A 40,600-nucleotide genomic window follows, 5' to 3' on the forward strand; every position below is an offset into this window, starting at 1 on the left:
ACTTGTCCGAGGCGTGGCGCGTTGACACCGGTGCGGCCGGGCCCGGTCGAAGTGGCCCGTCCCACGCGGCGCAGACCACTCCGTAACGGGCTCACGGACCGTATGATCTGGGTAAAGCCGGAAAGCATGACAGCCGGATGCGTGGGGCATATGGACGACACGGGCCGGGCCCCCCGCACAGGCGTCCGACCGTGTGCCCCAAGGCTGATTGGACTTGCCTCCCCGACCGGGGTGGGCGGACCGGTCGCACCCGCGACCGACGAGTAGGAGGACTCCGTGCCGCTCTCGGAGCACGAGCAGCGACTGCTCGACCAGATGGAGCGAGCGCTGTATGCCGAAGATCCCAAATTCGCGTCGGCGCTTGAGGGAACCGGGCTGCGCACCTACACCCGTCGGCGGGTCTACCTGGCCATCGCCGGATTCGTGGTGGGGATCGGCCTCTTGATGGGCGGCATGGTCGTTCCGGACCAGATCTGGGTCAGCGTCGTGGGCTTCCTGGTGATGCTCGGGTGCGCGGTGTTCGCCGTGACCGGCTGGCGCCGCGGGCCCGCGAGCCAGGGCTCCGGGCCCCGCCAGGCCGCCGCCCCGCGCCGCAAGGCCGGGATGATGGACCGGGTCGAGCAGCGCTGGCAGCGCCGCAGGGACGAGCAGACCGGCGGCTTCTGAGCCACCGGCCGTACGGCGCGACCAGGACCGAAGACGCCGGGGGCGGGCAGTCGATCGACTGCCCGCCCCCGGCGTCCGTCGTGTCCGGCCCGCGGCTCAGGACTCCCGGGTCTCCGACACAGAGGTGTCCGACCCGGGAGTGTCCGACCCGGGCCGCCGGGTGAAGACCCGCCGGACCGGGGCGGAGACCGCCTCGACCGCCCCGGCCACCCCGGTGCCGACGGCCGTCCGGGCCGCCCGCAGCGTGTCGGAGATCCGCCACCACAGCTGCGCCGAGGACGGCGGCAGCAGCAGCGCCCTGGTCCGCCCGGCCCGGCCGACGCTCGCCCGCAGGCCGCGCCGGGCCGTGTGGACGTCGGCGGCCAGCGGCGCCGCGGCGAGCTGTCCGGGCGGGGCGTACAGCACCCGCTCGGTGGCCAGGGCCAGCCGCCCGGCGGCGGCTGCCGCGTCCGCGTCCAGGTCCGCCTTCTCGGTGATCCGTCGGGCGGCCGACCGCGGGGTGCGTGACTCGTCCGGGGGAATTCCGAGGTCCCAGGCGGAGTCGACCAGCTCGTCCCAGGCGGCCAGCACCTGAGCGTCGGTCAGCTCCGCGGGACCGCTCCCGCCGGGCCGGCGCCGCCCGCCGCCGCCGAGCCGACGACGGCGTACGGCCGTGCGCCAGAGCATCGGGGAGAGCAGCAGCACGATCACCGCCAGCACCGCGGCGAAGGTGCCCAGCACCTGCCCGGACAGCAGCCAGGACTCCTCGGCGGCCTTGGCGGCGGTCTTGCCCTTGGGCCCGCAGTCGCCCAGCTGACGCTGCTTGGCGGTGCAGTCCGAGCTGCTGGACGGCGCCGGAGCGGCCGACGCGGTCTGCGGGGCCGTGGTCGCCTGCTGGGTCGGCGCGCTGGTCGGCGCGCCGGCCGCCTCGTTGTAGCGGGTCGGGACGCCCCGGCTCGGGGTCGGCTCGAAGCGCAGCCAGCCGTAGCCCGCGAAGTACAGCTCGGGCCAGGCGTGGTACATCCGGCCGGTCACCGAGTAGACGTTGCCGCCCTTGGTGTCGCCGGGGGTGAAGCCGACGGCGACCCGGGCCGGGATCTTCAGCACCCGGGCCATCGCCGCCATGGTGGAGGCGAAGTGCACGCAGAAGCCCCGGCGGTCGCTCAGGAAGACCGCGATGGCGTTGCTGCCGGTGCCGGCGGCGACCGAGGTGTCGTACTTGAAGTCCGGCCCGGTGAACCAGTTCACCAGGGCCGTCGCCCGGTCGTAGTCGTTCTGCGCGCCGCCGGTGACCCTCCTGGCCTGTTCGGCGACCACGCTCGGCAGGTCGGACGGGACGACGGTGTAGCGGTCCCGGACGTCCTGCGGCGCGACGGGCGCCTGGCGCAGCTCGTTCGCGGTGGGCCGCAGGTCCAGTGAGGTCACGTGGTAGCGCAGGCCGCGGATCGCCTTGTCGTTGCTCGGCACGACGGTGCGGGTCAGCGGGTCGAGCTTCCACTCCCCGCGATTGGGCACCTGGACGGAGGCGGCCGGGTAGGGCATCGGCAGCCAGCTGTTCTCCAGCCGGTCGCTGACCTGGAAGTCGCCCTCGATCCGGGGGACGTTGGCGTTGCGCAGGCCCTCGGGGTTCGGCAGCGACGTCGGGAGGTCGTTGACCGTGGTGCTGCTGAGCCGCCAGCTGGTGCCGTCGAACTGGTCCAGCGAGCCCGTCCGCAGGTAGATCTGGTCGGCCAGCTCGCTGTCCATGGTGTAGGTGAGCAGCTCGGCGTCGGTGGGCTTGGTGATCGCGGCCTCCAGGCTGACCAGCGGGTCGAGGCTGGTCGCCACGCTCCCGCCGGTGCCCTTGCCGGAGCTCCCGCCGCCGGAGCCGGAGTGCAGCAGGCCGAGGTCCCAGTGCGGCAGGACGACGGGGAGCAGCATCGCCACGGCCAGCGCCAGGATGCCGACCTGCTGGCCGCCCGGGCTGACCTTGCCGGAGCTCACGGTGCCGCGGAAGACCCGGCCCCAGCGGGAGACCCGGTCCTGGCCCTCGGCGAAGAGCAGCAGCAGGTAGCCGACCGCGGCGAGCGCGAACCAGAACCAGCTGCCGTGGTCCCCGGCCAGGCCGTTGCCGATCGAGTAGAGCGCCAGCAGCGGCAGCCCGGCCAGCGCGGAGCGGCGGTAGGTCACCGCGACGGTGTCCACGACGACGGTGATCAGGCCGACCGCGGAGACCAGGATCAGCCGCAGGCCGGCCGTGGGCGGTGCCGGGATCGCGAACTGCTGTATGTCGTCCAGACCGGAGGCGAAGACCTGGTCCAGGACCCGCAGCGCGGACGGACCGGGCAGCGCGGTGCCGGAGAAGCCGATGACCATCAGCAGGAGCAGCACCAGCAGCTGTCCGACCGGCACCGTCCAGCGGTAGAGCGGGGAGCGCCGAAGGCCGGCGCCGACCGCGGCGAGGACGGCGATCACCAGGACGGCGTGGGTCAGCCAGCTGCGCGAGGTCAGCAGCGGGAGCATGCAGAGCGAGGCGAGCACGGTGGCCAGCGCCGCGTAGACGGTCAGTTTGGCCCGGGTGGTCACGCGCCGGCCTCTTCTCGGTTGGGGGCGGTCGTCTTGGCGCCCTCGACGGCCCGCCACAGGTCCGGTACGGAGTCCCCGGCGCGCACCGGGATGACCGTCCAGCCGGATTCGCGCAGCTTCCGGACCCGGGCGCGGAACTGGTCGCCGCCGGTGTCCGGGGCGAGCATCCGCAGGCCGGCCCAGGTGCCGGTGTCCAGCAGGAAGGCGATCGCCCCGCCGGTACGGCTGCGCAGTCGGCCCAGCCGGGCGGTCTGCGTGTCGTCCAGCTCGCCGAGGACGGCGATCAGCAGGCCCTCGCCGCCGGTGCGCAGCGGCTCCTCGGCGCGGGAGAGCGTGCCGCCGTCGGACAGGTCGGCGACGGCGAGGGCGTCCAGGATCAGCCCGGAGGTGTCGGCGGCGTTGTTGTGGCCGCCGGCGCCGGGCCCGGGCACCGCGAGGCCGGTGTCGGTGAGCAGCTGGGTCTGGTAGCCGCGCTCCAGCAGGTGCGCGGTGACCGACGCGGCGCAGCTGACCGCCCACTCGAAGGAGGAGGCGGGGCCGCTGCCCCGGTGGCCGATCTCCCGGGTGTCCAGCAGGACGGTGGCCCGGGCCCGCTGCGGCTGCTCCTCCCGGCGCACCATCAGCTCGCCGTACTTGGCGGTGGAGCGCCAGTGCACCCGGCGCAGGTCGTCGCCGGGCCGGTACTCGCGCAGGATCACGTCGTCGTCGCCGGCCAGCGCCAGGGTGCGGCTGTGGCTCTCGCCCTGGCCGAGCCACTCGCCGCTGAGCCGGACGTACGGCAGGGCCTGGACCAGGGGGACGACGGTGAGCACGTCGGAGGCGGTGAAGGCCCGGGTCACCTCGCACATCCCGAACGGGTCGGCCAGCCGCAGCTGCAGCGGCCCGAGCGGGTAGCGGCCGCGCAGGTCGGAGCGGACCCGGTAGGAGACCTCGCGGTAGCCGCGCGGCTCGACCCGGTCCAGTACGAAGCGCGGGCGCGGCCCGAGCACGTACGGGACCTTGTCCTCCAGGAGCAGCAGGCCGGTGGGAACCCGGGAGACGTTGTCGAGCCGCAGGTGGACCCGGGCCTCCTGGCCCGCGATCGCCCGGCGCGGGCTGAGCCGGCGGCCGCTGGCCACCCGGTAGCGGGTGTTGGCGACCACCACCACGGCGACCAGCGGGAGCGCGGCGAGCAGCACGCCGACCCGCAGCAGGGCGTCCTGGTCGAGCAGGTAGGCGCAGACCACCGCGGTGATCCCGGCGGCGAGGAAGGACCGGCCGCGGGTGGTGAGGCCGCGGAACCCGGCCCGCAGCCCTGACGCGGCGTCGGACTGGGTCACCTCAGCCCCTCCGGACGGCCGGGCCGCCCTGCGGGCGCGGCAGCGGCAGCCGGGCGACCAGGTCGGCCACGATCTGCTCGGAGGTGCGGCGGCTGAGCTGGGTCTCGGCGGTCGGCATCAGGCGGTGCGCGAGGACCGGGACGGCGAGGCGCTGGATGTCGTCCGGGGTGACGTAGTCGCGGCCGTCCAGCGCGGCGGCGGCGCGGGCGGCCCGGACCAGGTGCAGGGTGGCGCGCGGCGAGGCGCCCAGGCGCAGCTCGTGGCTGCTGCGGGTGGCGCCGACCAGGTCGACGGCGTAGCGGCGGACCGGGTCGGCGATGTGCACGGTGCGGACGAGGTCGATCAGCTTGAGGATGTCGGAGGCGTGCGCGACCGGCTGGAGGTCCTCCAGCGGGCTGGCGCCGGCGTGCACGTCCAGCATCGCGAGCTCGGCCTCGGGGCTGGGGTAGCCGATGGAGATCCGGGCCATGAAACGGTCGCGCTGGGCCTCCGGGAGGGGGTAGGTGCCCTCCATCTCGACCGGGTTCTGGGTGGCGACGACCATGAACGGCGAGGGCAGCTCGTAGCTGGTGCCGTCGATGGTGACCTGGCGCTCCTCCATGGACTCCAGCAGCGCGGACTGGGTCTTGGGCGAGGCGCGGTTGATCTCGTCGCCGACCACGATCTGGGCGAAGATCGCGCCCGGACGGAACTCGAAGTCGTGCCGCTGCTGGTCGTAGATGTTGGTGCCGGTGACGTCCGAGGGCAGCAGGTCGGGCGTGAACTGGATGCGGCGCACGGTGCAGTCGACCGAGCGGGCGAGCGCCTTGGCCAGCATGGTCTTGCCGACGCCGGGCACGTCCTCCAGCAGCAGGTGGCCCTCGGCGAGCAGGACGGTCAGGGCGATCCGGACGGCCTCCGGCTTGCCCTCGATCACGCTCTCGATGTTGGCGCGGACCCGGTCCACGACCGCGGCGAGCTCGGGGAGCCCGACCCGCTGGTGCTCGTTCGCCCTCTGCTCGCCCCCCGCAGGACCGCCGAGACCGGCCTGATCGTTGTAGCTCGTCACCCGTTTACGCTCCCTGGCACCCTGTGCCCGCCCCGTCCCGAGGCCGGACCCCACCCCATGCTTGACGCGGCCGTCCCGGGGTCGGTTCCGATGGCGGATCCGGCGTCTGGGAGGCGGCCTGCGGCCCGGCCGCCCCAGGTGGTTCGGGGTCCGACCGGCAGGCGCATTCTCCCCTGCGCGGTGGCCAGAAGTCACCATTCGGCCGACCCCGAATGCCCGGAGGACGACGTGCCCGCCCCCGGGCGTTCGGGACCGGCGCTAGTCGACCTCGCGCAGCAGGCCGGTGTGGACGTCGAAGACGAAGCCGCGCACGTCGTCGGTGTGCGGCAGGAAGGGCGAGGTGCGGACGCGCTGCATGGACTGGCGGACGTCGCCATCCAGGTCCACGAAGGACTCCACGGCCCACTGCGGGCGCTGGCCGACCTCCAGCTCCAGCTCGCGGCGGAAGTCCTCGGTGAGCCCGAGCAGGCCGCAGCCGGTGTGGTGGATGAGCGCGATCGAGCGGGTGCCGAGGGCGCGCTGGCTGATGGTCAGGGACCGGATGGTGTCGTCGGTGACGACGCCGCCGGCGTTGCGGATGACGTGCGCGTCGCCCAGTTCGAGGCCGAGTGCCGCGAACAGGTCGAGGCGGGCGTCCATGCAGGCCACCACGGCGATCTTCTGCACCGGGCGGGCGTCCATGCCGCCGTCCTGGAAGGTCACCGCGTACGCGCGGTTGGCCGAGACGAAGCGGTCGATGATGGTGGGGCGGGCAGGGGCGGCAGCGGCGTTCGGCGTGGGCCGGCCGGGGGTCACTGTCATGTCGGCGACGTTAGTGCCGATCCGGCGTCCGCGGTGGGGTGGAGAGCTACAGAACAGGCGGCTGTGATCGAGTGCATAGCCACAACCGGAGGGTTTGTCCGAACTGGTCCCGGATGGGTCGTGCGCGGTCGCGGGGCGGGGGGCGCGCGACGGTCGCCGAGGGCCCCCGGATCGGGCCGCCGAGGGACCACCCCAACAGCCGCGACCTGCAGTGATCCGTACCGCCGCCCGGGTGGTGCGCCGGAGCGGACCATTGACTGGCCGGGCCCGGGCGATAGAGTTTGCGGCGCAGTGGAGCACACCCGCCGGGGCCCGTCAACCGGGCCTTTCCCGGCCGGTGCGGCCCGGTCGACGCGGTCCGTGGCCTCCACCCGCTCCGTGCTCACCTGGCGCACCTTCCCCGGCGCCGGGCGGTCACGACCTTCCCCTTGAGCGGGCGGGGACCACGGGCCGCTTCGTCGTGCCGGGACACGGTGGGCGAGAATGGTCGCAGCTCCCGGACATCGGGCTGCTCCGCACCGAGGAAGGGCGCCACCGCGCATGACCACCAACGAACCGGGCCCCAAGCACGTTCCGGTGATGCTGCAGCGGTGCATGGATGCACTGGCGCCGGCGATCTCGCGCCCCGGCGCGGTGGTGGTGGACGCCACCCTCGGCCTCGGGGGGCACAGCGAGGCGCTGCTCACCCAGTTCCCCGAGGTCCGGCTCGTCGCGGTGGACCGTGACCCGCAGGCGCTGAAGCTCTCCGGCGAGCGGCTGGCCCCGTTCGGCGACCGGGCGACCCTGGTGCACGCCGTCTACGACGAGATCCCCGAGGTGCTGGAGCAGCTGGGCATCGACCGCGTGGACGGCGTCCTGTTCGACCTCGGCGTCTCCTCGATGCAGCTGGACGAGGCGGACCGCGGATTCGCGTACGCGCAGGACGCGCCGCTGGACATGCGGATGGACCAGACCCGGGGGATCAGCGCGGCGGAGGTGCTGAACACCTACAGCCACGGTGACCTGGCCCGGATCCTCAAGTTCTACGGCGAGGAGCGGTTCGCCGGGAAGATCGCCTCGGTGATCCTGCGGGAGCGGGAGAAGGAACCGTTCACCAACAGCGCGCGTCTGGTCGAGTTGGTGCGCAACGCCATTCCGGCGGCGACCCGCCGCACCGGCGGGAACCCGGCCAAGCGGACGTTCCAGGCGCTGCGGATCGAGGTCAACGGCGAGCTGGAGGTCCTGGACCGGGCGATCCCCGGGGCGCTGGAGGCCCTCGCGATCGGCGGTCGGATCGTGGTGATGTCCTACCAGTCGCTGGAGGACCGCCTGGTGAAGCAGTACTTCGCCGCCGGGGCGACGAACACCGCCCCGCCGGGGCTGCCGTTCATCCCGGAGGAGCACCAGCCCTGGCTCAAACTGATCACCCGCGGTGCCGAGCTGGCCACCGAGGCGGAGATCGAGGAGAACCGGCGTGCCGCGCCCGTGCGGCTGCGGGTGGCGGAGAGGATCAGGGACCGAAGCAAGCGGGGCTGACGAACGGCCCCGGCGGGGTCCGAAGGGCGGAGGGAAGGCACGTGGGGCCGGTGGCCGGTGAGGTCCGGGCGGGGCGGGGAGGACTCCCCGGACAGGGCAGGGCACGCATCACGGTCCGGCCGGGGAAACGCCCGGTCCGGGGGCGCACGCCGTTCGCGGTACTCGTGGTGGTGCTGCTGGCGGCGGGCCTGCTCGGGCTGCTGGCGCTGAACACCGCGCTCAACGAGGGCTCCTTCGAGCTGTCCCGACTCCAGAAGCAGACCACCGTGGCGACCGACGAGCAGCAGAGCCTGCAGCACCAGATCGACCAGAGCTCGGCCCCGGACGCGCTGGCCAGGCGCGCCGCCGAGCTGGGCATGGTCCCGGCCGGGGGGATGGCCTTCCTGGACGTCCCGAACGGCGGCAAGGTGGTCGGCACGTCCGGCCCGGCGCAGGACGGTCCGCCGGTCAAGCGCTCGACGGCCGAGCCCTGGCCGACGAAGCCCGTACCGGGCGGTGCCCAGCCGGGCGCCGGGCAGTCGCCGGCCGCCCAGCCGCCGGCTCCACCCGTCCCCACCACTCCGGCTCCGGCTCCGACGCCGGCGGCCTCGGCCGGTGACTCGGTGATCCAGCTCAACCCGGCACCGACCGCGCAGCCGAGCGGGGGTGCCGGTCGATGACCACGCCCCGTCAGCCCTCCGGGGGCTCCGGCTCCGGGTCCGGCTCCGGCAACGGCCGCCGCCCGGTGCCCAGGGGCGCCGCGCCGCGCGGCCAGTCCGCCTCCGGCCGCACTCCGTCCGCCAAGGGACAGCCCGCGAAGGCTCAGCCCGCCAAGGGCCAGCCCACGCGCGGCCAGTCGGCGAAGGCCCAGCCCGCGAAGGCTCAGCCCGGCAAGGCCGCGGCCGGTCGGACGACCCCGCGCACGCCGCAGCAGCGGAGCCCCGAGGGCCGTCCGCCGGCCCGCAGCCAGGCGGCGGTGCGGCCGCGCCCGAAGAGCCGGCTGCCGCAGCGCGCCAAGGCGCTGAAGCTGGCCGAGCCGAAGCGCCGGCTGCGGGTGATCACCGTGGTGATGTCGCTGGTGTTCTCGGTCTTCGCGGGCCGTCTGATCCAGCTCCAGCTGGTCGACGCGGACGCGCTGGCCGCCGACGCCAACACCAACCGCTACCTGAACATCCCGATCACCGCCGAGCGCGGCTCGATAACGTCCGCCGACGGGGTGGCCCTGGCCGCCACCGTCGACGCGTACGACATCACCGCCGACCCGGCGATGTTCACCCCGGACGCGACCGGCATCCCGGACGCGCCGGAGCAGGCGGCCGCCCTGCTGTCGCCGATCCTCGGCGTGCCCAAGGAGAGGATCGCCGCCGACCTGCACACCCCGAAGACCCGCTACAAGCGGCTCGCCGCCCAGCAGACCCCGGCCGCCAAGAACCAGATCAGCGACCTCAAGTCGAGCCTGGAGAAGCAGGCCGGCTCGCGGGCCTGCCAGCTCCAGAAGAAGCTGCTCGGCAAGCCCGCCGACCAGGGCGGGCGCACTCGGGTGGACAACGAGTGTGCCAACCCGCTGGCCGGGGTGTTCAACCGGGAGACCCAGAAGCGCGTCTACCCCGCCGACGGGCTGGCCGCCAACCTGGTCGGCTTCGTCAACGGCGAGGGCGCCGGCGCCGGCGGCCTGGAGTTGCAGTACCAGCAGCAACTGGCCGGCAAGGACGGTCACAGCAGCTACGCCCAGGCGGGCGGGCGGCTGGTGCCCACCGCCGGGGGCTCGATGGATCCGGCCGTTCCCGGCAGCGACGTGAAGCTGACCGTCAACCGGGACATCCAGTGGGCCGCCCAGCGGGCGATCACCGACCAGGTGGCCAACTCCGGTGCGGAGAAGGGCTACGTGGTGGTCCAGGACGTGAAGACCGGCCAGGTCCTCGCGATGGCCACCGCGCCCGGCTTCAACCCGAACGACCTGAGCCTGTCCAAGCAGGCCCAGCTGGGCAACCCCGCCCTGGTCGACGCGTACGAGCCGGGCAGCACCGCCAAGCTGATGAGCCTGGCCGCCGTCCTGGACTCCGGCAAGGCCACCTGGGACACCAAGGTCACCGTCCCCAACCGGCTGGTCCGGGCCGGCCAGCAGTTCAAGGACGACGTCAACCACGACCCCTGGTACCTGACGCTGGCTGGGGTGCTGGCCAAGTCCTCCAACATCGGCACCATCGAGGCGATCGAGACCCTCGGCGGCGGTGACCAGCTCCAGGCCAACAAGGTGCTGGACGGCTACATGCGCAAGTTCGGCGTCGCCCAGCCGACCGGCCTGAACTTCCCCGGCGAGACCCCCGGGATGCTCAAGAAGCCGGAGGACCTGGTCGCGTCGGAGAAGTACAACATCTCCTTCGGCCAGGGGCCGCTGCAGATGAACGCGCTGCAGGCCACCTCGGTGTACTCGACCATCGCCAACGGCGGGGTGCGGGTGGCACCCGGCATCGTCCAGGGCATCACCGGCCCGGACGGCAAGTACAGCCCGACGCCGCCGGGCGAGCAGACCCGGGTGGTCAGCGAGCAGACCGCCAAGACCCTCACCTCGATGCTGGAGTCCGTCGTCGACGACGAGCAGGGCACCGGCGGCAAGGCCGCCATCCCCGGCTACCGGGTCGCCGGCAAGACCGGTACCGCCGACCGGGGGGCCGCCAACGGCGTCGGCTACGACGGCTACACCGCCTCGTTCATCGGCTTCGCCCCGGCCGACGCCCCCCGGGTCACCGTCTCCTGCACCCTCCAGGGCCCGGTCAACGGCCACTTCGGCGGCCAGCTGTGCGGCCCGGTGTTCAAGCAGGTGATGGAGTTCACCCTGAAGACCCTGCAGGTCCCGCCGAGCGGCAGCCAGGCGCCCAACCTGCCCGTCGAGTGGAAGCCGTGAGCGAGCATGAGCAACGATCGGGCCGGGCTGGACGACGGCGCGGCGCGGGGCCGGTTTGGCCCTGGGCACCCTTCGGCGGATAGCCTTCGCGCCGTGCCGAAACCCGATCAAACCACCGTGAGTCCGCCCCGCCCGACCGGGACCGCCGCTCTGCCGCTTTCCGAGCTGGCCGTACGGCTGGGTCTCGCACCCGTCGAGGGCGGTGCCGTTACCGGCGTCACCCACGACTCCCGCGCGGTCCGCCCCGGCGATGTGTACGTGGCCTTCCCCGGCGCCAACCACCACGGCGCGGCCTTCGCGGCCAAGGCCGCCGAATCCGGCGCGGTGGCCGTGCTCACCGACCGGGCCGGCGCCGACCTGGCGGCCGACACGGGCCTGCCGCTGCTGGTCGTGGAGCGGCCGCGGGCCGTCATGGGCGAGCTCGCCGCGATCGTCTACGGCAGCCCCTCCGAGCGGCTGCTGATGATCGGGCTGACCGGCACCAACGGCAAGACCACCACCTCGTACCTGGTCGAGGGCGGTCTGCGCGGGGCCGGACGCCACCCCGGCGTGATCGGCACCGTCGAGATGCGGGTCGGCGAGGAGCGGATCAAGAGCGAGCGCACCACCCCCGAGGCCACCGACCTGCACGCGATCCTCGGCGTGATGGCCGAGCGCGGCGCCGATGCGGTGACCATGGAGGTCTCCAGCCACGCCCTGGTCTTCGGACGCACCGACGGCGTCGCGTACGACGTCGCGCTGTTCAACAACCTCACGCCCGAGCACCTCGACTTCCACCCGGACATGGAGGACTACTTCCAGGCGAAGGCCCGGCTCTTCCAGCCGGGCAAGTCCCGCCGCGGCGTGGTCAACGTGGACGACGAGTACGGCCGCCGGCTCGCCGCCGAGGCCAAGATCCCGGTGACGACCTTCTCCGCGGCCGGCGACCCGCAGGCCGACTGGCGGGCCGTGGACGTCGTGCTCGGCCCGATCGGCTCCACCTTCCGGGTGCTCGGCCCGGACGGCGCCGAGGCCGATGCCGCCGTCCCGCTGCCCGGCCCGTTCAACGTCTCCAACGCGCTCGCCGCGATCACCCTGCTGGTCGCCGCCGGGCTGCCGCTGGAGCAGGCCGTGGCCGGCGTCGCCGCCGTCCCCGGCGTGCCCGGCCGGCTGGAGCGGGTCGACGCCGGCCAGCCGTTCGTGGCCGTCGTGGACTACGCGCACAAGCCGGACGCCCTGCAGGCCGTCCTCGCCTCGCTGCGCGAGGTCACCAAGGGCCGGCTGCACGTCGTCGTCGGCTGCGGCGGTGACCGCGACCCCCACAAGCGCGGCCCGATGGGCGCCATCGCCGCCCGCCTCGCCGACACCGCCCTGCTGACCAGCGACAACCCGCGCAGCGAGGACCCGCTGGCGATCCTCGCCACTATGCTGACCGGCGCCGCCGGGGTGCCCGAGGCCGAGCGCGGGGACGTCCTGGTCGTCCCCGACCGGGCCGAGGCGATCCGGCTGGCCGTCGCCCGCGCCCAGGCGGGGGACACCGTGCTGGTGGCCGGCAAGGGCCACGAGCTCGGCCAGTACGTACGAGACGAGATCCGCCCCTTCGACGACCGGGAGGTGCTGCGCGAGTCCATCGCGCGGACCCCCGCCGCGCGGGGCGACCGAGGAGTAGAGCAGCAGTGATCGCACTGACCCTCGCCGAGGTGGCCGCCGCAGTCGGGGGCACGCTGGACGGCGCCGATCCGGACACCCTGGTCACCGGCCCGGTCGAGGTCGACTCGCGCAAGGTGAGCCCCGGCGGCCTGTTCGCGGCCTTCGTCGGCGAGAACGTGGACGGCCACGACTACGCGACCACGGCGATCGAGGCCGGCGCCGTCGCGGTGCTGGCCTCCCGCCCCGTCGGCGTGCCCGCCGTCCTGGTCGACAGCGTCGTGGAGGCGCTCGGCAGGCTGGCCCGTACCGTGGTCGCCCGCGCCGAGGGCACCGCCGTGGTCGCGCTGACCGGCTCGGCCGGCAAGACCAGCACCAAGGACCTGATCGCCCAGCTGCTCCAGCGCCACGGTGCGACCGTCTACCCGCCCGGCTCGCTCAACAACGAGATCGGCCACCCGATGACCGCCCTGCGGGTCGAGGCCGGCACCCGGCACCTGGTCATGGAGATGGGCGCCCGGCACAAGGGCGACATCGAGTACCTCACCTCGATCACCCCGCCCCGGGTCGGCGTGGTGCTGAACGTCGGCACCGCCCACGTCGGCGAGTTCGGCTCCCAGGAGGCGATCGCCGAGGCCAAGGGCGAACTCGTCGAGGCGCTGTCCGCGGACGGGGCCGCGATCCTCAACGCGGACGACCGGCTGGTGCGCGCGATGGCCTCCCGCACCAAGGCGAAGGTGGTCCTGTTCGGGGAGTCCCCGGACGCCCACGTGCGGGCGACGGACGTTCGCCTGGACGCCACCGGACGGCCATCGTTCACGCTCACCACCCCGGCCGGTTCCGCGCCCGTGCAACTGCGCCTGTACGGTGAGCACCACGTCTCGAACGCCCTCGCCGCCGCCGCGGTGGCGGTGGAGCTCGGGATGTCCGTCGACGACACCGCCGCTGCCCTGGGCGAGGCGGGTGCGCTGTCCCGCTGGCGCATGGAGGTCGTCGACCGGGCCGATGGTGTCACCGTCGTCAACGACGCCTACAACGCGAACCCCGACTCGATGCGGGCCGCGCTGCGGGCGCTGGTCTCGATGGGGGGACGCGGCCCGGAGCGCCGCCGCACCTGGGCGGTGCTCGGCGAGATGCGGGAGCTCGGCGAGGAGAGCCTGGCCGAGCACGACGCCATCGGGCGGCTCGCGGTCCGGCTCGACGTCACCAAGCTGGTGGCGGTCGGCGGACGCGAGGCGGCCTGCATGGAACTCGGCGCGAGGAACGAAGGTTCGTGGGGTGAGGAGTCGGTGCTGGTGTCCGACGCGGACGCGGCGGTCGAGTTGCTGCGCAGTCAGCTGCGGCCGGGGGATGTGGTCCTGGTGAAGGCGTCCCGTTCGGTGGGGCTGGAGAAGGTGGCCGAGGCCCTCCTTGCGGACGGTGCTGCCCGATGATGAAGCAGATCCTCATCTCCGGGATGATCGGCCTGATCCTCTCGCTGGCCGGCACGCCCGCCCTGATCAAGCTGCTCGCCCGACAGGGCTACGGCCAGTACATCCGCGACGACGGGCCCAAGGCGCACCACAGCAAGAAGGGCACGCCCACCATGGGCGGCATCGCCTTCATCCTGGCGACCCTGATCGCGTACTTCGGCACCAAGGCGATAACGGGCGAGTCCCCGACCGCCTCGGGGCTGCTGGTGCTGTTCCTGACCGCGGGCCTCGGCCTGGTCGGCTTCCTGGACGACTACATCAAGGTGGTCAAGCGCCGCTCGCTCGGTCTGCGGGCCAAGGCGAAGCTGGCCGGCCAGTCCATCGTCGGCCTCGTCTTCGCGGTCCTGGCGCTGCAGTTCCACGACGACCGGGGGCTCAGCCCGGCCTCGCAGTCGCTGTCCTTCGTGCGCGACTTCAAGTGGTCGATCGGCCCGGTGCTGTTCGTCATCTTCGCGTACTTCATGATCGCGGCGACCTCCAACGGCGTGAACCTGACGGACGGTCTGGACGGTCTCGCCACCGGCGCCTCGGTGATGGCCTTCGGCGCCTACACCTTCATCGGTGTCTGGGAGTACGGGCAGAGCTGCGCCTACACCGTGACCGCGACCGTCAGCTGCTACGACGTCCGCGACCCCTTGGACCTCGCGGTGGTCGCGGCCGCACTGATGGGCTCCTGCTTCGGCTTCCTGTGGTGGAACACCTCGCCCGCCAAGATCTTCATGGGTGACACCGGCTCGCTCGCCCTCGGCGGCGCCCTGGCCGGTCTGGCGATCTGCTCCCGCACCGAGCTGCTGCTCATCATGCTCGGCGGCCTCTTCATGATCATCACCCTGTCGGTGATCATCCAGGTCGGCTCCTTCCGGATGACCGGCAAGCGCGTCTTCAAGATGGCGCCGCTGCAGCACCACTTCGAACTCAAGGGCTGGGGCGAAGTCCTGGTCGTGGTCCGCTTCTGGATCATCCAGGGCCTGTGCGTGGCCGTCGGCCTCGGCCTCTTCTACGCGGGATACCGGACCGGATGACGAAGAACCCTGACTTCCCCGACCTGCCCGTCGTCGTCGCCGGACTCGGCGTCTCGGGCATCAGCGCCGCGCGCGTCCTGCACGGCCTCGGCGCCCGCGTCACCGTCGTGGACGGCGGCAGCGGGCCGGGCCTGGTCGCCCGGGCCACCGAGCTGGAGGCGCAGGGCGTCGCCGTGCGCCTCGGCGACGGCGCGAGCCTGCCCGAGGGCACCGAGCTGATCGTCACCTCGCCCGGCTGGGCGCCGGACAGCCCGCTGTTCGCCGCCGCCGAGGCGGCCGGGGTGCCGGTCTGGGGCGACGTCGAGCTCGCCTGGCGGCTGCGCAAGCCGCTGCCGGGCACCGGCGAGCCCGCCCCCTGGCTGGCCGTCACCGGCACCAACGGCAAGACCACCACCGTCCAGATGCTCGCCTCGATCCTCACCGCCGCCGGCAAGCGCACCGCCGCCGTCGGCAACGTCGGGGTCTCGGTGCTGGACGCGGTGCTCGCCGAGGAGCCGTACGACGTGCTCGCCGTCGAGCTCTCCAGCTACCAGCTGCACTGGGCGCCCTCGCTGCGCCCGTACTCCGCGGCGGTGCTCAACCTGGCGCCCGACCACCTCGACTGGCACGGCTCGATGGAGGCGTACGCCGCCGACAAGGGCCGGATCTACGAGGGCAACGTCGTCGCCTGCGTGTACAACCTGGCCGACCCGGCCACCGAGGCGCTGGTCCGCGAGGCCGACGTCGAGGAGGGCTGCCGGGCGGTCGGTTTCGGCCTCGGCGCGCCCGGCCTGTCCAACCTCGGCGTGGTCGACGGCCTGCTGGTGGACCGCGCGTTCGTGGCCGACCGGGCCAACAGCGCAGCCGAGCTCGGCTCCGTCGAGGACATCAGCCCACCCGTCGCCCACCACCACCCTTCCGAGGAGGGCGCTGCGCGCCGCCGCCCTGCTGCCCCGCACAACATCGCCAACGCGCTCGCCGCGGCGGCGCTGGCCCGGGCGTACGGTGTCGAGCCGAAGGCCGTCCGGGAGGGCCTGCGGGCCTTCCGCCCGGACGCCCACCGGATCGCCGAGGTCGGCGTGGTCCGCGAGGTCACGTACATCGACGACTCCAAGGCCACCAACACCCACGCCGCGGCCGCCTCGCTGGCCGCCTACCGCCCGATCGTCTGGATCGCCGGGGGTCTCGCCAAGGGCGCGACCTTCGACGACCTGGTGCAGGGCGCGGCCGAGCGCCTGCGCGCGGTGGTGCTGATCGGGCAGGACCGGGCGCTGATCCGCGAGGCGCTGGAACGACACGCTCCGGATGTGCCCGTGATCGAGGCGGCCGAGGGCCAGACTGGCGCGGTGGCGATGGCCGAGGTCGTCCGCACGGCCGCGTCGCTCGCCCGATCGGGTGACACGGTGCTGCTGGCCCCGGCCTGCGCCTCGATGGACATGTTCACCAACTACGGCGAGCGCGGCGACATGTTCGCGGCGGCCGTCCGGGAGCTGGCGGACACCGGGGAGTAGGGCTGCGGCACCGGCGAAGGAGCCGCAGGACGGAGAGCGGGGAGTGGTGGCGGGGCAGGGCAGGGCGGATTCCGGCGTGGGCAAGCAGGGCGCCGCCGAGCCGTGGCGAGTGATCTCCGCCACCACGACGAAGTACAAGTCGGCCGGTCCGCTGGCCCGCGTCCAGGCCTTCCGGGCCCGGCTCGGGTACTGGCTGGACCGGCCGCTCACGCCGTACCTGCTGGTCGTCGGCAGCACCCTGCTGCTGGTCGTGCTCGGCCTGATGATGGTCTTCTCGGCCTCGCAGATCCTCGCCCTGAACCAGCACCACGCCGCCCAGTACTACTTCCTCAAGCAGCTGATCGCGGCCATCCTCGGCCTGGTCCTGCTGATCTGCTTCGCCTCCGTCCCGGTGGCGGTGCTGCGGGTGATCGTCTACCCGGTGATGATCGGGGTGATCGGCGCGCTCACGCTGGTCGCCGTACCGGGCATCGGGGTGCGGATCAACGGCAACCAGAACTGGCTGGATTTCGGCTTCTTCCAGTTCCAGCCCTCCGAGTTCGCCAAGCTGGCGCTGGTGCTCTGGGGCGCCGACCTGCTCGCCCGCAAGCAGAAGGCCGGCACCCTGAACTCCTGGAAGCACCTGCTGGTGCCGCTGGTGCCCGGGGCCCTGCTGCTGCTCGCGCTGATCATGTTCGGCGGCGACATGGGCACCTCGATGATCCTGGTCGCCATGGTGTTCGCGCTGCTGTGGATGGTCGGAGCGCCGCTGCGGCTGTTCGTGGCCACCGTCGGGGTGGCGGTGGTGGTCTGCACCGCCCTGGTCGTCACCGTCCCGCACCGGGCGGAGCGGCTGGGCTGCATCGGCGTCACCAAGCTCGACCCCGAGGGCGCCTGCTTCCAGGCCCTGCACGGGGTCTTCGCGTTCGCGAACGGCGGCGGTTTCGGCACCGGACTCGGCGCCGGCGTGGAGAAATGGGGCCAGCTGCCCGAGGCGCACACCGACTTCATCTTCGCCGCGACCGGCGAGGAACTGGGCCTGGTGGGGACGCTGTCGGTGATCGGTCTCTTCGCGGCACTAGGCTACGCGGGTATCCGTGTGGCCATCGGCACGAAGGACTCGTTCGTCAGGTACGCCGCGGGAGCCGCCACCACCTGGATCATGGCGCAGGCCATGATCAACCTGGGGTCGGCGCTGGGACTGCTGCCCATTGCGGGCGTCCCGCTCCCGCTGTTCTCCTACGGCGGTTCCGCCATGCTGTCGGCCATGTCCGCGATCGGTGTGCTGCTGTGCCTGGCACGCAGCACCTCGGGCGCGAAGGCGGCCCTGGCCGCCCGGAGCAAGAACTCCCGGATCAGGAAGCGACTGGCCCGGGTGTTGCCACGACGACGAACCACAGCGCGCCCGGCCCCAGGGCCGGCACGCAGGGAGCGGTGAATTTCGGTGCATGTCGTACTCGCCGGCGGGGGGACCGCCGGTCACATCGAGCCGGCCATGGCCCTCGCGGACGCCCTCCGCAGGCACGACCCGTCCATCGGGATCACCGCCCTGGGCACCGAGCGCGGTCTGGAGACCCGACTGGTGCCCGAGCGCGGCTACCAGCTGGAGCTCATCCCGGCCGTCCCGCTGCCCCGCAAGCCCACCCCGGAGCTGATCACCGTCCCCGGCCGGCTGCGCGGCACCGTCCGGGCCGCCCAGGAGATCATCGAGCGGGTCAACGCGGACGCCGTGGTCGGCTTCGGCGGCTACGTCGCCATGCCCGCCTACCTGGCCGCCAAGCGGGCCGGTGTGCCGATCGTGGTGCACGAGGCGAACGCCCGTCCGGGCCTGGCCAACAAGATCGGCGCCCGCTACAGCGACTTCGTGGCCGTCTCCACGCCCGACAGCAAGCTGCGCGACTCCCGGTACATCGGCATCCCGCTGCGCCGGACCATCGCCACCCTGGACCGCAACGCGGCCCGTCCGGAGGCCCGGCACTACTTCGGCCTCGACCAGCGGCTGCCCACCCTGCTGGTCTCCGGCGGCTCCCAGGGCGCCCGCCGGCTCAACGAGACGGTCACCGCGATCGCCCCGCGGCTGCAGCAGTACGGCGTGCAGATCCTGCACGCGGTCGGCCCGAAGAACGAGCTGCCGCAGGTCGCGGACGTCCCCGGGATGCCGCCGTACCGTCCGGTGCCGTACCTGGACCGGATGGACCTCGCCTACGCGGCGGCCGACATGATGCTCTGCCGGGCCGGCGCCATGACGGTGGCCGAGCTGGCGGCCGTCGGGCTGCCCGCCGCCTTCGTCCCGCTGCCGATCGGCAACGGCGAGCAGCGGTTGAACGCCCAGCCGATGGTCAAGGCCGGCGGCGGCCTGCTGGTGGACGACGCCGAGCTGACCCCGGACTGGGTGCTGCAGAACGTGCTGCCGGTGCTCACCGACCCGCAGCGGCTGTGGGACATGAGCCGGGCCGCCGCCGAGTTCGGCCGCCGGGACGCCGACGACCTGCTGGTCGGGATGGTGTACGAGGCGATCCAGGCCCACCGCGGCGGCCGCCGCCGTGGCTGACGGTCGGCCCGCCGACCCGCTCGAAGCGGAGCTGGAGGACGAGGAGTCCGCTCCTCGCCTCCGGCTCTCCCGGCGGGGCATCGTGGTGCTGGGCGTGCTCGGCGCCGCGGTGCTGGGCGGGCTGGCCTGGCTGGTGTTCTACTCGTCGGTGCTGGACGTGCGCAGTGTCGCCGTCCAGGGCGCGACCGACGACAAGCTGACGGCGGCCCAGGTCCGCGACGCGGTCGGCGGGCTCGGCGACGGCCCGCTGGCCAGGGTGGACCTGGACGACGTCCGGCGCCGGGTGGAGGCGATCCCCCGGGTGGCGAAGGCCGAGGTGTGGCGGGGCTGGCCGCACACCCTGCAGGTGAAGGTCGCCGAGCGCAAGGCAGTGGCCGCCGTCAAGGGGGAGGACGGCCAGTTCACCCAGGTGGACGCCGCCGGCGTGAGCTTCGCCACCGAGGCGGCTCCGCCGGGGGGCGTGCCGGTGGTGGAGCTGCGGCTCAGTCAGCAGGCGAATGACGTGGACGGGGTGATCTCCCGTTCGCAGTTGGTCCAGGGCGCGGTCTCGGTGGCCGCCGGACTGCCGCCGGAGGTCGCCAAGCGGGCCGGCGCGGTGTTGGTGCACTCGTACGACGACATCGAACTGCAGCTCAGCGGGGGTGCGACGGTGCGCTGGGGGAGTCCGGAGCAAATCGACCGGAAAGCCCGGGTGCTGGTGGCACTGATGAATCAGAAGGGTACGAACTTCGACGTGACGGCGCCTGAGGCGCCGGCGGTGTCGGGATGATCCGGTAGGTTCTGTGCCTGAGGGAGGGGTTGACGCCTCGAAGTGTCGGCCCGACCCTTGGTGGTCACCCCGGTTTCCTAAGCCGGCTGATGATCACATAGGCTCAAAAGAAAAAGGGAAGCTCGGCGTGTTCGTTGAAACACGTGCCAGGGGCCACCTAGTGTCCTGTGTCACCAGACTGTGTCCCTTGGTGATGTGACGGAGGCACAGGACTAACCCTAAAGGTCAAGTTTAGGGTTGGGGTCGGCGGTCGGCATTTCGGACATTCAGTCAGAAAATCCAGGCCTCCCTACCCATCGACATCCGTCGGAACGGACCCTCGCCGGGCCGGGCCGACCCGGAAATTCGAGGCGAGAGGCCTTCGACGTGGCAGCACCGCAGAACTACCTCGCAGTCATCAAGGTCGTCGGTATCGGCGGCGGTGGTGTCAACGCCATCAACCGGATGATCGAGGTCGGTCTCAAGGGCGTCGAGTTCATCGCGATCAACACCGATGCGCAGGCCCTCCTCATGAGCGACGCCGACGTCAAGCTCGATGTGGGCCGTGAACTCACCCGGGGCCTCGGCGCCGGCGCCAACCCCGAGGTCGGCCGCAAGGCGGCCGAGGACCACCGCGAGGAGATCGAGGAGGTCCTCAAGGGGGCCGACATGGTCTTCGTGACCGCCGGCGAAGGCGGTGGCACGGGCACGGGCGGCGCGCCCGTCGTCGCCAACATCGCGCGCTCCCTGGGCGCCCTGACCATCGGCGTGGTCACCCGTCCGTTCACCTTCGAGGGCCGGCGCCGGGCCAACCAGGCCGAGGACGGCATCGCCTCCCTGCGCGAAGAGGTCGACACCCTCATCGTGATCCCCAACGACCGGCTGCTGTCCATCTCGGACCGCCAGGTCAGCGTGCTCGACGCGTTCCGCTCGGCCGACCAGGTCCTGCTCTCCGGTGTCCAGGGCATCACCGACCTGATCACCACCCCGGGTCTGATCAACCTCGACTTCGCGGACGTCAAGTCCGTCATGTCGGACGCCGGTTCGGCGCTCATGGGCATCGGCTCGGCCCGCGGCGAGGACCGCGCCAAGGCCGCCGCCGTGATGGCGATCTCCTCGCCGCTGCTGGAGGCCTCGATCGACGGCGCCCGCGGCGTGCTGCTCTCCATCTCGGGCGGCTCCGACCTCGGCCTGTTCGAGATCAACGAGTCGGCCCAGCTGGTCAGCGAGGCCGCCCACCCCGAGGCCAACATCATCTTCGGTGCGGTCATCGACGACGCGCTCGGCGACGAGGTCCGGGTCACCGTCATCGCGGCCGGCTTCGACGGCGGGCAGCCGCCGGCGATCGTCCGCGAGCCGGTGGTCAAGTCCACCGCCGCCCCGGAGCGCCCGGCCACGCCGCCGGCCGCCCCGGAGCGCCCCGCCGGCCGCCCGTCGTACGGGAGCATCGGCTCGGTGACGTCCCGCTCCGAGGGCGAGGCCCCGGCCGCCTCGCCGTCCCGGTCGGCCGAGACCCCGGCCACCACGACGGCCGCCGCCCCGGTGCCGCCGCAGGTCCAGCCGGTCCGCCAGCCGTACGTGGAGAGCCCGGCAGAGGAGCTCGACGTCCCGGACTTCCTTAAGTGATCGATCACGCAGTACACGCGGGTGCTCACTTCGCCTTCACCGACCGGTGGGGCGGGGTGAGCACTTCGCCGTACGGGGAGCTCAACCTCGGCGGCGCGGTGGGGGACGACCCGGACGTCGTCCGGGAGAACCGGGTGCTCGCCGCCCGTGAGCTGGGGCTCGAACCGGCCGACGTGGTGTGGATGAACCAGGTGCACGGCGCCGAGGTCGCCGTGGTGACGCAGCGCCAGCCGCTCGGGGAGGCCCCGACGGTCGACGCGGTGGTCACCGACCGGCCGCTCGCGCTGGCGGTGCTGACCGCCGACTGCACCCCGGTCCTGCTGGCCGACCCGGTGGCGGGCGTCGTGGGCGCGGCCCACGCGGGCCGGCCGGGGCTGGCGGCAGGGGTGGTGCCCGCGGTGGTCCGGGCGATGGTCGAACTGGGGGCCGAGCCCGGGCGGATCACCGCCGCCACCGGCCCCGCGGTCTGCGGCAGCTGCTACGAGGTGCCGGCCGAGCTGCGCGCCGAGGTCGCCGCCGTGGTGCCGGAGGCCTTCGCCGAGACATCCTGGGGGACCCCGGCCCTGGACGTGCCGGAGGGAGTCGCGGCCCAGCTGGCCGCGATGGGGGTCAACGAGGTGGTGCGGTCATCCGTCTGCACCCTCGAATCCGCCGATCACTACTCCTATCGTCGCGAGCAGCGCACGGGTCGGCTCGCGAGCTACGTCTGGTTGGGCTCTGATCACTGATGACGAACGACATCTACGGACCGTTCCCGGGCGGCCCCGAGTTCTTGGCCGCACTGACCGAAGGCCGGCGGGCCCGGTACGAGGAGCTCGGGACCAACCTCGAGGTGGTCGAGCGCCGGATCGCGGCCGCCTGTGCGGCCGCCGGGCGCGCCCGGGACGAGGTCACCCTGATCGTCGTCACCAAGACCTACCCCGCCGAGGACACCGCGCTGCTGGCCGGACTGGGTGTGACGGACGTCGCGGAGAACCGCGACCAGGACGCCGCACCCAAGGCGGAACAGTGCAGAAACCTTCCTCTTGACTGGCACTTCGTCGGACAGCTGCAGACCAACAAGGTCCGCTCGGTCGTCGAGTACGCGAACCACGTGCACTCGGTGGACCGGCTGCGCCTGGTCGAGTCGCTCTCCGCGGCGGTGCTCAAGTCGGAGCGCCCGGAGCTGGGTTGCCTGGTACAGGTGGCGTTGGACAAGGAGCACGGCGAGGGCGTGCACCGGGCCGGGGTCGCGCCGGAGGACGTCGCGCGGCTGGCCGACGCGATCGCCGACACGCCCGGGCTGCGGCTGGACGGTGTGATGACCGTCGCTCCGCTGGCCGGTCCGCTGGCCGGAGACCCGGCCGGTGCCTTCGATCGGCTGGCGGAAATCGCAACCGCCGTACGGACGGACCATCCTGCTGCCACCATGGTCTCCGCAGGGATGAGCGGTGACCTTGAGCAGGCGATTGCCGCCGGAGCGACACATGTGCGCGTCGGAACGGCGGTACTCGGAGTGAGGTCACCCCTCAGGTAACGTCACCGAGTAAGTAGATCAGACTGCAGGACAAAATAGGACAGAATCTAGCAGCTCTCCGGAGCGCTAGCGAACCGTGGATCGCAGCTCCGCGGGCCCCACTCCACGAACCCTGACAGGCCGTCGGCCTGACGCGCCGTCGTGGATGGACCGCGGAGTCCGCAGGCAGGGCCGTACGGCCCGGGCCGCCGGGACGGAGCCGGTCCGCACGGAGCGAGCGAAGCGAGCGACCACCGGAAGGGGCGCGGCTTCGCGGAGCAGCCACCGAGCGCGCCAGCGAGGTGGCCATGAGCGGAGGAGACAGGAGCATGGCCGGCGCAATGCGCAAGATGGCGGTCTACCTCGGCCTCGTGGAGGACGAGACGTACGACGGCCAGGGGTACGACCCCGACGACGACTACGACGCGGACCCCGAGCCGATCCGGACGGGACAGCGGACCGAGGACATTCCCCGGCCGGCCGCCGCGGCCGCCGCCACGCCCGCACCGGTCTCCTCGATCACCCCGCAGCCGGTGCCGGCGGCGGTGCCGATCCGGCAGGAGACCCCGAGGATGGCACCCGTGTCGTCCATCACACCCGAACGTCGCCACAACCTGGAGAAGAGCGCCCCGGTGATCATGCCCAAGGTAGTGAACGAACGAGAGCCCTACCGCATCACCACGCTGCACCCGCGGACCTACAACGAGGCCCGTACCATCGGGGAACAGTTCCGTGGCGGCACCCCCGTGATCATGAATCTGACCGAGATGGACGACACGGACGCGAAGCGGCTCGTAGACTTCGCCGCTGGACTCGTCTTCGGTCTGCACGGCAGTATCGAGCGCGTGACACAGAAGGTGTTCCTGCTGTCGCCTGCTAACGTCGATGTCACGGCGGAGGACAAGGCTCGGATCGCCGAGGGTGGGTTCTTCAACCAGAGCTGACCCGGCCACGACTTTACGTGTGGATCTGATCAACAGTGGTTGGCGACAGGTGACGAGCGGCGGGCCCCAGGGCTCGGGACCGGGGAGAGGGAAAACGCGATGGACATCGTGTGGGCGGTGCTCTACTACGCCCTGACCGTCTTCCTGGTGTTCCTGCTCGTGCGGCTGGTCATGGACTGGGTCTTCCAGTTCGCGCGTTCGTGGCGGCCTGGCAAGGCCATGGTCCTGGTCCTGGAGGCCACGTACACTGTCACGGATCCGCCGCTCAAGCTTCTTCGGCGGCTCATTCCGCCGTTGCGTTTCGGGGGCGTGGCGCTCGACCTGTCCTTCTTCGTACTGATGATCATTGTGTATGTCCTGATCTCGCTTGTGCACCCCTAGTCGTAGGTGAGCGATGCGACAGGATGCCGGTGTGCCGACGATCACGTTGAGGTGAAGAGATGCCATTGACCCCCGAGGACGTTCGGAACAAGCAGTTCACGACCGTCCGCCTGCGTGAAGGCTATGACGAGGACGAGGTCGATGCCTTCCTCGACGAGGTCGAGGCGGAGCTGACCCGCCTCCTCCGGGAGAACGAGGACCTGCGCGCCAAGCTGGCCGCCGCGACTCGTGCCGCTGCGCAGAACCAGGCCAACCTGCGCAAGGAGCCGCCGCAGGACGCCCCCCGCCAGGGTGGCGCCCCGGTGCCGGCCGCCATATCCGGCCCGCCGGTCCCCGGCCAGCAGGGCCCGGGCGGCCCGCAGCAGATGGGCCCCGGCGGCCCGCAGCAGATGGGTCCGGGTGGTCCGCAGCAGATGGGCCCCGGTGGCCCGCAGCAGCAGATGGGCAACCAGCCCCTCGGCCTGCCCGCCGGCTCCGCGCCGCAGCTCCCGCCGGCCGGTGGCCAGCAGCAGCAGATGAACCAGACCATGGGCGGCCAGCAGCAGCTGGTCCAGCCGATGGGCGGTCAGATGCTGCAGCCCATGGGCGGCCCCGGTGGCCCGCAGCAGATGGGCCAGGGCATGGGCCAGGGCATGGGCCAGGGCCAGGGCCAGGGTATGGGCCAGGGCATGAGCCAGGGCATGGGCCAGCAGCAGATGCAGCAGATGGGCGGCCCCATGGGCGGCCCGCAGCAGATGGGGGGCCCGCTCGGCGCCCCGATGCAGCAGCAGGGCCCCGGTGGCGACAGCGCCGCCCGCGTCCTGGCGCTCGCCCAGCAGACCGCCGACCAGGCGATCTCCGAGGCCCGTTCCGAGGCCAACAAGATCGTCGGCGAGGCGCGCAGCCGGGCCGAGGGCCTGGAGCGCGACGCCCGTGCCAAGGCCGACGCCCTGGAGCGGGACGCGCAGGAGAAGCACCGCGTCGCGATGGGCTCCCTGGAGTCCGCGCGGGCCACGCTGGAGCGCAAGGTCGAGGACCTGCGGGCCTTCGAGCGTGAGTACCGCACGCGCCTGAAGTCGTACCTGGAGACCCAGCTGCGCCAGCTGGAGTCGCAGGCCGACGACTCGCTCGCCCCGCCGCGGATCCCCGCCACCGCGTCGCTGCCGCCGGCGGCCTCGTCGATGGCGCCGGCCGGTGCGGGCACGATGGGCAGCGGTGCGCCGAGCTTCGGCGGCAGCCAGCCGTCCTTCGGTGGCAACTCGCCGTCCTTCGGCGGGAACACCTCCTTCGGTGGCAACGCTCCCGCACCGAGCTTCGGTGGGCAGTCCAACGGTGGCAACAGCGGTGCGCCGCAGATGCAGCCGGCTGGGATGACCCAGCCGATGGCGGCCGTCCGGCCGCAGCCGCCGCAGCCGATGCAGCAGGCTCCGGCGCCGATGCGGGGCTTCCTGATCGACGAGGACGGCGACAACTGAGGTTGTAGCAGGACCTTTTGAGGGCGTCCCCTTTCCGACCTTCGGGTCGGGGAGGGGGCGCCTTTTTGTGTGCCAGGGCGGGGGCGGGAGGGTGCTTCCGCTGCGCGCAGTTCCTCGTGCCCCTGTCGGGACGGGGAGGGTGCGGGGAGGAGCGGCGGTGGGGGGCGGGTACGGCGAAGCCGCCGTCCCCCGGGTGGGACGGCGGCTTCGTCGGGGGTCAGGCCTTGCGGAGTTGGAAGGCGAGGCCCAGGGATTCGTCGGCGAAGGTCTCGGAGTCCCAGTCGGCCGTGCCGGCGGCGAAGTCGGTGGCGAGGACCTCCTCGGCGACGAGGGGGCCGTGTTCGGCGATGGCCTCGGCGGTCTCCTCCGTGGTGGCGCGCCAGCGCAGGACGATGCGGTCGGCGACGTCCAGGCCGGAGTTCTTGCGGGCCTCCTGGATCTGGCGGATGGCGTCGCGGGCGACGCCGAGGCGCTTGAGCTCCGGGGTGATGGCCAGGTCGAGGGCGACGGTGGCGCCGGACTCGTTGGCGACGGCCCAGCCCTCGCGCGGGGTCTCGGTGATGATCACCTCGTCCGGAGAGAGGGTGATCGTCTCGCCGTCGAGTTCGACGTTGGTCTCGCCCCCGGCGCGCAGTTCGGCGGCCAGGCGGGCGGCGTCGGTGGCGGCGACCGCCTTGGCGACGTCCTGCACGCCCTTGCCGAATCGCTTGCCCAGCGCACGGAAGTTGGCCTTGGCGCTGGTGTCGACCAGCGATCCGCCGACCTCGGAGAGGGACTCCAGGGTGGAGACGTTGAGCTCCTCGGCGATCTGCGCACGCAGGTCGGCGGGCAGCTCCTCCCAGCCCTGGGCCGCGATCAGCGCGCGGGAGAGCGGCTGGCGGGTCTTCACGCCGGACTCGGCGCGGGTGGCCCGGCCGAGCTCCACCAGGCGGCGGACCAGCGCCATGTGGCGGGAGAGGTCGGCGTCGATCAGCGCCTCGTCCGCCTGCGGCCAGGTGGCCAGGTGGACCGAGGCCGGGGCGTCCGGGGCGACCGGGACGACCAGGTCCTGCCAGACCCGCTCGGTGATGAACGGGGTGAGCGGGGCCATCAGGCGGGTGACGGTCTCCAGCGCCTCGTGCAGGGTGGCCAGCGCGGCGGCGTCGCCCTGCCAGAAGCGGCGGCGGCCGCGGCGGACGTACCAGTTGGACAGGTCGTCGACGAAGCCGGAGAGCAGCTTGCCGGCGCGCTGGGTGTCGTACGCCTCGAAGGCCGCGTCGACCTCGCGGACCAGGGTGTTCAGCTCGGAGAGCACCCAGCGGTCCAGCTGCGGGCGGTCGGCCGGGGCCGGGTCGCTCGCGGACGGCGCCCAGTTCGAGGTGCGGGCGTACAGGGCCTGGAAGGCGACGGTGTTCCAGTAGGTGAGGAGGGTCTTGCGGACCACCTCCTGGATGGTGCCGTGGCCGACCCGGCGGGCGGACCAGGGCGAGCCGCCGGCCGCCATGAACCACCGGACGGCGTCGGCGCCGTGCTGGTCCATCAGCGGGATCGGCTGCAGGATGTTGCCCAGGTGCTTGGACATCTTGCGGCCGTCCTCGGCCAGGATGTGGCCCAGGCAGACGACGTTCTCGTAGCTGTTCCTGTCGAACACCAGGGTGCCGACCGCCATCAGCGTGTAGAACCAGCCGCGGGTCTGGTCGATCGCCTCGGAGATGAACTGCGCCGGGTAGCGCTTCTCGAACAGCTCCTTGTTCCGGTACGGGTAGCCGTACTGGGCGAAGGGCATCGAGCCCGAGTCGTACCAGGCGTCGATGACCTCGGGCACGCGGGTGGCGGTGCCGCCGCAGTCGCGGCAGGCGAAGGTCACGGCGTCGATGTACGGGCGGTGCGGGTCGAGGCCGCTCTGGTCGGTGCCGGTCAGCTCGGTCAGCTCGGCCAGCGAGCCGACGCAGGTGAGGTGGCCCTCCTCGCAGCGCCAGATCGGCAGCGGGGTGCCCCAGTAGCGGTTGCGGCTGAGCGCCCAGTCGATGTTGTTGTTCAGCCAGTCGCCGAAGCGGCCGTGCTTGACCGTCTCCGGGAACCAGTTGGTGGCCTCGTTCTCGCGGATCAGCGCGTCCTTGACGGCGGTGGTCCGGATGTACCAGGACGGCTGCGCGTAGTAGAGCAGCGCGGTGTGGCAGCGCCAGCAGTGCGGGTAGCTGTGCTCGTACGGCAGGTGGCGGAAGAGCAGGCCGCGCTCCTTGAGGTCCGCGACCAGGGCCTCGTCGGCCTTCTTGAAGAACTGGCCGCCGACCAGCGGGACCTCGGGTGCGAAGGTGCCGTCGGCCAGCACCGGGTTGACCACCGGCAGGCCGTACTTGCGGCAGGTCGCGAGGTCGTCCGCGCCGAAGGCGGGGGACTGGTGGACGATGCCGGTGCCGTCCTCGGTGGTGACGTAGTCGGCGTTGAGGACGTAGTGCGCGTTCTCGATCTCGACCAGGTCGAAGGGGCGGCGGTAGGCCCAGCGCTCCATCTCGGCACCGGTGAAGGACTCGCCGGTGGCCTCCCAGCCCTCGCCGAGGGCCTTGGCGAGCAGCGGCTCGGCGACGACCAGCTTCTCGTTGCCGTCGGTGGCCACCACGTAGGTGACCTCGGGGTGGACGGCGGCGGCGGTGTTGGAGACCAGGGTCCACGGGGTGGTCGTCCAGACCAGCAGGGAGGCCCGGTCGGCCAGCGGGCCGCTGGTCAGCGGGAAGCGGACGAAGACCGAGGGGTCGACGACCGTCTCGTAGCCCTGGGCCAGCTCGTGGTCGGACAGGCCGGTGCCGCAGCGCGGGCACCAGGGGGCGACCCGGTGGTCCTGGACCAGCAGGCCCTTGTCGAAGATCTGCTTGAGCGACCACCAGACGGACTGGACGTACGACGGGTCCATCGTCCGGTAGGCCTCGTCCAGGTCGACCCAGTACCCCATGCGGGTGGTCAGCTCGGCGAAGGCGTCGGTGTGGCGGGTCACCGAGTCGCGGCACTTGGCGTTGAACTCGGCGATGCCGTACGCCTCGATGTCCTGCTTGCCGGAGAAGCCCAGCTCCTTCTCGACGGCGAGCTCGACCGGGAGGCCGTGGCAGTCCCAGCCGGCCTTGCGGGCGACGTGGTAGCCCTTCATCGTCCGGTAGCGCGGGAAGACGTCCTTGAAGACGCGGGCCTCGATGTGGTGGGCGCCGGGCATGCCGTTGGCGGTCGGCGGGCCCTCGTAGAACACCCACTCGGGGCGGCCCTCGGACTGCTCCAGGCTGCGCTGGAACACCTTGTTGTCCTGCCAGAAGGAGAGGATCTGGTGTTCGAGGGCGGGGAGATCGACCTGTGCGGGGACGGGGTTATAGGAGTTCATCGCGGGCGTCTACCTCCGGCGGATGCTGGGACTGGATCCTCCGGAGGGACGAGACGGCCAGGCCGCCCCGCGGTACCACCCTCCTTGGCCGCGGTGCTGCGTTTCGCGGCCCTCTTGTTTGGGCTTGCTGCCGGTTCTAGTAGGCCGCTGCGGGCTTCGCGGCGGCCGTTCTTCCGGCGGCTCCGGGGTGATCTTCCCGTCGCGCACACCCCCGGGCTCGCACCGTCCCCGGGTCGCTGGTGGCTGCGTACGTCGGTACTCGTCCCATCTGCGCCTTGCAGGGTCAGTGTATCGGCCGGGCGAGTCGGTTTGTCCAAGCCGTTTCGGGTGGGCGGCTCCCGGGGCGGGCGGCGGGGCTGGTCAGGGCGGTCGCCGGGGTGGTGGTTAGGCGGGGGTGATCTGGGCACAACCCTGTCAGCGCGGGGCGTGGCGGCTGGGGCGGCTGCCTGGGTGGGATCGTCGTGAGGCGTCGGTATGTCATGTTGTGACCGGTTTTGATCGGGATTATCGTTCCGGCACTGGAAGCCGCCGGGAACCGGCGGCTCGATTCGTTCGTAGATGGGGTCGAAGCCATGGCTGAGAAGGGAACCGGCGCGGGTACCGCCACCAAGCGGGCACGCAAGGCCGTGGCGGTCGATCCAGGGGAGGGGACCGTGACCACTACCGCACCGAAGTCCAGCACCGACACCGTCACCGTGCCGCGCGGGGCCGAGTCCGTGGACCCGGCCACGCTGCCGGTCCTGCCCGGCGAGGACCCGTGGACCACCGAGGAGGTCCACGAGCTGCACGACGAGCTGATCAACGAGCTGGACCGGCTGCAGAACGAGATCGGCGCCGCCGAGGCGGCCATCTCCGGCCTGATGCGCGACTCCAACGACGGGGCCGGCGACGACCAGGTGGACGCCGGGACGAAGAACATCTCGCGGGAGAGCGAGCTGGCGCTGGCCAACAACGCGCGCGACAGCCTCGCCCAGACCGAGCGCGCCCTGGGCCGGCTGGAGGGCGTCGGCTTCGGCACCTGCGAGTCCTGCGGCAAGGCCATCGGCAAGGCCCGGATGCAGGCCTTCCCGCGGGCGACGCTGTGCGTGCCGTGCAAGACCAAGCAGGAACGCCGCTGACCCGGCCGCCGAACCGGGCGGCCGGAGCGACGCGCGGGGTCGGGCTTGCCGTACGCTCGACCCCGTAATGTCGCCTGACGCGACCGCACCGGCTGCGGACGGGTCCAGGTCGTCACCGGCCCACCACCCTCCCCCTCCTACGGCCGGGGGAGCTCCATCGGCAGCGGAGCGGATCATCAGTACGCAAGGTTCTCCCCAGACCCGGGACGAAGCCGTCCCGTCCCCCGCCGATGCCGTGGAGGTGCCCGTGGCCGAGCCGTCCGAGGCGGCGTCCGTGGACGAACCGGCGGTCGCGGAGAAGCCCAAGGGGCCGCGGCGGATCGGCGTGCTGCTGGTCGTCGCGGTGCTCGCCTTCCTGATCGACCTCGGCAGCAAGCTGCTGGTCGTCGCCAGGCTGGAGAACCACTCGCCGATCAAGGTGATCGGGGACGTCGTCACCTTCCAGGTGATCCGCAACTCCGGCGCGGCCTTCGGGATGGGGCAGGCGCTGACCGTCGTCTTCACGATGATCGCCTCCGCCGTCATCGTGGTGATCTGGCGGATCGCCCGCCGGCTCTACAGCCTGCCCTGGGCGATCGCACTGGGGCTGCTGCTCGGCGGGGCGCTCGGCAACCTCACCGACCGGCTGTTCCGCTCGCCGGGCGTCTTCCGCGGGCACGTCGTGGACTTCATCTCCGTCCAGCACTTCGCGGTCTTCAACCTCGCGGACTCGGCGATCGTCTGCGGCGGGATCCTGGTCGTGCTGCTCTCCTTCCGGGGCAGCAACCCGGACGGGACCGTCCACCAGCAGGGCGGCAAGGGGGAGTAGCCCCGACGGGTGGGGAGCACGGCGCGCGGGGGCGGGTCGTGTTTCCGGCATACTCGTACGGGTGAGTACCGCAGCGCAGATCCGAAGCCTCCCCGTTCCCGACGGCCTGGAGGGCGAACGCCTCGACGCCGCCCTGGCCCGGATGTTCGGCTTCTCCCGGACCAAGGCCGCCGAGCTGGCCGCCGACGGCAAGGTCACGCTCGACGGCGCCGTCGCCGGCAAGTCGGACCGGGTGACCGCCGGTTCCTGGCTGGAGGTCGAGATCCCCGCCCCGGCCGCCCCGGTGCAGATCGTCGCCGAACACGTCGAGGGCATGCGGATCGTCCACGACGACGAGGACATCGTCCTGGTCGACAAGCCGGTCGGCGTCGCAGCGCACCCCAGCCCGGGCTGGACCGGCCCCACCGTGATCGGCGGGCTCGCCGCGGCCGGGTACCGGATCTCCACCTCGGGTGCGGCCGAGCGGCAGGGCATCGTGCACCGGCTGGACGTCGGCACCTCGGGCCTGATGGTCGTGGCCAAGTCCGAGCGCGCGTACACCGACCTCAAGCGGCAGTTCCACGACCGGATCACCGAGAAGCGGTACCACACGCTGGTCCAGGGGCACCCGGACCCGATGAGCGGGACGGTGGACGCGCCGATCGGCCGGCACCCCAGCTCGGACTGGAAGTGGGCGGTGACCCGGGACGGCAAGGCCTCCATCACCCACTACGACCTGATCGAGGCGTACCGGGCCGCGTCGCTGCTGGCGATCAAGCTGGAGACCGGGCGCACCCACCAGATCCGCGTCCACATGTCCGCGCTGCGGCACCCCTGCGTGGGCGACCTGACGTACGGCGCCGACCCGACGCTGGCCAAGCGGCTCGGGCTGACCCGGCAGTGGCTGCACGCGGTGTCACTGGGCTTCGAGCACCCGGCGGACGGGCAGTGGGTCGAGTTCTCCAGCGAGTACCCGGCGGACCTGCAGAACGCCCTGGACGTCATCGCGGCGGAGAGCTGACGTGGGCGCCGCCGCGGGCGTCGCCATTCGGGTGGCCGAGGGCGAGGCGGACCTGGCGCTGGTGCGGGATGTCCGGCGGGAGGTGTTCATCGTCGAGCAGAACGTGCCGGAGGAGCTGGAGTACGACCGGTACGACGGCACCTCGGTGCACCTGCTGGCGGTCGGGCCCGACGGGGCCGGGCTGGGCACCGGGCGGCTGATCTTCGGCGAGCAGGCGCGGGAGCTGACCGGCGGCGTCGAGGGGCGGGTGCTGCTCGGGCGGCTCGCGGTGCTGCCGGCGGCCCGGGGGACCGGGCTGGGGGCCGAGCTCGTGCGGGCGATCGAGGCCGCGGGGGCGGAGCGCGGGGCCTCGGAGGTGGAGCTGCACGCGCAGGTGCGGGCGCTCGGGTTCTACGAGCGGCTGGGCTACGTGGCGGAGGGGCCGGTGTACGACGACGCCGGGATCCCGCACCGGACGATGACGCGGCAGCTGTAGGCGCTGCCGTGTCGCGCGGATCCCCGTGCCCCTCTTCGGGGCGCGGGGATCTTGCGTTCGGGGCAGCGGTTCGGGACGCGTTCGCGAGGTGTTCGTCGCCTGGCCGGGCGACCGGTGCCCGCCCTTATTCGGCGCCTACCCGGACGGCGGATACGATCAGCGGCCATGGAGTTCGGTGGGGCATGGCGTCGCTGGCGCGGCCGGGGCACGACGGTCGGGCGCAGGGTGCTGGCCGGAGCGGTGGCCCTGGTGGCGGTGGCCGCGGTCGGTACGGCGACGATGGCGTCCGGCGGTGAGCAGGCGGTCCGTGAGGAGGACCGTTTCCTCAGCATGCCGGAGACGCCCGGCAGCGCGCAGCAGGTCCAGCTGGACACCTCGTTCTTCACCGCCGGCAGCGGGCCGCGCCCGGCGGTGCTGCTCGCGCACGGCTTCGGCGGCTCCAAGGAGGGCGAGCGCGAGCGCGCCCGACAGCTCGCCCGGCAGGGGTACGCGGTGCTGACCTGGTCGGCCCGCGGGTTCGGGCGCTCGGGCGGCAAGATCGGCCTCAACGCGCCCGACCGCGAGGTCGAGGACGTCCGGCACCTGGTGGACTGGCTGGCCCAGCGGCCCGAGGTGCAGCTCGACGGGACGGGCGACCCGAGGGTCGGCATCACCGGGGCCTCGTACGGCGGGGCGATCTCGCTGCTGGCCTCCGCGTACGACCACCGGATCGACGCGGTGGCGACCCAGATCACCTGGTGGAACCTGGCGGACGCGCTGTTCCCGCAGGGTGTGCAGGGCTCGGGTGCGGCGGACGGCGTGTTCAAGAAGCTGTGGGCCGGGATCTTCTTCACCACCGGCTCGGCAGGGGACCTCGGGCCGTCCGGCGGTGCGCCGCGCGAGAGCGGCGAGCCGAAGCCGGTGGCGGAAGGCGACGTCGGCTGCGGGCGGTTCCTGGAGTCGCTCTGCCGGATGTACGACCGGGTCGCGACCGCCGGGCACGCCGATCCGGAGGCCGTCGCGCTGCTGGACCGCTCCAGCCCGTCCTCGGTGGCGGCGCAGCTCAAGGTGCCCACGCTGGTGGTGCAGGGCCAGCAGGACTCGCTGTTCCCGCTCGACCAGGGCGACCGGATCGCACAGGCGATCGCCGCCAACGGCGCGCCGGTGGCGGTGGACTGGTTCGCGGGCGGGCACGACGGCGGGACGGACACCAGCGCGCGGGTCGACGACCGGGTGACGGCCTGGTTCGACCACTACTTGCAGGGCCGCAGGAACGACACCGGGCCGGACTTCCGGGTGACCCGGACCGGCGGGGTCGACTCGACCGGCTTCCAGGCCGTGCTGCGCGGGGCCACCGCCGACCGGTACCCGGGGCTGGGCGGGACGGGCTCGCGCTCCGTCGAGCTGGCGGGCGGGGAGAAGACCGTGGCCAACCCGCCCGGCGGGGCGCCGCCGGGGATCTCGACGCTGCCGGGCATCGGCGCGCTCAGCCAGGCGGCCTCGCTGGGCGCCGGGCTGTCGCTGGACTTCCCCGGGCAGAGCGCCGCCTTCGACTCGGCGCCGCTGGACTCGCCGCTGCACCTGACCGGGCAGCCGACCGTGCCGGTACGGGTGACGGCGGACCGGCCGGACGCGGTGCTGTTCGCGAAGCTGTACGACGTCGGGCCGGACGGCAAGGCGGTGCTGCCGCAGCAGCTGGCCGCGCCGCTGCGGGTCACCGGCGCGGACGCGGGGCGGACGGTCACCGTGGTGCTGCCGACGGTGGACCACACCTTCCCGGCCGGGCACCGGCTGCGGCTGGTGCTGGCGAGCACCGACCTCGCGTACGCCTCGCCCGCCGAGCCCGCCACCTACCGGGTCGCGCCGGCCGGGGCGGTCACCGCGCCGACCGTCGAGGAGCTGGTGACCGAGGCGGCGCCGCTGCCCGCGCGGACCTGGCTGCTGCCCCTGGCCGCCGTGGTGGTGGCCGCGGGGCTGGTGCTGGCGCCGCGGCTGCGGCGTCGGCGGGCGGCCGGCGGGCCGGACTTCGATCCGGAGCTGGCCGCAGTGCCGCTGCGGATCAGTGGGCTGAGCAAGCGCTACAAGGGCTCCCTGGACCGCTACGCCGTACGGGAGTTGGGCTTCCAGGTGGAGCAGGGTCAGGTGCTCGGGCTGCTCGGGCCGAACGGTGCGGGCAAGACCACCACGCTGCGGATGCTGATGGGCCTGATCCGGCCGGACGCCGGGGAGATCCGGATCTTCGGGCACCTGGTGCGGCCCGGTGCGCCGGTGCTGTCGCGGGTCGGGGCGTTCGTGGAGGGCGCGGGCTTCCTGCCGCATCTCACCGGGCGGGCCAACCTGCGGCTGTACTGGCAGGCGACCGGGCGGCCGGAGGCCGACGCGTGCTTCGACGAGGCACTGGCCATCGCGGGGCTCGGGGAGGCCCTGGACCGCGCGGTCCGGACGTACTCGCAGGGCATGCGGCAGCGGCTGGCGATCGCGCAGGCGATGCTCGGGATGCCGGACCTGTTGATCCTCGACGAGCCGACCAACGGGCTGGACCCGCCGCAGATCCGCGAGATGCGCGAGGTGATGATCCGCTACGCGGCGGCCGGGCGGACGGTGATCGTCTCGAGTCACCTGCTGTCCGAGGTCGAGCAGAGCTGCACGGACCTGGTCGTGATGGACCGTGGGCGGCTCATCACCACCGGCGCGGTCGCTGAGATCGTCGGGTCGTCGGAGCTGCTGATGATCGGCGTCGCCGGCTCGTACGCACCCGAGTCGGCGGCCGAGAAGGTGGCCGCGCTGGCCGGGGTCGGTTCGGCGGAGGCCGTCGAGGGCGGACTGCTGGTGCGACTGGACGGGCTGGCGGCGAGCGAACTGCTCGCGGAGCTGGTGCGGCTGGGGGTGCCGGTGGAGAGCGCCGGACCGCAGCGGCGGTTGGAGGACGCGTTCCTGTCGTTGATCGGAGGTGGTGCGGGGTGAGTTCGGTCGCTGAGGATTCCACGGTCTCGAAGGACCACGCGGAGGGGTACCGGGCGGGCCGGACGCTGCCGCTGCGGGTGGAGGCGATGCGCCAGTTGCGCCGGCGCCGCACCCTGGTGATCGGCGCGGTGCTGGCCGCCCTGCCGTTCGTCATCCTGGCCGCGTTCCAGCTCGGCGGCACCCCGGGCCGTCCCGACCGGACCACCTTCATCGAGCTGGCCACCGCGTCGGGGGCCAACTTCGCCGTCACCATGCTGTTCGTGGGCACCGGCTTCATGCTGGTGATCCCGGTCGCGCTGTTCTGCGGGGACACCGTCGCCTCGGAGGCCAGCTGGTCCTCGCTGCGGTACCTGCTGGCCGCGCCGGTGCCCCGGGCCCGGCTGCTGGTGCGCAAGTTCGCGGTCGGGCTGGCGTTCTCGGCGGTCGCGGTGGTCATGCTGCCCGCGATCGGGCTGGTCGTGGGGACGGCCGCCTACGGGTGGGGCGACCTCAAGTTGCCCGCCGGGGCCGGCCTGCCGGCCGGGGAGGCGCTGCCCCGGATCGCGATCGCGGTGGCCTTCGTCTTCCTGAGCGAGATCGTGATCGCGGCGCTGGCGTTCTGGCTGTCCACGGCGACCGACGCGCCCCTGGGCGCGGTGGGCGGCGCGGTGTTCGTGTCGATCATCACCGGAGTGCTGGACGCCGTCACCGCGCTCGGGGACCTGCGGGAGTGGCTGCCCGCCCACTGGCAGTACGCGTGGGCGGACGCGCTTCAGCCCCAGCTGGAGTGGGGCGGGATGCTGCAGGGCGTCTCGCTGTCGCTCTCGTACGCGGCGGTGCTGCTGGCGCTGGCGTTCCGGGGCTTCGCGCGCAAGGACGTGGTGTCGTAGCGGCGGTCGGGGCATGGGGGATCATGGGTGGGTAGCCGACTCCCCTGCCGAAGGACCCGAAACCGTGGCCCAGATCGTCCTCTTCCACTCCGCCTACGGGCTGCGCCCCGCCGTGCACGCCGCCGCCGACCGGCTGCGCGCCGCCGGACACACCGTGCACACGCCGGACCTGTTCGAGGGGCGGACCTTCGACTCGATCGAGGACGGGCAGGCGTACCAGGAGGAGGCCGGGGGCAGCGAGGAGATGCTGCGCCGGGCGGTGACGGCCGCCGCGCCGCTGTCCGAGGGCGGGCTGGTCTACGCCGGCTTCTCGCTCGGCGGCGCGATCGCGCAGAACCTCGCGCTGGCCGACGAGAAGGCGCGCGGGCTGCTGCTCCTGCACGGCACCTCGGACCTGCGGGAGGACGCCGCCACCGAGATCCCGGTGCAGCTGCACATCGCGGAGCCGGACCCGTTCGAGCCGGAGGACTGGCTGAACGCCTGGTACCTGCGGATGCGGCGGGCCGGGGCGGAGGTGGAGGTGCACCGCTACCGGGGCGCCGGGCACCTGTTCACCGATTCGGAGCTGCCGGACTACGACGCGCAGGCGGCGGAGCGGGCCTGGGCGGCGTCGCTGGACTTCCTCGTGGAGCTGGACGGCCAGGAGGACTGACGGACCGCCGAGCGGTTCGGGTCGCGGTTCGAGGAGGGCCAGGTCGGGGCGGAAGCCCCCGGTCTGGCCTTCGGCGTTTCCGGCGTGGGAGCCGCAGGGCCCGCGGAGGCGATGGGGCGTCATGTGACCTGTGGTGCGGGTGTGGTGGGTGCCGGGTGGGACGGCCGGGGGGCGGCGGAAGTGCCGGTCGCGTGCCGCCCGCGGACCGGAAAGACTGTTTCCGGACAGCTACCCACAGTGATCGTAGGGGTGGTGGTCCAGACCTCTTGTCGGGCATATGCCATCCGGCCAGCAGGGATGATCACGCTACGAACTGTTGTTAACCGGGCGGCCTTCCCGGCGTCACTGTTCGACGGGCGGTCAGGTTGACCGGATTCCCCACGGCGTCGTTGATCTCCCGGGAAACCTCTCCATAGAGTCGCGGTGCACTCCGACCTCACCAGCTCGTCAAATCCGTGGAAATGCCGTCGGGCCATTTCCCGCGACTCAAGCATTGGAGCGGCACATGCTTGTTCTCGGAATCACCAACAACGACCTGGCCGGCGCCTGCCTGGTCCAGGGCGGAACGGTCGTCGCGGCCGTCAGCGAGGAGCGCTTCTCCCGGGTCAAGGATCACAAGACCTGGCCGAAGCAGTCGATCGACTACGTCCTGAAGGAGGCCGGGGTCACCCTTTCCGATGTCGACCGGGTGGCCTACGGGTGGCAGGCGGGATTCAGCGCCGAAAAGCACCTGCTGCTCTACGTGGACCGAATTTCGGAGGAGGCCAGGCTTCGCCCGGAGGCGCTTCCGCACCTCCGCAAGCGGATATCCGACGAAATTCGGAACGACCGCGAGAAGCGCGGCGAGTTCGATGCCTTCATCGAGGAGAACGGACTGCGCGGCAAGGTGGTTCACGTCGACCACCACGAGTCGCACGGTCTGGGCGCCTTCCTCTGCTCCCCGTTCGACGACGCCCTCGTGGTCACCTGCGACGGCCGCGGGGACTTCCAGTCCCTGACCGTCACGCACTACTTCCCCGGCGGCGAGGAGGTGCTCCAGCGCGAGACCTCGATCGACAGCCTCGGCTACTTCTACGGCCGGATCACCAAGCTGCTCGGCTTCCGGCCCAACCGCCACGAGGGCAAGATCACCGGCCTCGCCGCCAACGGCGATCCGGAGAAGCTGCTCCCGCTGATGCGGCGCATGATCGACGTCGAGGAGAACGGCGCGATCCGGGCCCGTTGCGGCGACTGGTACCAACCGTCCTACGAGGGCTACTCCGAGGAGCTGCTGGCCGAGATCGCCACCCACGAGCCGGCCGACGTGGCGGCGGCGGCCCAGCGGCACGTGGAGGACCTGCTGACCGCCGTGGTCGCGCAGCACATCGGCCGGGTGCCGAGCGGGAACGTCTGCCTGTCCGGCGGGGTGTTCGCCAACGTCAAGCTCAACCAGCGGATCTTCGAGACCGAGGGCGTGCGGAACGTCTACGTGCTGCCGCCGATGGGTGACGGCGGGCTGCCGCTGCAGACCGCCGTGATCGTGGCCCACCGGGAGACCGGCGAGCGGCCGCGGGTGCCCTCGATGGCGCTCGGGCCGGACGCCGCGATCTCCGAGGGCCGGTTGGAGGAGATCCTGCGGGACTACCCCGAACTGCGCTACCGCCGGCTCGGCGAGTCCATGCAGGACGTCCTGCTCGCCGCGCTGGACGCGGACCAGGTCATCGGCACCTACCGCGGCCGGATGGAGTTCGGCCCGCGCGCCCTCGGCCGGCGCAGCGTCATCTACGGCACCGCCGACGTGACCATGAACGACTGGCTCAACAAGCGCCTGAACCGTACCGAGTTCATGCCCTTCGCGCCGATCACCGCCGAGGACCTGGCGCCCGACTGCTACGTGGGCTGGGAGCCGGAGCAGCCGTCGGCGCTGTTCATGACGATCACCTACGACTGCCACGAGCCGTTCGCCAAGGCCTGCCCGGCGGTGGTGCACGTCGACAACACCGCCCGGCCGCAGGTCGTCCGGGCCCAGGACGACCCGTTCCTGCACGGCCTGCTGATGGCCTGGTACGACCGCAGCGGCCAGGCGGCGCTGGTGAACACCTCGTTCAACAAGCACGAGGAGCCGATCGTCGGGTCGCACCGCGACGCGCTGGACCCGCTGGCGGACGAGGTGATCGACCTGCTGCTGGTCGACGACGTGTACCTGGTCTGGAAGGACTCCGCCGACGGCTTCATGGCGCGGCAGGCCGGCTAGGCCGGGCTGCCGGGTGAGCAGGTGGCCGGGTCGGCCGGGTGGGTGGATGCTCTCTGCGAGGTCTAGTCCAGTTGACCGTCCGGCCGATGAGAGCTGAACTGTCGTCAGACCGTATGGCGCGAGCGCCGAGTGAGGAGACCGATGCAGCCCCAAGCCGGAACGCGGTACGAGGTCGAGGCCGTCGTCTTCGACATGGACGGGGTCCTGATCGACTCAAGGCCTGTGATCGAGGAGGCGTGGCGGACGGTGGCCCGGCGCCACGGCCGGGTGCTGGCCGACCCGGAGGTCGAGGAGTACGTCCACGGGCGGACCGGCGACCAGACGGTGCGGCTGATCTTCCCGGACCACTCGGACGCCGACCGGAAGGCGATCTGGGCCGAGGTGGACACCGTCGAGGAGGAGGCCCCGTACCGGGCCGTTGCCGGCGCGGACGGGCTCGCCACCCGGCTCTGGCGCGCGGGTGTGCCGATCGGCCTGGCCACCAGCAGCTGGACCCGGAAGATCGACAACGCACTGGGCGGGCTCGACCTGCTCGACGTCTTCCGGGTGCGGGTCACCCGGGACGACGTCGAGCGGGGCAAGCCGCACCCGGACCCGTACCTGGCGGCCTGCCGGGGGCTCGGGATCCGGCCGCAGCGAGCGCTGGTCTTCGAGGACTCGGTCAGCGGGGTGCGCTCGGCCGTCTCGGCGGGGGCGGTGTGCGTCGGGATCGGCGGGCCGGCCCTGGTCGGGGCCGGCGCGGTGGTCGCGGTGCCGGACTTCACCGCGCTGGCGGTGGAGCACGGCGGCGCCGGCGGGGCGATCACGTTGACCGACCCGGACGGGCAGGTCACCGTGGTGCTCGCGGTCGGACCCGACGGTGGCTGAAGCGCGTCGGGCCGCGTCGACCCCGGCGCTCGTCGACTCCGCGCCGGGACCGGCGGCGGTGGGGGAGGAGCCGGACGCGATGCCGGCGATGGCCAGGTCGGCGGCGGTCTCGGCGTTCTGCGTCTTCCTCGTCCTGGGCGTGCTCACCGCCTCGCTCGGCGCCTCGCTCCCCTTCCTGGGGGAGCGGTTCGGCGCCGAGCACGAGGTCGGGCGGGTGGTCTCCGGGTACAACCTCGGGGCGCTCGCGGCGACGGTCTGCATCGGGCTGCTCGGGCGGCGGCTGAACGTCCGGGCGGCGCCGCCCGTCCTGCTCGCGGTCTTCGCGGCGGGCGCGGCCGGCATGGCGGCCAGCCCGGGATGGACCGCCTACCTCTGCTGCGCGGCGGTCACCGGCATCGGGTACGGCGGGCTGGCGCTCACCCTCAACACGGCGTTCGCGCGCGGGTTCGCCGGGAACAGCGTGGTGATGGTCAACCGGCTGAACGCGGTCTTCGGGATCGGCGCGATGCTGGGCCCGCTGGCCGCGGGGGCCGTCGGGCACACGGACATCCGCCTGCTCGCACTGGGGGCGGCGGTGTGCGCGCTGCCGTGCTTCCTGGTCGGACGGGCGGGGGCGGTGCTCGCGGCGCCCGGAGCCGCGCCCGGTGCGGGCGGGGACGAGGGTACGGGCAGAGGCGGGGGCGGGAACGCGGGCGGACAACGTGCGCGGATCGGGCTGGAGTTG

32 protein-coding genes are annotated in these 40,600 nt (G+C 72.6%); 27 read left to right on the forward strand and 5 right to left on the reverse strand.

Translation table 11 applies throughout. The features are described 5' to 3' along the window. Positions 1-276: 276 nt before the first annotated feature. A complete protein-coding gene (locus tag ABTY56_RS13910; protein ID WP_350628979.1) occupies positions 277-666 on the forward strand; it encodes an SCO2097 family morphological protein in 390 nt (129 codons plus the stop codon). 96 nt (positions 667-762) lie between these two features. Here the strand turns inward: ABTY56_RS13910 and ABTY56_RS13915 are convergent, their stop codons facing one another. The 4 genes from ABTY56_RS13915 to ABTY56_RS13930 all read right to left on the reverse strand — a co-directional run bounded on the left by ABTY56_RS13915 (position 763) and on the right by ABTY56_RS13930 (position 6,378). Further along, positions 763-3,210, reverse strand: a complete 2,448-nt coding sequence (locus ABTY56_RS13915; protein WP_350628980.1) for a transglutaminase TgpA family protein — start codon at positions 3,208-3,210, stop codon at positions 763-765. Next, the gene (locus ABTY56_RS13920) at positions 3,207-4,529 is read right to left on the reverse strand and encodes a DUF58 domain-containing protein (protein WP_350628981.1); all 1,323 of its coding nucleotides are present in this window, start codon (positions 4,527-4,529) and stop codon (positions 3,207-3,209) included. The genes ABTY56_RS13915 and ABTY56_RS13920 overlap by 4 nt, the downstream gene beginning before the upstream one ends. 1 nt (position 4,530) lies before the next feature. Continuing rightward, the gene (locus ABTY56_RS13925) at positions 4,531-5,577 is read right to left on the reverse strand and encodes an AAA family ATPase (RefSeq protein ID WP_502893102.1); all 1,047 of its coding nucleotides are present in this window, start codon (positions 5,575-5,577) and stop codon (positions 4,531-4,533) included. Positions 5,578-5,835: 258 nt separating this feature from the next. Then, positions 5,836-6,378 (reverse strand): beta-class carbonic anhydrase, encoded by a 543-nt coding sequence (locus ABTY56_RS13930; protein ID WP_350628982.1) that lies wholly within the window; start codon positions 6,376-6,378, stop codon positions 5,836-5,838. A gap of 540 nt (positions 6,379-6,918) precedes the next feature. Here ABTY56_RS13930 and rsmH point away from each other — a divergent pair. The 16 genes from rsmH (at position 6,919) to ABTY56_RS14010 (ending at position 25,565) form a co-directional block, all read left to right on the forward strand. Then, a complete protein-coding gene (gene rsmH / locus ABTY56_RS13935) occupies positions 6,919-7,893 on the forward strand; it encodes a 16S rRNA (cytosine(1402)-N(4))-methyltransferase RsmH (RefSeq protein ID WP_350628983.1) in 975 nt (324 codons plus the stop codon). A gap of 50 nt (positions 7,894-7,943) precedes the next feature. Then, positions 7,944-8,552, forward strand: coding sequence for a cell division protein FtsL (gene ftsL / locus ABTY56_RS13940; RefSeq protein WP_502893111.1), 609 nt, complete (start codon positions 7,944-7,946; stop codon positions 8,550-8,552). Then, positions 8,549-10,777: a peptidoglycan D,D-transpeptidase FtsI family protein gene (locus ABTY56_RS13945; protein ID WP_350628985.1), complete on the forward strand. Its 2,229-nt coding sequence runs from the start codon at positions 8,549-8,551 to the stop codon at positions 10,775-10,777. Before ftsL ends, ABTY56_RS13945 begins: the two co-directional genes overlap by 4 nt. Positions 10,778-10,783: 6 nt before the next feature. Beyond that, on the forward strand, positions 10,784-12,436 hold the full coding sequence (locus tag ABTY56_RS13950) for a UDP-N-acetylmuramoyl-L-alanyl-D-glutamate--2,6-diaminopimelate ligase (protein ID WP_502893103.1): 1,653 nt from the start codon (positions 10,784-10,786) through the stop codon (positions 12,434-12,436). Then, a complete protein-coding gene (locus ABTY56_RS13955; RefSeq protein ID WP_350628987.1) occupies positions 12,433-13,836 on the forward strand; it encodes a UDP-N-acetylmuramoyl-tripeptide--D-alanyl-D-alanine ligase in 1,404 nt (467 codons plus the stop codon). Before ABTY56_RS13950 ends, ABTY56_RS13955 begins: the two co-directional genes overlap by 4 nt. Continuing rightward, positions 13,836-14,897 carry a phospho-N-acetylmuramoyl-pentapeptide-transferase gene (gene mraY / locus ABTY56_RS13960; protein ID WP_350629012.1) on the forward strand — a complete coding sequence of 354 codons (1,062 nt, stop codon included), beginning with the start codon at positions 13,836-13,838 and terminating at the stop codon, positions 14,895-14,897. Before ABTY56_RS13955 ends, mraY begins: the two co-directional genes overlap by 1 nt. Further along, on the forward strand, positions 14,894-16,387 hold the full coding sequence (murD, locus tag ABTY56_RS13965) for a UDP-N-acetylmuramoyl-L-alanine--D-glutamate ligase (protein WP_350628988.1): 1,494 nt from the start codon (positions 14,894-14,896) through the stop codon (positions 16,385-16,387). Before mraY ends, murD begins: the two co-directional genes overlap by 4 nt. Before the next feature lie 76 nt (positions 16,388-16,463). Next, positions 16,464-17,804 (forward strand): putative lipid II flippase FtsW, encoded by a 1,341-nt coding sequence (ftsW, locus tag ABTY56_RS13970; RefSeq protein WP_502893104.1) that lies wholly within the window; start codon positions 16,464-16,466, stop codon positions 17,802-17,804. 6 nt (positions 17,805-17,810) lie between these two features. Continuing rightward, positions 17,811-18,917, forward strand: a complete 1,107-nt coding sequence (murG, locus tag ABTY56_RS13975) for an undecaprenyldiphospho-muramoylpentapeptide beta-N-acetylglucosaminyltransferase (RefSeq protein WP_350522495.1) — start codon at positions 17,811-17,813, stop codon at positions 18,915-18,917. Then, positions 18,910-19,686, forward strand: coding sequence for a cell division protein FtsQ/DivIB (locus tag ABTY56_RS13980; RefSeq protein ID WP_350628989.1), 777 nt, complete (start codon positions 18,910-18,912; stop codon positions 19,684-19,686). Before murG ends, ABTY56_RS13980 begins: the two co-directional genes overlap by 8 nt. A 366-nt stretch (positions 19,687-20,052) precedes the next feature. Beyond that, complete coding sequence (ftsZ, locus tag ABTY56_RS13985) at positions 20,053-21,291, forward strand: cell division protein FtsZ (RefSeq protein ID WP_350628990.1); 1,239 nt, start codon at positions 20,053-20,055, stop codon at positions 21,289-21,291. Further along, the gene (gene pgeF / locus ABTY56_RS13990) at positions 21,288-22,019 is read left to right on the forward strand and encodes a peptidoglycan editing factor PgeF (RefSeq protein ID WP_350628991.1); all 732 of its coding nucleotides are present in this window, start codon (positions 21,288-21,290) and stop codon (positions 22,017-22,019) included. The genes ftsZ and pgeF overlap by 4 nt, the downstream gene beginning before the upstream one ends. Next, entirely contained in the window at positions 22,019-22,807 is a 789-nt protein-coding gene (locus ABTY56_RS13995; protein ID WP_350628992.1) for a YggS family pyridoxal phosphate-dependent enzyme, read from the forward strand. Before pgeF ends, ABTY56_RS13995 begins: the two co-directional genes overlap by 1 nt. A 308-nt stretch (positions 22,808-23,115) precedes the next feature. After that, positions 23,116-23,730 (forward strand): cell division protein SepF, encoded by a 615-nt coding sequence (locus ABTY56_RS14000; RefSeq protein WP_030060144.1) that lies wholly within the window; start codon positions 23,116-23,118, stop codon positions 23,728-23,730. A gap of 99 nt (positions 23,731-23,829) precedes the next feature. Next, positions 23,830-24,111: a YggT family protein gene (locus ABTY56_RS14005; protein WP_030060143.1), complete on the forward strand. Its 282-nt coding sequence runs from the start codon at positions 23,830-23,832 to the stop codon at positions 24,109-24,111. Positions 24,112-24,170: 59 nt separating this feature from the next. Next, entirely contained in the window at positions 24,171-25,565 is a 1,395-nt protein-coding gene (locus ABTY56_RS14010; RefSeq protein WP_350628993.1) for a DivIVA domain-containing protein, read from the forward strand. 217 nt (positions 25,566-25,782) lie between these two features. Here ABTY56_RS14010 and ileS read toward each other — a convergent pair whose 3' ends face one another. Beyond that, on the reverse strand, positions 25,783-28,911 hold the full coding sequence (gene ileS / locus ABTY56_RS14015; protein ID WP_350628994.1) for an isoleucine--tRNA ligase: 3,129 nt from the start codon (positions 28,909-28,911) through the stop codon (positions 25,783-25,785). A 653-nt stretch (positions 28,912-29,564) separates the two neighbouring features. Here ileS and ABTY56_RS14020 point away from each other — a divergent pair. The 10 genes from ABTY56_RS14020 to ABTY56_RS14065 all read left to right on the forward strand — a co-directional run. Next, positions 29,565-30,029, forward strand: coding sequence for a TraR/DksA family transcriptional regulator (locus ABTY56_RS14020; protein WP_350628995.1), 465 nt, complete (start codon positions 29,565-29,567; stop codon positions 30,027-30,029). 67 nt (positions 30,030-30,096) lie between these two features. Continuing rightward, positions 30,097-30,837, forward strand: coding sequence for a signal peptidase II (lspA, locus tag ABTY56_RS14025; protein ID WP_350628996.1), 741 nt, complete (start codon positions 30,097-30,099; stop codon positions 30,835-30,837). Positions 30,838-30,898: 61 nt separating this feature from the next. After that, positions 30,899-31,837 (forward strand): RluA family pseudouridine synthase, encoded by a 939-nt coding sequence (locus ABTY56_RS14030; RefSeq protein WP_350628997.1) that lies wholly within the window; start codon positions 30,899-30,901, stop codon positions 31,835-31,837. A gap of 1 nt (position 31,838) precedes the next feature. Next, positions 31,839-32,312: a GNAT family N-acetyltransferase gene (locus tag ABTY56_RS14035; protein ID WP_502893105.1), complete on the forward strand. Its 474-nt coding sequence runs from the start codon at positions 31,839-31,841 to the stop codon at positions 32,310-32,312. Between the two features lie 165 nt (positions 32,313-32,477). After that, positions 32,478-35,255 carry an alpha/beta fold hydrolase gene (locus ABTY56_RS14040; RefSeq protein WP_350628998.1) on the forward strand — a complete coding sequence of 926 codons (2,778 nt, stop codon included), beginning with the start codon at positions 32,478-32,480 and terminating at the stop codon, positions 35,253-35,255. Positions 35,256-35,341: 86 nt separating this feature from the next. Continuing rightward, positions 35,342-36,124 (forward strand): ABC transporter permease, encoded by a 783-nt coding sequence (locus tag ABTY56_RS14045; protein WP_502893112.1) that lies wholly within the window; start codon positions 35,342-35,344, stop codon positions 36,122-36,124. Positions 36,125-36,188: 64 nt separating this feature from the next. Next, on the forward strand, positions 36,189-36,776 hold the full coding sequence (locus tag ABTY56_RS14050) for a dienelactone hydrolase family protein (protein ID WP_502893106.1): 588 nt from the start codon (positions 36,189-36,191) through the stop codon (positions 36,774-36,776). A 505-nt stretch (positions 36,777-37,281) separates the two neighbouring features. Continuing rightward, a complete protein-coding gene (locus ABTY56_RS14055) occupies positions 37,282-39,009 on the forward strand; it encodes a carbamoyltransferase family protein (protein ID WP_350629001.1) in 1,728 nt (575 codons plus the stop codon). A gap of 141 nt (positions 39,010-39,150) precedes the next feature. Further along, on the forward strand, positions 39,151-39,876 hold the full coding sequence (locus tag ABTY56_RS14060) for an HAD family hydrolase (protein WP_350629002.1): 726 nt from the start codon (positions 39,151-39,153) through the stop codon (positions 39,874-39,876). Beyond that, on the forward strand, positions 39,869-40,600 hold a 732-nt coding region (locus ABTY56_RS14065), incomplete at its 3' end, for an MFS transporter (RefSeq protein ID WP_350629003.1). The genes ABTY56_RS14060 and ABTY56_RS14065, both read left to right, overlap by 8 nt.

Origin of the sequence: Kitasatospora sp. NPDC097691, assembly GCF_040302665.1 — a bacterium.
Lineage (GTDB): Bacteria > Actinomycetota > Actinomycetes > Streptomycetales > Streptomycetaceae > Kitasatospora.

Excerpts from the sequence above, each read along its gene's own strand:
- ABTY56_RS13930 (WP_350628982.1), bottom strand. The coding sequence starts at position 6,378 with ATGACAGTGACCCCCGGCCGGCCCACGCCGAACGCCGCTGCCGCCCCT.
- rsmH (WP_350628983.1), top strand. The coding sequence starts at position 6,919 with ATGACCACCAACGAACCGGGCCCCAAGCACGTTCCGGTGATGCTGCAG.
- ABTY56_RS13945 (WP_350628985.1), top strand. The coding sequence starts at position 8,549 with ATGACCACGCCCCGTCAGCCCTCCGGGGGCTCCGGCTCCGGGTCCGGC.
- ABTY56_RS13950 (WP_502893103.1), top strand. The coding sequence starts at position 10,784 with ATGAGCAACGATCGGGCCGGGCTGGACGACGGCGCGGCGCGGGGCCGG.
- mraY (WP_350629012.1), top strand. The coding sequence starts at position 13,836 with ATGAAGCAGATCCTCATCTCCGGGATGATCGGCCTGATCCTCTCGCTG.
- murD (WP_350628988.1), top strand. The coding sequence starts at position 14,894 with ATGACGAAGAACCCTGACTTCCCCGACCTGCCCGTCGTCGTCGCCGGA.
- ABTY56_RS13995 (WP_350628992.1), top strand. The coding sequence starts at position 22,019 with ATGACGAACGACATCTACGGACCGTTCCCGGGCGGCCCCGAGTTCTTG.
- ABTY56_RS14000 (WP_030060144.1), top strand. The coding sequence starts at position 23,116 with ATGGCCGGCGCAATGCGCAAGATGGCGGTCTACCTCGGCCTCGTGGAG.
- ABTY56_RS14005 (WP_030060143.1), top strand. The coding sequence starts at position 23,830 with ATGGACATCGTGTGGGCGGTGCTCTACTACGCCCTGACCGTCTTCCTG.
- ABTY56_RS14010 (WP_350628993.1), top strand. The coding sequence starts at position 24,171 with ATGCCATTGACCCCCGAGGACGTTCGGAACAAGCAGTTCACGACCGTC.
- ileS (WP_350628994.1), bottom strand. The coding sequence starts at position 28,911 with ATGAACTCCTATAACCCCGTCCCCGCACAGGTCGATCTCCCCGCCCTC.
- lspA (WP_350628996.1), top strand. The coding sequence starts at position 30,097 with ATGTCGCCTGACGCGACCGCACCGGCTGCGGACGGGTCCAGGTCGTCA.
- ABTY56_RS14040 (WP_350628998.1), top strand. The coding sequence starts at position 32,478 with ATGGAGTTCGGTGGGGCATGGCGTCGCTGGCGCGGCCGGGGCACGACG.
- ABTY56_RS14045 (WP_502893112.1), top strand. The coding sequence starts at position 35,342 with ATGCGCCAGTTGCGCCGGCGCCGCACCCTGGTGATCGGCGCGGTGCTG.
- ABTY56_RS14055 (WP_350629001.1), top strand. The coding sequence starts at position 37,282 with ATGCTTGTTCTCGGAATCACCAACAACGACCTGGCCGGCGCCTGCCTG.
- ABTY56_RS14060 (WP_350629002.1), top strand. The coding sequence starts at position 39,151 with ATGCAGCCCCAAGCCGGAACGCGGTACGAGGTCGAGGCCGTCGTCTTC.